We start from the raw sequence: 57,671 nt of genomic DNA on the forward strand, positions 1-57,671 counted from the left end.
GGTTGAACAGTACCGTAAAGCGCTGGAGAGAAGCTTGGTGGAAATCCCTGCAGGAAAGCTGGAAAAAGGGGAAGAACCGGTTCTGTCGGCAGAACGGGAGCTGGAAGAGGAGACAGGTTATGAATGCGAAAAAATGGAGCACATCATATCCTTCTATACTTCACCAGGTTTCGCCGATGAATTGGTCCACCTGTATGTGGCCCACAATTTGAAAAAGAAAGAAAATGCGGCCCCACTGGATGAAGATGAATTTGTCGAGATGATTGAACTCACGTTGGAGGAAGCTCAAACTTATATGGATGAAGGGAAAATCCAGGATGCGAAAACGGCATATGCCGTGCAGTATCTGCTGTTGAAAAAGGCGATGACTTCATAAATGAAGGAGTTTTACGCTGACCTGCATATCCATATAGGCAGAACGAGAAGCGGAAGGGCCGTGAAAATAACAGGTGCTAAGTCGTTAACCTTCAGCAAGGTGCTGCAAGTGGCAAGTGAAAGGAAGGGCCTTGATCTAATCGGGATAATCGATTGCCATTCTCCTGAAATTATCGAAGAGATCGAAGCGGGGATTCTGGATGGCGAAATCACGGAAAAGATGGAAGGTGGACTTCAATACAGGAATACAACCATCATTCCAGGCTCGGAGATTGAAATTTATGACCAGAATTGTAATGGACCAATCCATGTCCTCGCCTATTTTCCCACTTTACAAGCGATGAAGGAATTCTCATCATGGATGAGCGGACATGTTAAAAATATAACCTTGAGCTCCCAAAGGATTTATTGTGATGGAAGAACGCTGCAAAAGATGGTGAAGTCACTGGGCGGCCTGTTTATCCCGGCACATGTTTTCACCCCATTTAAAAGCTTGTATGGAAAAGGGGTGCGGTCCAGTCTGACAGAAGTATTCGATCCGAAGCTGATTGATGCCATCGAACTTGGCTTAAGTTCAGATACAGAAATGGTAAAGGATATCGAGGAGTTGGACTCCTATGTATTCGTGACAAATTCCGATGCTCATTCGCTTGGGAAAATCGCTCGTGAATATCAAAAAGTCCTGCTTGAAGAACCAAGTTTCAATGAGCTGGCAAAAGCCCTTAAAGAAAAAGGGGATCGTAAGGTGACCGTCAATTATGGATTGAACCCCTTATTGGGAAAATATCATCAAACCGTATGTTCAGGGTGTTTACACCAGGTGTTGAGGGATAGTGAACAATGTCCTGAGTGTGGTAATATCTCCATTATAAAAGGAGTATCGTCCAGGATCAAAGAACTCTCCATTTCCAAAATCAACGGAAGGTATGGAAGGGAAAGGCCACCATATATCCATCAAGTACCACTCGATTTCATCCCAGGACTTGGACCTAAATCGATGGAAAAACTGCTGGTGGCATTTGGAACAGAGATGAATATCCTTCATGAAGTTACGCTTGAACAGCTCATGGAAATCGTGCCTGAAAAATTGGCCCGCTACATCGATTCTGCCAGAAAAGGGACACTTTCTTTTGAGGTGGGGGGCGGAGGCAAATACGGAAAAGTCAAAAAGGAAAGCTAACCTGAATAAAAGTCCTGACAGATGATTGTTAACTGTCAGGACTTTTTTTAGTTTGTAGTTTTTGCATAAATGGAGGTGTCCCGCAATTCCTTGCCATCAGCACTTAGACAGTCATAATGCAAAGTTCCTTCAAGGATAAACCCTAGCTTCTCGGGAATCCGTTTGCTGGCAATATTCTTAGGGTCACAGCGGATTTCAACTCGCTTTGCCCCATAATGGTAGAAAGCGAATTTGGTTAACTTTTCGACCGCTTCCATTATGTACCCTTGTTTACTGTACCTCGTATCAATCCAATAGCCAATTTCGAATTTAGGGATATCCCAGTTAATCCGGTGCAGACCAGTGGAGCCGATGAATTGATCGTCTTCTTTCCTATAAATATGAAGTCTAATATCCTCTTTTAAAATAAAGTCCGCAAAGGACTTAAGAACGTTCTGTTCTGAAGTTTCCGGAGACGCATCTTGATGGGCAAATGGCAGCCACTGTTTCAATTCATGTTTAGAATGGACAATGGCCTCGTAAACGTCAAGGCCATCACCAGGCTGACATGGTCTTAAATATAATCGTGGGGTTTCAATTTTTTCGGGGAAATCCATTAATATAGCTTTCATATCCTACCTCCATATAATGATTTTGGAAAATTATAACACGAATTCAGGGTAAGGTGTTCTGTTGATGGGGAAAGTTTACTTAGCATAAATGAGAGAGTGAAAACATAGATTCTAGTAAGCGGAGTTGGGAGGATGAAAGATGAAAAAAAAATCTGTCGTACAAAATGCCGTAATGAAACATATTAACGAACATTCCTCATTATATGTCTTTATCACTGTGCTTTTTTTGATGGGTGTCATTTTTGGGGCAGTACTGGTGAATAGTTTGAGCTTTACCCAAAAGGAAGACTTGTTCTATTATTTATCGCAATTTTTCGGACAAGTATCCAAAGGTGAATTTGCATCTTCGCATGATATGTTCAGCCAAAGTATTATGCATAATATAAAATATATCGGCGTCATCTGGATTCTCGGAATATCGGTCATCGGTTTGCCTGTCATCTTGGTTTTGCTATTTATAAAAGGGATGGTTGTTGGATTCACAGTCGGCTTTTTAGTCAATCAAATGGGGTGGAGTGGGTTTTTATTATCGTTTGTCGCCATTCTGCCCCAAAATATATTCATAGTCCCTATATTCATCGTGATAACCGTCCTTGCCGTCTCACTATCAATGAAAATGATCAGCCGGATTTTCCTTAAGCAGGTTCGTGAGCCACTGAAGCCGATAATATCACGGTATATTTTCTCATTGATTTTGTCGGGGTTATTTTTGGTTACAGCTGCTGCATTTGAAGCGTACCTATCCCCTTCCTTAATGAAAAATGTCGTAAGTTTATTGGGTCATTGATCGAAATTTACGGTTCCCGCAAATTTTTTTATCATTAACAAGAAATCTATTTTGACAGTTTTCCCTCATTTGATATAATGGATAGGATAGCGGCGCGGGAGGGAATATTAGGTATGGAAATAGAAAACAGAATTGATAGGATAAAAAAGCAGTTGCACTCGTCCAGCTACAAATTAACGCCTCAGCGAGAAGCGACCGTCCGCGTTTTACTTGAGCATGAAGAGGATCATTTAAGCGCAGAAGACGTTTACCTCCTTGTCAAAGAAAAGTCGCCGGAAATTGGATTGGCAACAGTTTACCGTACGCTAGAGTTGCTGACTGAATTGAAGATAGTAGATAAAATTAACTTTGGAGACGGGGTTTCCCGTTATGATTTAAGACAAGAAGGAGCTGCGCATTTCCATCATCATCTTGTTTGTGTGGAATGTGGTGCGGTAGATGAGATCCAGGAAGACCTACTTGAAGACGTAGAAGACATTGTGGAACGCGACTGGAACTTCAAGATTAAAGACCATAGATTAACCTTTCATGGCATTTGTCATCGATGTCATGACAAAGAAGACAACAAAGGTGAATGAAGTTGGACCTTTTCCATTTAGTGGAGAAGGTTTTCTGCATTTTTAAAGGGCTAAAAACCTATTGCGAGGCATCAGGAAAATATCAGGATGAAGGAATGAATTTTCTCACGTAAGTGCAGTTTTTGCTTTCTCCTTACCTAAACACGTATAAAACTTGTCCTGTTGGGCATAGATTGATACAGAGGATCGAATGGGAGGGGAAAGATGATGAAAACATCATTATCGCTTATTTTGCATACGGCTAAAGTGATGGTTCTCTTTGTTAGCTTCACTGTTCTTTTTTATATAGGAATGGTATGGTTAAATCAGGAATATCAGAGTTATCATCGTTATGATGAACCCAAAGGTATGGCTGTAAAAGTATCGAAGGCTGTTGATACGGGTGATGATGCATGGCTTGAACGCTTAATGTTGTTTTATTTAAACGGGGAGTAATGAATATGGAGAATCAAATTAGGGATTTCATTCATTTTTTAACCATTGAAAAAGGACTGGCCAAGAATACGCTCGTCTCCTATGAGCGCGACTTAAAATCATATTGGGGCTATCTGAAAGATGTTGAAACCATTAACGACTGGAATGATTCACGGCGGGTGAACATCTTGCATTTTCTCGTGCATTTGAAGGATCAAGGGAAATCATCGAAGACGGTAGCACGTCATATTGCGTCCATCCGGTCTTTTCATCAATTTCTTCTAAGGGAAAAAGTAACCGATCAAGATCCGTCCATACATATAGAAACGCCAAAACCGGAACGAAGCCTTCCGAAAGTATTAAGCATGGAAGAGGTTGAAGCACTATTGGAAGCCCCGAAGATAATGGATGAATTCGGTTTACGAGACAAGGCGATGCTAGAACTGATGTATGCGACAGGTATGCGTGTCAGTGAGTTGATATCCATGGATGTGAGTGATGTTCATGCATCGATGGGTTTTGTCCGTTGTGTAGGGAAAGGAAATAAAGAGAGGATCATTCCGATTGGACAAACGGCATTGGGTGCCATTGAACATTATATGGAAAGTTCCCGAGGGAGATTGTCCAGCCCAAAGCACAGGACAGATTCACTTTTTTTGAATCATCATGGCAATAGGCTGACAAGGCAGGGGTTTTGGAAGATTCTAAAAAAACTTGTGAAATCGGCACAAATAGAAAAAGAAATTACACCACATACACTGAGACATTCTTTCGCGACTCATCTATTGATGAATGGGGCTGATTTACGTGCCGTCCAAGAAATGCTTGGTCATGCGGATATTTCGACAACGCAAATTTATACACATATTACGAACGTACGGATCAAGGATGTATATTCAAAATTCCATCCGCGAGCATAATAGAATAGCAGAATGATAGAAAGGTTGTGAATTTAACTGCGAGGCAGTTGAAGGGAGCAGCCTTTTTCCGATCTGTCTCGACACCCATAATGCTGCTGAGATTCTTGCGCACATCCAATGGAACTTTATTTCATTCGTGAAATATATTATTTGTCTCCATCTAGGTAATCGTTTACAATATAGAGAGGTCAGACTTCTGACGTTATCATCATTGCATTTATTTGAAGAGTAACTGTGCAGTATAAGGGTATTATAGAGAGTATAAAACTGATTACTATTTTAGGAGGAATGACTCATGAATGGAAATTCAGCATTTAAACGTATATTTGTAGTTGTTATGGATTCTGTTGGAATCGGCGAAGCACCTGATGCAGATTTATTCGGTGATAAAGGGGCGGATACACTTGGCCATATCGCAGAAAAAATGAATGGATTGAACATGCCGACTCTCGCAAAATTGGGTTTAGGCAATATACGTGAAATCAAAGGGATTGATAAAGCTCAGCATCCTCTCGCATACTATACGAAAATGAAAGAGGCATCTACAGGAAAAGATACGATGACTGGACATTGGGAAATCATGGGGTTGAATATATCCACTCCATTCCGTGTATTTCCAGATGGTTTTCCGGAATTGTTAGTCAATGAACTCGAGGCGAAAATGGGACGGGGAATTATTGGGAACGTCCCGGCAAGCGGTACGGAAATCATGGAAAGACTTGGCGAGGAACATATGAAAACGGGTGCGTTGATCGTATATACATCAGCTGATTCAGTTTTACAGATTGCTGCACATGAAGATATCGTTCCGATAGACGAATTATACAGGATTTGTGAAATTGCACGTGAGGTGACAATGGCTGATGAGTTCAAGGTTGGGCGCGTGATTGCCAGACCTTTCACAGGTGAACCAGGCAGCTTCAAAAGAACCACTAACCGTCATGATTATGCATTGAAGCCTTTTAACCGGACAGTAATGGACGAATTGAAGGATTCTGGATATGATGTGCTCGCAATCGGGAAAATCTCGGATATCTTTGATGGGGAAGGCGTCACAGAATCATTAAGGACCGTATCCAATATGGATGGAATGGATAAATTAATCCAAACGATAGAACAGGACTTCAAAGGGCTAAGTTTCCTTAACCTGGTCGACTTCGATGCTTTATACGGTCACAGGCGCGATCCAGAGGGATACGGAAAGGCATTGGAAGAATTCGATGCTCGGATGCCGGAAGTCCTAGATAAACTGAAAGAGGATGATTTATTGATCATCACTGCCGACCATGGGAATGATCCGGTACATGAAGGAACCGATCACACACGTGAATATGTGCCATTATTAGTCTACTCCAAACGATTTACAGAAGGTGCGGAGCTCCCGGTAAGAGATACATTTGCTGATATCGGGGCGACGGTCGCTGCTAATTTTGATGTGAAAATGCCTGCCTTCGGGAAAAATATATTGGGCGATCTAAATAAAGGGGAGATTAAATAGATGTTTAATAAAATAGAGACAGCTGCGTCATTCATAAAAAATAAGATTGAAGGCTCCCCGGAGATAGGACTGATTCTTGGTTCTGGACTTGGAGTATTGGCAGATGAAATTGAAAATCCCATAACGATTCCTTACCATGAAATTCCGGAATTTCCGGTATCGACTGTTGAAGGACATGCTGGACAGCTTGTGATTGGTCATTTAAGTGGTAAAAAGGTAGTGGCCATGCAAGGGCGTTTCCACTTTTATGAAGGGTACTCCATGGAGAAAGTCACATTTCCAGTACGTGTAATGAAACTTCTTGGTGTTGAGCAGCTAATTGTAACGAATGCTGCCGGAAGCGTTAATGAAAGCTATGAACCAGGTGACTTGATGCTCATTACGGATCATATTAATTTAATGGGGGCAAACCCATTGATTGGTCCTAATGAGGAGCGTTTCGGCCCTAGATTCCCTGATATGTCAGAAGCTTATAATAAAGACCTTCGGACTCAAGCTAAACAAATAGCATCTTCACTAGGCCTGGATATTAAAGAAGGTGTCTATATCGGAAATACAGGACCGACCTATGAGACACCGGCAGAAGTGAAAATGGCAAGGATCCTTGGCGGGGATGCTGTTGGGATGTCGACAGTTCCGGAAGTTATCGTAGCAAGGCATAGCGGTATGAAGGTGCTTGGAATATCATGCCTTACCAATATGGCTGCAGGCATTCTGGATCAGCCTTTGTCGCATGAAGAGGTAATTGAAACGACGGAAAAAGTGAAAAGCAGTTTTCTGGAATTTGTTAAGCAAATCGTTAAAGACATATAAAACGATCCAAAAAAATACAAGTACACCTGAGAGAAGCGGTGTCTTTAAAAAAGTGGGGATTCCAATATGAGAATGGTAGATTTAATTGAGAAAAAGCGTGATGGAAAGGCTCTTTCTACAGAAGAAATACAGTTCATTATCAAAGGGTTTACCGATGGATCGATTCCCGATTACCAAATGAGTGCCTGGTCAATGGCTGTTTATTTCAAAGGGATGAATGAGCAGGAACGTGCTGATTTAACCATGGCAATGGTCGAGTCGGGCGATCAAATTGATTTATCGATGATTGAAGGAATTAAGGTCGATAAACATTCAACAGGCGGTGTTGGTGACACCACAACACTAGTGCTTGGACCATTGGTTGCTGCTGTAGGTGTCCCAGTTGCAAAGATGTCAGGACGCGGGCTCGGCCATACAGGCGGTACGATCGATAAATTGGAGTCTGTAAAAGGTTTCCATGTCGAAATAGAAAATGACGAGTTCATTAGACTTGTCAATAAAAATAAAATAGCTGTCATTGGGCAAAGTGGTAACCTGACTCCAGCGGACAAAAAGTTATATGCATTGCGCGATGTTACGGCTACGGTTAATAGTATCGGTTTGATTGCCGGCTCGATCATGAGTAAGAAAATCGCTGCAGGTGCTGATGCTATTGTACTTGATGTTAAAACGGGAGCAGGCGCTTTCATGAAAACTCTCGAAGATTCCGAAGAGTTAGCGCATGCGATGGTAAGCATTGGGAACAATGTGGGGCGAAACACGATGGCTGTCATTTCCGATATGAGCCAACCTCTGGGTTACGCAATCGGAAATGCATTAGAAGTGAAGGAAGCCATAGATACGCTTAAAGGGGAAGGACCGGAAGATTTAACGGAACTTTCTTTAACACTGGGAAGCCATATGGTGTACCTTGCCAAAAAGGCAAGCTCGCTGGAAGAAGCAAGAACCTTGCTTGAAAATGCGATCAAAGATGGTTCTGCACTTAACTCATTCAAAGTCTTCCTAGAAGCGCAGGGAGGCGATGGTTCGGTTGTGGATCAGCCGGAAAAACTTCCGCAGGCTGCTCATGTTTTCGAGCTAGAAGCGAAAGAGGATGGATATGTATCGGAAATCATCGCAGATGAAGTAGGAACGGCAGCTATGCTTTTAGGCGCCGGGCGGGCGACAAAAGAATCAGAGATTGATTTGGCAGTCGGACTGGTACTCCGTAAAAAAATCGGGGAATCCGTGGCAAAAGGTGAATCCCTTGTGACGATTTACAGCAATTTTGAAGATGTTTCAAAGGTGAAGGAAAAATTGTATGAAAGCATTGCGATTTCTAAAGAGAAAGTGGAAAAACCTACTTTGATCTATAAAGAGATCATGGAATAACAAAAAAAAGGCCGCGGTTTTGAGCGGCCTTTTTACGTCTGTCCCATTGAATGTTTAAAAGAGGATGCCCATGCGCATCCTCTTTTATTTTTTGTTAATATGTTACTCAATATCCATTATATGTTCAAAATTCATCTTTATTTGTATAAAAATGGGTTTGATGGAAAAAATAAATCATATAAAGATTGGAGGGTATGGAGATGAAGCGGATTCTTTCTCTATTTTTAACCGTATTAGTAGCAATGGGTTTTAGCATCCCGCATACAGAGGCAGCTGAAGAAAAGGGAGTCGACCTGGCGGCCAATGCTAAATCAGCCATTTTGATTGAACGGGATACAGGCAATGTACTCTATGATAAAAATGCAGATGCTCGCCTTTCACCGGCAAGCATGACGAAAATCATGACGATGCTGCTGATCATGGAAGCGATAGATAAAGGCGAACTCAGCATGAAGGAGAAAATCAGGACTAGTGAGTATGCAGCATCGATGGGCGGTTCCCAGATCTTCCTCGAGCCAGGTGAAGAAATGACCACAGAACAAATGCTTAAGGGCATCTCGATTGGTTCGGCGAATGATGCATCGGTAGCGATGGCTGAACGTCTTGCTGGATCGGAAGAAGAGTTCGTTAGGAAAATGAACAAAAAGGCGAAAGACCTCGGGTTAAAAAATACGAAGTTCCAAAACGCAACAGGCCTTCCTGTTAAAGATCATTACAGTTCGGCCCATGATATGTCGATCATGGCGAAGGAATTATTGAAATACGATACGATAACAAGGTTCACGGGAACATATGAAGATTACCTCCGTGAAAATACCGAAAAGAAGTTCTGGCTTGTTAATACGAACAGATTGGTGAAATTTTACCCTGGAGTGGATGGACTGAAGACAGGATTCACTAATGAAGCGAAGTATTGTCTGACAGCCACAGCAAAAAAAGGGAATATGCGTGTCATTGCCGTCGTTTTCGGGGCCGTTTCTCCAAAGGAACGAAACGCTCAGGTCACCAAGATGTTGGATTATGCATTTTCACAATACATCACATATCCGATTTATAAACGCGGCGAGGTGTTAGGTGAAGCAAAGATAAGTAAAGGCAGCAAGAAATCCGTGATGGGAGTGACAAGTGAACCCATTTCAGTTTTGACAACCAAGAACGGGACGGCAAAGGACTTTACAAAAAAAATCACTCTTGATAAAGATTTGGATGCCCCCATTAAAAAAGGCGATCAAATTGGTACACTTGAATTGAAGAAAAACGGTAAGGTGTATGTCGAATCTCCAATTGTCGCGAAAGAAACCGTTGAAAATGCCAGCTGGTGGCAATTGTATAAACGGGCTTTCGGCATGTTTACCCAAGCGAAATAGAATAAATTGTCGCAATGCCTGTTAATCGTACTAATTTAGGCGAATCTCCACTAGTTTTGCCAGTAAGAAGGAATCTGCAGGTGAAAAAGAGAATTTGACTCTTTATAAGACAGTGAAGGAGGCTGTATATAATGAGTCTTACGATTAATATGGAGGCGAAAAATCGTGTATTGTGCATTCGTCTCAAAGGTGATTTAGATCATCATACAGCAGAAAAATTGAAAAACCAGGCAGAGGCAGCCATTCAAAAGCATAATATCAAGCATATTATCCTCAACATGGAAGAATTGCATTTTATGGACAGTTCAGGGCTTGGAGTTATTTTAGGACGCTATAAGCAGGTAAACAAAAAGCAAGGTGAAATGGTGGTTTGTGCAATTTCTCCAGCGGTAAAGCGGTTATTTGAGATGTCAGGGTTGTTTAAAATTGTTAAAATGGAACTATCCGAAAAAAACGCTTTGCAAAGACTGGGGGTTGCCTAAGATGAAAAATAAAATGGAAACGAAATTTTCTGCACTAAGCCAAAATGAATCTTTTGCAAGGGTAACTGTTGCGGCTTTCATTGCCCAATTGGACCCGACGATGGATGAATTGACTGAGATCAAGACTGTCGTGTCAGAAGCCGTTACGAATTCGATTATCCATGGGTATGAGAGCGACCCTGAAGGTTGGGTCTACATTTCAGTGGTCATCGAAGGTGATACTGTGGAATTGACCATCCGGGATGAAGGACTGGGCATTGAGGACGTCGAGGAGGCTAAACAGCCGTTATTTACGACTAAACCCGAACTTGAACGTTCCGGTATGGGATTCACCATCATGGAAAACTTCATGGATGAAATCCATATAATTTCCCATAAGGGCGAAGGCACGATCATTCGATTAAAAAAGCACTTAACTACAAGCAGAGCTTTGTGCAATTAAGGGAGACTTGCATATGGATGTGGAGGTTAAAAACCAGAAGAGCAAGAAAGGCCAGCCCCATTTAAAAGATGAGGAATTGCGGAGTTTAATCCAACGCAGCCAGAGCGGTGACCAGGATGCAAGGAACCTGATTGTCAATAGCAATCTTAGGCTTGTATGGTCAGTCGTGCAAAGATTCCTCAATCGAGGTTACGAACCGGACGACCTTTATCAAATTGGCTGTATTGGTCTGTTGAAGTCCGTGGATAAATTTGACTTATCGTTTGAAGTGAAATTCTCAACGTATGCTGTGCCAATGATCATTGGTGAAATCCAACGTTTTATCCGTGATGATGGAACGGTTAAAGTAAGCCGGTCTTTAAAGGAAATGGCGAATAAAATTCGCAGGGCCAAAGAGGAACTTTCAAAGACGTATGGCCGTGTCCCGACTGTCAACGAATTGGCGGAACACCTTGAGCTATCGCCAGAAGAAATTATCATGGCTCAAGAAGCCAGCAGGAGCCCTTCATCCATCCATGAAACGGTTTACGAAAATGATGGAGATCCGATTACCCTTCTTGACCAGATTGCCGACCATAACGAAACATCTTGGTTTGATCAAATCGCTTTGAAAGAAGCCATACATGAATTGAATGAACGTGAAAGGCTGATTGTTTTCCTGAGGTATTATAAGGATCAGACGCAATCGGAAGTAGCGGCAAGGCTTGGTATTTCCCAAGTTCAGGTGTCAAGGCTGGAAAAGAAAATTCTTCAGCAAATGAAAAACCACATGAATCAGTGATTCATGTGGTTTTTCATTTGGCTGGAGATAAATCTTTATTTAAGGAAAAAGTAAAGGTAATTCCCTCAGGATATCTTGGTGGGATGAAAATTTTTGAAAATATGAGTGGGGGTCAAATTTTTTAGTTGAATTTAAAATTAAAAACGAATAATATAGTAAAGGTCGCGTTTTTCATTCGTTTTTCAATTGTTTTAAACGAAAAATTAATCAGGAAAAGCGTCGATGCAGTACAATTTTAGGACACCTTGTCTTTGCGTGCAAACGGTTGTCGGTGTTTCCTTTAGATCTGGAGGTCTAAAATATGTTTATGGAAAAGTTTTTTTCCTTGAAAGAAAATGGGACGGATGTCCGTACAGAAGTCATGGCGGGTATTACGACATTTTTAACAATGGTTTATATCCTTATTGTGAATCCGGCTTTATTGTCTTCTATCGGAATTCCATTTGAACAAGTTTTCATGGCAACGGTCATATCAGCGGTAATTGGGACCCTTATCATGGGGCTGGTAGCAAAATACCCGATTGCGATAGCACCAGGGATGGGTTTGAATGCTTATTTTGCCAGCGTTGTGGGGGCACAGGGCCTCTCATATCAGACTGTATTCGGTACGGTTTTCATTGCTGGTTTGCTATTTCTATTAATTAGCGTGACGAGCTTGCGTAAAATGATAATTGATGCGATCCCTAACTCATTAAAATATGGCATAACATCCGGAATCGGTTTATTCATTGCATTTATCGGATTGAAAAACGCTGGAATCGTGGTGTCTAATGAATCAACGATGGTGACGCTAGGCGATTTGCATCAGCCAGGAACCGTTTTAGCGTTAGCGGGCTTATTCATTACCTTGATTTTTATGGCCCGTAATATAAAAGGGGCAATTTTTATTGGTATGATCATCACGGCAGTCATTGGCTACTTTATCGGTTTGCTCAACTTTGATGGAGTCGTATCTGTACCTCCAACACCGGTATTTTTCGATATCGATATTGCCGGGGTCTTCACGCATTCTTTATATTCAATCGTTTTCGCCTTTTTACTTGTGACGATCTTTGATACGACAGGTACCTTGATTGGTGTCACGGAACAGGCAGGACTAACGAAGGATGGGAAAATCCCACGTGCCAAGAAAGCATTTTTAGGTGATGCGATTGCGACGATAGTCGGCTCGATGTTTGGAACAAGTCCCTCAACGGCATACGTTGAATCGAGTACTGGAGTCGCCGCAGGCGGACGTACCGGGTTAACTGCTACTGTTGTGGCGATCCTGTTCGCTGTATCGATTTTCTTTTCTCCATTAATATCGGCCATTTCTTCAGTTCAAGCAATTACAGCCCCCGTTTTGATCATCGTAGGATGTTTCATGATGGAAGGCTTGGCTAAAGTCAATTGGAAAATTTTCGATGAAGCATTTCCGGCATTTGCGATCATTTTAACGATGCCGCTTACTTCAAGCATATCTACAGGGATTGCAATCGGGTTCATTACTTATCCCCTAATGAAGGTATTCAGTGGAAAAGGAAAATCGGTACATCCGCTCATTTATATTTTTGGATTGATATTTTTGGTTCAGCTGATTTTCTTCCCCACTCATTAATCTATGAATGTAAATCAAAAAGACATGCTGTCATTACAGCGTGTCTTTTTTGTTTTCAATTAGTAATATTTGGACATGGTTCACTTCCTGCATTTTCAAACTGTTTCCAATCCATACTACTAGCATAAGGAAATAAAAGGTCGGGATGTGATGATAGTGGCAGTTGTATATATCAGGATGAGAAACCGTGTACAAGTAAAGGGAAATCAAACGGTGAGGATAAAAGATATTGCAAGGATAATCGGACCTGAAGAAGTGATTCGAAAAATTGAAGAAATCATATTATTAACGGTCAAGAAGGAAGATAGAAATATTATTGTCATTGATTTGGCTCAAGTTATCATGGCCATTCGTAAGGTGGATACGACCATTGAGGTGGAGACGTTCGGACCCTCCCAAACGATCATCGAAATCATCCTCTCGAAAAAGAAAATGTCGGTTTTGACTTTCGCCTTAGTCTGGTTCTTGTTGTTTGTCGGCGGCGGGATGACCATCATGAACTTCCATGTGGATGTCAGCATGGGGGAAGTGCATCAAAAAATCTTTACTTTAATAACGGGAAAAGTGGAAGAAAAGCCGTTATTGATCCAAATCCCATATAGCTTCGGACTTGGCATGGGCATGATTTTATTTTTTAATCACTTTTTTAAAAAACGCTTCAATGAGGAACCTAGTCCGCTCGAGGTTGAAATGTTCAACTATCAGCAGGATTTGGACCGTTATGTAATCATGAATGAAAATAAGGAGAACGTGCGCCATCTTGATGACAGGTAAAGTTATCTTCGGAATCTTTGTTGGTTTAGCCGGAGGTTTTGCAACAGGTGCCGGTTTTGTAGCGTTTTTAACTGTACTTGGGGTGATACCGAGGCTGACTCAGCTGACAAAAACAATGAAAATGATACATTACTACGAAGGAGCTATCATTGCCGGGGTTGTCGCAGGAACTTGGCTAGGGTTACAGGGTACGGAATTTTCCCTCCCACAATTTTTATTGATTCCGATTGGCCTGGCTGACGGGATCTTTAATGGGATGCTTGCTGCTGCCTTAACTGAAGTCCTGAATGTATTTCCGGTTCTGTCCAAGCGAATCGGCATTCAAGAGAAAATCATTTATCTGTTAATGGCACTCGTATTGGGGAAAATAGCCGGATCATTATTCCAATGGATTTATTTTGTCGATTTATAAGTTTATGAGGTAACTATTCCTGATGATGAAAGGTAGGCCCAAGATGGTGACCAAACGAAAAGTGATATTGATTACGGATGGAGATGAGTATGCAAAACGGGCTGTTGAGCTTGTAGCCAAGGAAATTGGGGGAAGATGTATCTCCATGTCCCAGGGTAATCCATCACGATATACGGGCTTGGAGCTAGTTGAATTAATAAAAAAGGCGAAGTATGATCCTGTATTGGTCATGTTTGATGATAGCGGTTTTATCGGTGAAGGATCCGGCGAACAGGCAATGAAGGTAGTTGCCGGTCACCCTGATATTAATGTCCTTGGAGTGATAGCGGTCGCTTCAAAGACTAGAAGGGAAGAATGGACCAAGGTGGATATCTGTATTGACCGGGATGGTAATTTGACACCGAACGGGGTTGATAAATACGGCGCCGAGGAATTTGAACTGGGCAAGATTACAGGAGATACGGTGTATTGCATCGATCAATTGCATGTTCCCATAGTAGTGGGGATAGGGGATATCGGAAAAATGTCCCATCAGGACGATTTTAAAAGAGGAGCACCGATAACGAAGCTAGCGGTGGAAATCATATTGGAAAGGAGTGGTCATGATGACTTCAGAAAAACCTGAAAACATGAAACCGATTCCGGATAGGGTAGCGGAAGTTGACGCGTACATGAAAGAGAAAGTAGGTCTGGGCGTCAGCTTCGACTTAGGGGTAAGAAGGATAAAGGTCCTTAGAAAAGATGTGCATCTTTACTATATAAACGGGCTGACGGATACAGAGTTCATCATGGAAATCCTCGAATCTCTTATTCATAACAAAAATGCTGAAATCTTGACTACTAAAGTTTTTGATGCAGTCAAAGGCTTGCTCGTACACCAATCCGTTGAGGAAATAAAGACGATGGATGAACTTGTTGATCAGGTATTATCCGGTTTAATAGTCATTGTTGTTGATGGTAAACCAATAGGATTGGTTGTGGATGTCAGGAGTTATCCCGGGAGACAGCCAGTAGAACCCGATACGGAAAAAGTCGTCCGTGGATCAAGGGATGGTTTTGTCGAGAATATCATCGTTAACACTGCGATAACCAGACGGAGAATACGGGATGAAAGATTACGTTTCGAAATGTTGCATGTAGGGGAACGATCGAAAACGGATATTTCCATCGGCTACATTAAAGATATTGCCGATCCTGATTTAATAGAAATCATTCGTAAGGAATTGAATAACATTGAGGTTGATGGCATAACGATGGCTGATAAGACGATCGAAGAGTTCATCGTCAAGCAAAGATATAACCCATATCCGCTTGTCAGGTACACGGAACGGGCTGATGTAGCGGCAACACATCTACTTGAGGGGCATGTCCTTATTTATGTGGATACTTCACCGAGCGTCATCATTACCCCGTCCACTCTTTTCCATCACATGCAACACGCTGAAGAGTATCGGCAGGCGCCATCAGTTGGAACCTTGGTGCGCTGGGTACGTTTTTTCGGGATTTTCGTTTCGTTATACTTGCTGCCTATTTGGTTATTGTTTACTTTAGAGCCTTCTCTTTTACCGGATAAGTTGGAATTTATCGGGCCGAATGAAAAAACGCATATACCAATTGTGATCCAAATCTTCATTTCCGATATAGGAATAGAATTTTTAAGGATGGCAGCCGTACATACCCCATCCCCGCTTTCTACGGCAATGGGCTTGGTTGCGGCCGTTTTGATTGGACAGATAGCGATAGATGTCGGACTATTTGTTCCTGAAGTGGTTCTCTACGCTTCCGTAGCGACAATTGGTACTTTTGTCACTCCAAGTTTAGAATTAGGGGTTGCGAATAAAATTTCCCGTTTAATACTGATAGTGTTGGTCGCTTTCTTTAAAGTGCCTGGCTTGATCATTGGCATCACACTCTACATTATTATGCTTACTAGTATAAAAACGTTAAATACACCTTATTTATGGCCGCTTATCCCATTTCAGCCGAAGGGTTTGTCACATATACTATTAAGAAGACCTTATCCAGGAACTGCTGAGCGTCCGAGTATTGTGCATCCCCAGGATAAATATAGGCAGCCGAGAAAATCTAAAGGTTGATGTTGTCGAAAAGTTATGGTAATTTAATTTTATTCGGATAAAGCGGTAAAGTTAAGGCTTCACAAAGAGATAGAGCGTTTATGCCTCTTTGAAGTTAAACCAATCTGTCTTTCCCTTCGAACTATTAAGCAGTCATAGAGAACAATATTAAATGGGATAATCGATACGGATGAGGCTTGTTCATATAGAGGACCCTACTCACTTACAGCAGGGTTTCTTTATTTGAGGCTGCCTCATTTCTTATTAATCTTTAGATCTAAGTAAGGAAGGTGAGGCTATCATGCATTTGTACGGAACCGGTGGTGTCAATGAACGTGGACATCTGGAGATCGGAGGAGTGGACACGATCGAACTGATCGAACAATTTGGTACACCATTATATGTTTATGATGTAAAGCTAATTCGTGAACGGGCAAGAGGGTTCAAGAAAACTTTTGAGGAATTGGGGATTTCTGCTCAAGTTGCTTACGCAAGTAAGGCCTTTTCTTCGATTGCCATGATCCAGTTGGCCGATCAAGAAGGACTTTCTCTCGATGTTGTCTCAGCGGGGGAATTGTATACGGCAATTAAGGCAAATTTCCCAACTGAACGGATTCACTTCCATGGAAACAACAAAAGTGAAGAAGAGCTACATATGGCTTTGGATTATGACATTGGCTGTATAGTAGTCGATAATTTTTCAGAGTTGACACTGTTGGAAGAAATTTGTACAAACCGTGAACAAAAAATGAAAATCCTTCTTCGTGTAACACCAGGTATCGAAGCCCATACGCATGATTACATCTTGACAGGGCAAGAAGATTCGAAATTTGGTTTTGATCTTATTAACGGGCAGGCGGAAGGCGCCCTTCGACAAGCACTACGAAGTGAATTTCTGGAAGTTCTGGGACTACACTGCCATATCGGTTCCCAGATTTTTCAAACGACCGGTTTCCTTCTTGCAGCCCAAAAAATTATCGGCAAGCTGAATGACTGGCATGGCTCGATAGGGTTTCAACCAAAGGTATTGAATCTCGGAGGGGGATTCGGAATTCGGTATACACAAGAGGACGACCCGCTACCGGCATCTCAATATGTAGAAGAAATCGTTACGGAAGTGCAGAACCTGATTGCCGATTCTGATTTAATGATGCCTGAAATCTGGATCGAACCTGGCCGTTCATTAGTCGGAGACGCCGGTGTGACCTTGTACAAGGTCGGTTCTGAAAAGGAAGTGCCTAATGTCCGTAAATATATTGCCGTTGATGGGGGCATGAGTGATAATATACGTCCTGCTCTTTATGAAGCGAAATATGATGCCATTCTTGCAAACCGGCCACTTGATCCTGTAGAAGAGACGGTGTCCATTGCTGGGAAATGCTGCGAAAGCGGTGATATGTTAATTTGGGACTTACCATTGCCAAAAGCCGGACGGGGTGATGTCTTGGCAGTCTTTTGTACAGGGGCATATGGATATTCCATGTCGAATAATTACAATCGGATTCCGAGACCGGCTGTCGTCTTTGCCGAAAATGGAGAAGCCCGATTGGTCATCAAACGCGAAACGTATGAAGATCTTATCCATTTGGATTTGGCCCTACATGAAGCAGCGGTCGTCAATAAAAAATGAAAAAAGGATGGCATTGGCCATCCTTTTTTCATTTGAATCAGCTGAAAAATGATTTGATTGCGTCTATTAAACTACTGAATACTTCTTTCAATTTATCCAAGAATGATTGACCCTCTTCGGACTCAAGAAAATTGGATAGCTTATCTTTAGCTGCAGTAAGCTGATCCCCGACAGCGTTCCAATCGATATTCAATTCTTTTAACTTATTGAATAAATCAATTAGACTTTGAACTTGATCATCATTTAAGGCGATTCCAAGTTCTTTTGCTGAAGACTCGACAACCTCGCGGACCTCTTCAGTATTGGCTGGTGGATTTTCAGCCATTTCCTCTTTTATTTTCGTTACTAGTGCAGAGGCTTCCTCTGTACCGATTTCGTCACCCAATTTAGCTGTTTTCACCATTTCTTCATTCGCTGCCTGTTTGACATCTTCCGGAATCTTCTTGTCGGAAGAGATCTCATAGGCTTTAATGACCCCTGTCAAAGCTGCTGTACCGGAAACGGGTATAGGTGCAGTGACATAAACGGTAGCATCTTTTACTCCAGCAGTTGCCAGTGCATTGATATACATTTCATCTGAGACCCAGTTAATGTTTTTCGATTCCAATTTAAGGCCAGTACCTTTTTCCTCCAAAGTAATCGCAGAGGATGAAATCGCTTTTGTACCGATCAGCCGGCTAGCGATATAGTCTCCTAAGTATTCATGTTCCTCCGCATTTTTAACCGTCAGTACCTCAACATCATTAGGGGCTTTCATTTCTGACAAAATCATATTTTTTTGTTCATTTGTCAAATTTTCACCAAGTGTGACGATCATTTCACCAACAGCTGCATCTGCAAAAGCTTTATATGGCAATAATAGACATAATAAAATGGTTACAATGACCCATTTATTCATTTTTTTCATGATAATCCTCCTTAACTTTTCCTGCTGAATTGGAATCTTTCAATAAAAGGGCAGCGCTTTAAAAAAAGATTCATAGTATTTGACGAAACAAAGGATAAAAAAGATACATATATTCCGAAAAATATTTGTATAGCCAAAGATAGCCAAGGTTCTTTCAACGGAGAAAAAGTGATTGCTTCCTTGTATTTTATACCTAAGACCACTCTATGAACCTAAGATTACTTTACCAATGTAGTAAAATCGAAGCAAGATTGCAAGGATATTTGTCAGATTGTGTTAAGTTATAGTAAAATGAATTCGTTATTTAAATATTTGGACCATTCATAAAGGGAGTATGGGATGAGAAAAAGTAATAAAACTCTTTTACTTATGATGCTTATTATCGCTTTGATGTGGGGAATCGTATATTGGCTGTTTATCGCTTAGCACATAGCACATCGATAAATCAAGTGCTGAAAGTGATGTTGAAACGAACGAAGTTTTTATGTATGATGGAAATGTTATATGTGAGGTTTATTATTCAAAGCGAATTATTTGAAACAGGTAGATAATAAAAACGTTATTTAGTAACGAGGGATATTATGTTGATTAAGTATAAGAAAAGTTATGAGAAGTTTGCCATGGGATTATTATCTTTCATGCCAAATGAAAAAGAGATAAAAACGCTTCGGAATACGATGAAGAATTATGAAACGGATGAAAATCTACAGCTGTTCTTATGGAAAGATGAAGAGATTACGGGCTTGATCGGAATAGAAGTCTCTCCAAACCACATTGAGATACAACATATATCTGTAAATCCATCCTTTCGGAAACAAGGTATCGGTAAAACGATGGTCAGGGCCATCAAGGAGCAATATCCTGACAAAGAATTAAAAGCAAATGAGTTTACGGAAAGCTTTCTTGACAGGTGTGAAGAAGTCTGAATATGAAAGTTGAATGGAGGACCACCTTTAAGGGCGGTCCTCCATTCTTGTTTTTCGAAGGGATAGCTGACGATCCCTTTCAGAAATGACATCTGAACGGTCGCGCATTAGATGCTTATCAACTATTGATGAATTAGCCATGTTGCTACCTGCGCCCCATATGTACCCTTCGTGCAAACACATGGATTGGCATTGCTCGATCAACCCTTGATCCGCTATCGGAAGATTAATGCTTTCATATGGCTTTTGGGATAACATTCGTTCATGTGTGTCCTCGAGCATTTTGAACAGTTCTTCTGGATCGAGCCCCAACTTCAGGAGCTCGGCCTTTTTAGTGTGGAGATTTGCCAGGGCTTTAGCCAGGGTCCTTGCAGCCCCTTTTTTGTTTCCCCTGCGATCATGGTACAGGGCAACCGCAATTTGTATGAGCCCGACCCAATGCGAGTCACGCTCTTTTGGAGCGGTTTCCTTCCAATATTCTTCAAGAATTTCATGACATTCGAAGTAATCCCTTGTCCCATGGAAATGGACAAGGAAAGAAAGGTAGTCTTCCGCGTAATTCAATAGGAGCACCCCTTTTGTTTGATGGAATCTCTAATGTAAGGAAAAAAGCCATTTCCATAGCTTAACACCCGCCATGTATGCTCTCTAAGTTTAGCATAGAATTTTTTCTTGGAAAATAAAGAAAGCCGATTGCAAGGCAATCAGCTTGATTCATCAGTCTTCCATTAACACCAAGAAGCACCGACAATAACTAATAAAATGAACAATACTACGATAAACGCGAATCCGCCGCCGTGTCCAAAACCACCTGCACCCATAATGAGTACCTCCTTTGTTCTGCTATTCTTACATTTCTAGGTTATGTTGGATTTTAGAATGTGATTGGGCACCGACCCATTTGTCGCAAATCCCTTTTAAGAACTTTTCTAAGGTCCGTAAATTATTATTATTGGATAAAGGGCGGCAATCCACTATACTTGATTAGTGAAAGAAATAGGCCTATTATCGGCCAATTAGATTTAAATGGGGTAATTTAATGGGTTATAATATAAAAATTGACGCTTTCGAAGGTCCGATGGATTTACTCCTGCATTTGATTAATCGCCTGGAAATAGACATCTACGATATTCCGATGGCTGATATTACAGATCAATACCTAGGGTACATCCATACGATGCAGCACCTGGAATTGGATGTGGCCAGCGAATATCTGGTGATGGCTGCAACACTGCTTGCCATCAAGAGTAAAATGTTGCTGCCAAAACATGAAGATGAACAATTGGTTGATGAAGATGGGGAAATATTTGAAGAAGATCCACGGGATGAGCTTGTGGAGAAACTATTAGAATATAAAAAGTATAAGTATGCAGCTGAAGAATTTAAAGGGATGGAAGAAGAACGCAGCTTGATGTTCACTAAACCCCCAAGTGATTTATCTGTATATGTTAAAGAAGCGGAAAGTGATAAACAAGAGTTGAATATAAGTCTATACGATATGTTGGGAGCTCTGCAAAAACTGCTGCGAAGGCAAAAAATACAAAAGCCGCTTTACACGAAAGTAACGAAACAAGAGATTTCGATAGAAAAACGAATGGATGAAATCATGATTGAGTTACAATCAATTAAAGGGAAGAAAAGTTTCTTTGAACTGTTTTCGCTTCCGGTTAAAGAGCATATCGTCGTCACTTTCATGGCGGTGCTGGAACTTATGAAACTAAATGAAATCATTGTTGAACAGGAAGATAATTTTTCGGAAATCATGATTGCTGCTAAGGAAGGTGTAGAGCCAGTTGGAAGTTATTAATTGGAAAGGGATTCTTGAGGCATTATTGTTTGCTGCTGGAGATGAAGGACTCTCCGTCAAACAAATTGCCTCTGTCCTTGAAATTACGGAATATCAAGCAACGGACATCGTTGAAAGTTTAAAGGAAGAATATTTATCGGATGTACGCGGGATTCAGGTGATTGAAATAGCGGGTGTTTATCAAATGACGACAAAGAAAGAACACTCGGATTACTTGAAAAGACTAGTGGAAACATCAAACACTCAAGGTTTGTCCCAGGCCGCTTTGGAAACACTCGCAATCATTGCCTATAAGCAGCCGATTACCAGAGCTGAAATTGATGAAATTCGCGGTGTCAAAACGGACCGCCCCATCCATACACTTGTCACTAAAGTCTTAATAAAAGAGGTCGGACGTGCTGAAGGGTCCGGCCGGGCTTATTTATATGGGACAACAAAAGAGTTTTTGGATTACTTCGGCCTGAATTCCATTGATGAATTACCGCCGCTCGCCGATAATTCGGATGATAGCTTTGAAAATGGTGAAGCCGATCTGTTTTTTGAAAAATTTCAGCAAACAATCGAATAACATTTTTCTTTAAATTGTGATAATATAGAAAAAAATGAATGCGGGGGGATTGCGGGTGCGAATTGTAGCATGCAATGGATTTGGGCTTGAAAAAGAAAAGCCAAATTCGCCGGAGGAATTTTTTAACCGATCCGTTATTGAATACATAAAGGATGGAGAAGAAAAGACGCTGAATGTACTGTATCTTCGTTATTTTGATGAGATGGTCACTCGTTGGACTCCTTATCCCGCCAATCCGCTATTCAAAAGTTCTAAGAGAGATATTTATATGGCTGATATCATTGCAATGGTCTGTCTGCTCAAAGACCCGAGCCTGGTTAACCGAAAACGTGTATATATAAATGCAGAAAAAGAGCTAGCTGGTTATTTTGAAAATATAGATTTTGAAAAATTGGAGAAAGTGTTTATATCTATTGACCAAGCTAAACCATATGATATAGAGTCACATGTTGACTATTATATTCAATCTTAATCATTTTGAGGAGGGTTCACGGTTGGGGAATACATTGGTTAAATCTCAGCTTGAGGATGTAAAAGGCTTTTTGGAAACGACAGTGGCTCAGCTAGAGGAATTTATAAATGAGACGACCTATACTAAGCTGCAAGAGGAAAAAAGCGGGGATGAAACTTATTATAAAGGGATCCTTTCTAGTTTAAGAAGAATGCTTGTAAGTTGTGAAGAGGGCTTGGAGGCTTGCCAAATCGTTCTGAAAAATGATGTTTTCAATAAAGCTGCAGCTGAAAAGACGCTTTATAGGGTTTATCATCAATGTATCGAAGAATACTTTTCCCCAAAATCGGATCGGTGGTTTGAGGACAGCAGATCTGCCTATACAGGAAAAAACTCGATTAAATTTCACCAAAGTGTGCCAGACAGCATAATAACCATTCTGAAGGCCGTGGAAAGTGGATTCCAGACCATGCGTGAAGAATTGGAGTTTTATGAAACGGATTACCGGACGAAAATGTTACAGTCAAGATAAAGGAAACAGCCAGGCTTAATAGGCCTAGCTGTTTTTTTATTTATAAATGGAATCTCCGCTTAATCGAAACATAGAATACTTTGATGATTATGTGCATGAAGGTTAAGAGGAGGTTGAAAGATGTCTGATGTTAGAGATTATGCTAAAGAGGTAAGTGATTGGGTTGATGGAGTCATGGAATATCTTGAGAAGATCGATATCACCGATTCGTCAGTGTTATCAAATATTGAACGGCTTTCCCAATTGACAAAAGATATGGATGAGGAAGAAATGGATTATGAGGATATGGTCCTGATTGAAGAAGAGATGGCTCAGGTCTATGAAGAAATTGAAGAACTCGCTAGAGAATTCAATATACAGGATAGGCAATCAGTCCCAATTGGGAAGCATACACTTCCGCCGTTACCTTATGCCTATGATGCGTTGGAACCGACGATTTCAAGGGAAATCATGCATCTGCACCATGATAAGCATCATCAAGCATATGTCGATGGGCTGAATAAAGCGGAATTGATGATGAAAAATGCGAGGGAAACGAAAGATTTCTCCTTGTTGAAACATTGGGAAAAGGAAGCAGCCTTTCATGGGTCAGGCCATTATCTCCATACGCTTTTTTGGGAAGTGATGATTCCAGGAGGAGGCGGACAGCCAAAGGGAGATTTACTTAAACAGATTGAAAAGGATTTTGGAAGCTTTGCAGCTTTTAAAAGTCATTTTAGTGAAGCGGCCAAACAGGTAGAAGGTGTTGGCTGGGCGATATTAGTCTGGGCTCCACGTGCGTGGCGGCTAGAAATACTTCAATCGGAATTGCATATGGTTTTGACCCAGTGGGATACGATTCCAATCCTTGTTCTTGATGTATGGGAACATGCTTATTACCTACAATATAAAAATAATCGGGCAGCCTATGTGGACAAATGGTGGGACGTTGTAAACTGGCCGCAAACGGCCGTAAGGTTCACCGAAGCGAAGAAGCTGATTTGGAAAAAACAATAACTGATAAAATATGGGAATATTTAGGATAACCAATTTGAAGATACGAGCCGTGACGGTTCGTATTTTTTTGCTGAAATCCTGTATTAAGAATTTTTTAGGGAAAATATGTCAATGATATAAAAGAATCACCTACCCATTTATTTGCAAACGACTATTGATTCTCATTTGGATATTCTTATTTGATTGAAAAGGGGATGGTATCATCTTTCGAAATAATGAGCATGCGTCTTATTTTAAACCTTGAAATAACATCGGAAATGTGTTAAATATGCTATTTTGAAGTACTATGGGTTTTTAAAAATATTTAATTTATATCAATATAAAAACTGTGACTAATTTGTGAACTTAAAAATTATTAAGGTATATTTATTGACTAGTTTCTATTTAATAATTATTATAAACAGGAGCATATAAAAAAAATAGCTAATTGGAGGAATTTATTATGTCATTGATCAATAAACAAGTAGAAGATTTTAAAGTACAAGCTTACCATGCAGGAGAATTCAAAGAAGTTACACTTGAAGATGTTAAAGGAAAATGGGCAGTATTCTTTTTCTACCCAGCTGACTTCTCATTCGTATGTCCAACTGAATTAGCTGATCTTCAAGATAACTACGAAACATTCAAGGAAATTGGTTGTGAAGTTTACTCAGTATCAACAGATACTCATTTCAGCCACAAAGGATGGGCTGATGCTACTGATACAATCGGTAAAATTCAATATCCGATGTTAGCTGACCCAGCAAACGTTTTATCCCGTCAATTCGGTGTATTGATTGAAGAAGATGGATTGGCTCTACGTGGAACTTTCATTGTAAATCCAGAAGGACAAATTAAAGCATACGAAATTAATGACTTAGGGATTGGCCGTAATGCAGAAGAACTAGTAAGAAAAGTTCAAGCTGCACAATTCGTAGCAGAACACGGAGATAAAGTTTGCCCTGCAAAATGGACTCCAGGTGAAGCTACTCTTGAACCAAGCCTGGACCTTGTAGGTAAACTTTAATTTTTAATGGGATGATCCCTTTCTTCAGTTAAAGGGTACATCCAGCAATTGATTACGATTACTGGGACAATTCGTCCGACAAGATTTAATGACAAAAGGCACTTACCTAAAATAAGTGCCTTTTGTTTTTCAAAATAATCAGTTTAGCAGACATTATCATTCAGCAAGGAGAACAAAAATGAAAAAAATATATGATTTATTAATTATTGGCGGTGGTCCTGCAGGCCTCTCAGCAGGCGTTTATGCAGGAAGAGCTAAATTAAAGACAATTATTCTTGAAAAAGGAACTGGCGGCGGACAAGCTGCAACTACATCGGAAATAGCCAATTATCCTGGTATCCGCCATATATCGGGCCCAAGGTTAGTTGAAGAAATGAAGCTGCAAAATGAAGATTTTGGGGTTGAGTTTGCCAAAGCTGATGTAACGGGCGTGGATTTCTCCGGTGAAGTAAAAGTGGTTAAAACCCTTGGGGGGGACTACCATTCCCGCGCGGTCATCATTGCAACAGGTGCTTCTCCAAGAACACTAGGATTTCCAGGTGAAGAGGAATTTACTGGTCGCGGTGTAGCTTATTGTTCAACATGTGATGGCGAATTCTTTGAAGGGTTGGAAGTTTTCGTTATCGGGGCAGGATATGCAGCCGCAGAAGAAGCTATATTCCTGACCCGCTTTGCTACAAAAGTTACAATCATCGCCCGTGAATCAAGCTTCTCGTGTGCCCCGTCCATTGTTGATAAGGTAATGGCAAATGATAAGATTGAAGTGAAATTCAATACGGAGATCCTTGGGGTATATGGAGATGGGATGATTCAAAGTGCCCGATTCATCAATAACGCGACTAAAGAAGAATTTGAATATAAGGCGAAGGAAGAAGACAGTACATTTGGAGTATTCGTTTTCATAGGTTATGAGCCGAAAACAGAGATTTTCAATGGCCATATCGAAATGGATCATGCGGGTTACATTCTCACCGATGATGATATGAAGACTAATGTGAATGGTGTATATGCGGCAGGCGACCTAAGGCCAAAATCCTTGCGCCAGATTATCACAGCTGTATCTGACGGTGCGATTGCAGCAACGGATGCCGGTAAATATATTGCAGAAGAAAAAGATCGCTTAGGCATTAAAGATGAACCTGAAGTTGAAAAACCGGCCAAAAAAGAACAGGCCGCTGTCCCAGCAGGAAAGAGCGCTTTATTAAGTGATGCGTTACGTGGCCAATTAAAGGGCATCTTCGGCAAGATGGAGAGTGACGTAACATTGGTGTCCATCGTCGATGAAAGTTTGCCGAAATCAGTCGAATTGCGAGACTTCTTGTTGGATGTTGCTGAATTGGGAGACAAGCTTCATCTTGAGTTATACAACAAGGGGGAAAATAAGGAAATCGAAGAAAAAATCAATGCAGATAAGTTCCCTGTCGTTTCCCTCTTAAATTCGAATGGTGAATACAGTGGCGTCAAATACCACGGTGTACCTGGCGGCCATGAGTTGAATTCCTTCATTTTGGCTATCTATAACCTAGCTGGACCTGGTCAAGCATTGGATTCAGTCGTATTGAATTCAATTAAGGGAATCAGTAAAAAAGCGAACATTAAGGTTATGGTTTCATTGGCATGTCACTACTGTCCAGACGTTGTAGTTGGCGCACAGCGCATTGCGATTGAAAACCCTAACGTTGAAGCTGAAATGGTCGATATAAGCAATTTCCAGGAAATTAAGAAGAAATATAAAGTCATGAGCGTGCCGGCCATGATCATCAATGATGAAGAAGTGGTATTCGGCGCTAAGAAAATTGATGAAATCGCAGCGTTATTAGTATGATAGAACACTAAATCGATAGGGGAATGTCCTCCTATCGATTTTTTTATGGGAAATGACCCTTGAAAATCGGTAGATATCATGGCGGTTTACATTCTTTTATTCATAACCCTTGTCCTTTTGCATAAACTTGTACAAAAACAAGTAAAGAGACGAGGGGGCACTCATGCGTTTTCCATATAAAGGGTTATCGAGTTTGTGTATCGTCATTCTCCTGTTGTCTTTTATGGCACCTGTACAAAACGTCAATGCAAATGTAGCTGTAAGTGCCCATAGCGCGATTTTAATGGATGAGGATAGCGGAAGGGTCATTTATGAAGTGAATGCTCATGAAAAGAATCGCATAGCAAGCATTACGAAAATAATGACGGCTATCTTAGCTATTGAATCGGGACAAATGGATGAAACAGTTAAGGTAAGCAGCAATGCCTTCGGGACGGAGGGATCTTCCCTTTATTTAAAAGTGGGAGAAAAGATTAAGCTCGAAGATTTGGTTTATGGCTTGATGCTTCGCTCAGGTAATGATGCAGCAGTCGCAATCAGTGAAAAGGTTGGTGGAAGCCTGGATGGATTCGTCTGGATGATGAATCAAAAGGCAGAAGAAATCGGGATGAAAAATACACATTTTTCAAATCCACATGGTCTGGATAATACGAAAAACCATTATTCAACTGCATATGATATGGCCATACTTACTCGTTATGCCATGCAAAATGAAACGTATGTAAAGATTGCCGGCACTAAGGAGCACAGGGCGCCTAATTCTACAGAACAATGGGATTATGTATGGAAGAACAAAAATCGCCTGCTTACACAATTATATGAGTATTGCACAGGCGGGAAAACAGGGTATACCAAACTAGCAAAACGTACCTTGGTGACGACGGCAACAAAAAAGGAGCATGACCTGATTGCTGTGACATTGAATGGTCCCGATGATTGGAATGATCATATTCAAATGTACGAATCCGCTTTTAAGGATTATAAGCCTACAGAAATTTTACCCGAAGGCATGGTAGAAAATTTGCAAAATAAAATGTATAAAGGGCATGTTTACATTAAAAATGATTTCTCGTACCCACTGACAAAAGAAGAGAGAAAATTGGTCAATGTGAAAATGAAATTATTGAAGCCACAGAAGGCTTGGAAAGATAAAAGGAAAATCCCGGAAGTGGTCGGCAGAGCATCCATCTATCTCGATGGAAAGAAAATAGGAACGCGTTCGATTTTTTATGGGGAATCGAAAGAAAGCTTCAAACAACAATCATTCCAATCTTCATGGGCTGAGGTATTTGAAGCGGTATTGGGAATCGAACGAAATGGTTAATTACATTTGGGTTGGGATGTTTGTGATCGGTATTGTATTCGGCATGATTAATGGGACGATGGATCAGGTCAATGAAGCTCTTTTTGTCAGCGCAAAGGAAGCGGTCACCCTTTGTCTGGGACTGATGAGCATTCTTGTTTTTTGGCTAGGTTTGATGAAAATAGCGGAGGAATCGGGACTGCTTGATAAACTATCCAGCTTGTTCAGGCCATTCATGAGATGGCTGTTCCCTGAAGTGCCGCCTAATCATCCGGCTATGGGGTATATACTTTCGAATATGATGGCAAACACATTCGGTTTGGGGAATGCAGCTACACCTCTTGGCATTAAAGCGATGGAGCAGCTAAAGAAACTGAATGGAGGAAAAGCAACGGTCAGCCGCTCGATGGTCACTTTTTTAGCGATCAATACCTCAAGCGTAACGTTGATTCCAACGACTGTCATTGCGATTCGCATGAATTATGATGCCCAATCCCCTACGGACATCGTTTTTCCAACCATAATAGCTACGGCCATTTCTGCCGTTGGAGGAATCGCGATAGATCGATATTTTTATTACAGGAGAAAGAGAAGCGGGAGGGAATAGGATGTTGCACTGGATGACCACCATTTCAATTTGGATGATACCGATTTTGATCCTCAGTATATTACTGTACGGCACATTGAAAAGAGTCCCCACCTATGAGATGTTCGTCGAGGGGGGGAAAGAAGGGATCAACATGTCCTTTTCCCTCATCCCTTTCCTGGTAGGCATGCTTGTGGCGATTTCAGTATTTAGGGCATCAGGGGCCTTGGAATTCATTGTACAATCACTAAACCCATTGCTTTCCCTTCTTCATTTTCCGTCTGAGGTTTTACCCCTTGCGATTATTCGGCCAATATCCGGAACAGCCGCATTAGGAATGACCAGCGACCTGATATCGGTTTATGGACCGGATTCTTTTGTCGGGCGCTTGGCTGCCACGATTCAGGGAAGTACAGACACCACCTTCTATGTATTGACGGTTTATTTTGGAGCCGTCGGAATCAAAAAAATGGGTGATGCCCTTAAGGTTGGTCTTTTGGCAGACTTGATTGGAATCATAGCCGCCGTTATCGTCGTCACATTAGTATTCGGAATGAATTAAAGGTAAGGAAATGGGCGATTCCATTTCTTTTTTTTTGCCTTTTTTCTTAAACGATCGGTTATGGATAGCTATCAATTTTTATAGGGTTCGAACATTCATCTTAAAGAAACATTTTTTTGTATGGAAAAATAAGCTATGTTACACTCATTATGGAAACCAACCCATTTAACCGCCACATTATTGATAAATTATAAAAGAAAAGCTCTTAATCGCGAAAAACCTTTTGTTTTTGCCTCTCCATATGTAATAATTGTATGATTGTGTATGTATCGACAATAACAAACGAATGATTATATTATGGGGTGAAGATAGATGGAACGATTACAAAAGGTGATAGCACATGCTGGACTGGCTTCCCGCCGTAAAGCAGAAGAGTTGATTTTAGAAGGTAAGGTAAAAGTGAACGGCAAAGTAGTGAAGGAATTAGGTGTGAAGGTGGGTCCTAATGATAAGGTTCAGGTTAATGAAGTCCCGCTTGAAAAAGAAGCTCCTGTTTATTTCCTATTCTATAAACCGCGCGGTGTCATTTCGGCAGTTTCTGATGATAAGAATAGAAAAGTCGTAACGGACTATTTCCCTTACATCAATGAACGGATTTATCCAGTTGGCCGCTTGGATTACGATACTTCGGGTTTGTTGATTTTAACCAATGACGGAGAATTTGCAAACACGTTAATGCATCCTAAGCATGAAGTGGATAAAGTGTATGTGGCAAAAGTGAAAGGGATGCCTTTGCGTGAAAGCTTGAAAAAGTTGGATAAAGGTATCAAATTGGAGGATGGCAAGACTGCCCCAGCCAAGACTAGGGTATTGTCCACCGACAAAAAAAAGGAAACGGCCATAGTTGAAATCACAATACATGAAGGCCGGAACAGGCAAGTCCGCCGGATGTTTGAAGCAATCGGCCATCCCGTCATAAAATTGAAGAGGGAACAATATGGTTTCTTGACATTGGACGGTTTAACAGCAGGAGATTCCCGTGAGCTGACTCCACATGAAGTTAAATTAATGCGGACTTTAGCAACGACCGAACCAAAACAGCGGAGAATGTAAGAAAGAATTTTTCCTGTATTAATAGGTTGAAACCACTACCCCATTTTTCCCCTGGAGGATTGGGTGGTGGAAAACAACCTGTAAATACCTTTCCTTCAATCGGGAAAAGATGTCACAAAACCTTCAGAAATGTAAATAAAATGGACATGGTGTTAAATGGTATAATGGTATGGTTAAATTTAGTGTGGCCTTAGGAGGATCTCTATGGATAAAAAGAAGCGACGCTTAATTATCAGGACCATCATTCTCCTGCTTTTAGGTGCAGCTTTAGTGTTTGCCCTTTATACGAACTTCACTAAAGATAAGAATGAAAGTCTGAGTAAAGGATCCGATGCACCCAATTTCGTTTTGACTGATGTGGAAGGCAAAGAACATAAACTTTCCGATTACAAGGGAAAAGGCGTCTTCCTGAACTTTTGGGGTACATATTGTAAGCCGTGTGAATATGAAATGCCTTATATGGAAAATCAATATAAGAAATTTAAAGACCAGGGCGTTGAGATATTAGCGGTTAATGTCGGGGAATCTGACTATGCTGTCAATAATTTCATCACAAAGCATGATCTTACCTTTCCTGTCATGATCGATAAAGGTAGGGAAGTGGAAAATGCCTATCGCGTGGATATTTTGCCAGTCACCTTTTTGGTTGATAAAGAGGGGAAAGTGATAGATATCATCACCGGAGCTTTGACAGAAGAGAGCATCCAAAAGCATATGGAGAGAATTAAACCATAATATTGGGGAGTTTTTGACATGAAAGAAGTAAAATGCGATTGTGGTCATGTAAATCCATTTGGCACAAAGATTTGTGGGAAATGCGGGATGGTGCTTGGTAACGAAAAAGAAAACAAGCTAATTGATATGCGATATGAAGGAAGTGCAAGGCGTTCACAAACATATAAAAAAACGGTCATCGATAAAATATGGAACTTCTTTTCTTCCGTAAAGGTAGGGGTGACGCTCATTGTCATTGCCTTGGTCGCTTCAGCTATCGGGACGATTTTACCTCAGGAAATGTATATCCCTTCAACGGCGACGCCTGCAGAGCATTATGAACTGGAGTACGGCTGGTTCGGAAAGGTGTATTATGAACTCGGGTTTCATAATTTGTACAGTTCATGGTGGTATTTGATTATCATAGGCATGCTCGGCATATCACTATTGATTGCCAGTATCGATCGGTTCTTTCCCTTATATCGATCGTTAAAAAAACAAGGGGTCACACGTCATGACGGTTTCATGAAACGTCAGAGGATTTTTGGAGTGACAAAGCTTGAAGATCAAGATATAAACCTTGAAGAAGTAAAGAATAGGCTAAAAAGGCAGCGTTATCATATACGAGAGGAAAACGGTCATATACTTGCCGAAAAGGGTCGTTTTTCACGTTGGGGACCTTATGTAAATCATATTGGACTTATCATTTTCTTAATTGGAGCATTATTGCGTTCTGTCCCTGGGATGTATATTGACAAAGTACTTTGGCTGCGTGAAGGCGAAAGAAAAGAAATCCCGGGTACAAATGGTGAATACTACCTCCAGAATAATGAATTTACCTTAGAGGTATATGACAAAGAAAATGAAGAAGATGAACAATACAGTGCTGCAATAGATAAAACCGGTACGATAGCTAAAACCTATCAATCCGATGTAACGCTCTATGAGCGCAAGGGAGAAACCATACCAGGGGAGAAAGTGGACCTTGATAAGCTTAAAGATTATAAAATCAAAGTCAATGAACCTCTGAAACATGATCATTATGCCCTCTACCAAGTAGACTATAAACTGGATGAGCTCAGTACGATGTCTTTTAATTTGATAAATAAAGAAACCGAAGAGAAATATGGCAGCTTAAAGGTTGATTTGAATAATCCTCAAAAGAAATACGAGTTGGATGAAGGTTATTCTGTTGATTTGATCAGTTACTTCCCTGATTTCGAGTTCGATGAAAAAGGTGAACCTAGAACGATATCGAAGATTCCGAATAATCCAGCATTTATCTTTAAAATGCATACTCCGGATAAGCCAGAGGGTGAAGTCAGTTTCGTAGCGATTAAAGAGACTGTGGAGCCTTTAGGGGAAAATACATATAAAATGGCCTTTAATGGTGTGGAAACCCAAGATGTCACGGCTTTGACCGTTAGGAAGGATTTAACGCTTTGGATCCTATTCTCTGGTGGAATCATTTTCATGATAGGTGTTGTCCAAGGCTCATATTGGAATCACCGGCGTATATGGATTAAGAGGAAAGATGATGAGATATTAATGGCCGGCCATACAAACAAAAACTGGCACGGCATTAAAAGAGATATAGGACAAGCGATAGAATCAACATCTCTTTGCGAACCAACGGATCAACTTGAGGAGGAGAAATCTTCTAATAAGGGGGAAGTTTTAAATGGCTGAATTAAGCAGTAACTTTTTATATGCAGCTTTCTTATCATATCTGATCGCTACCTTTTTATTTGGGGGATCGATAAAGGATAAACGTGGAGCGGAGGAAAAGAAACAAAACAAATGGGCTAAACTTGGCATTTTCATCACCATTCTCGGTTTCGCTGCGCAAATTGGGTATTTCATCACTAGATGGATTGCTGCTGGCCATGCCCCGGTAAGTAATCTGTTCGAATTTACGACCTTTTTCGGAATGATGCTGGTCGGTGCTTTCATACTAATTTATTTCCTTTATAAAACACCTGCACTTGGGTTATTCGCTTTACCGATTGCGTTATTGATAATTGCATATGCAAGTATGTTCCCTACAGAAATTTCGCCGCTCATTCCCGCTTTGCAGAGCGATTGGCTTCATATTCATGTAACGACCGCAGCGGCAGGACAGTCGATCCTTGCGATAAGTTTCGTTGCAGCGATCATTTATTTAATCAAATTCGTCGATCAGTCACAAGCAAGCAAAAGAACGTTTTGGCTTGAAGTCATCATGTTCACATTAGTCAGTACCATCGGTTTCGTCATCATCACTTCTACTTTTGCCGCCATGGATTATAAGGCGAATTTTGATTGGGTCGATAAAAAAGGTGTGCCAGCTAAGCAAGAATTTAACCTTCCTGCACTTGTAGGTCCCCATGAAGGGGAACTAACCGAGACGGATCGGTTTGAACCACTGGTGAACATGCCTGCCCTGATCAATGCCAAGAAACTGAATACAGTCATTTGGTCAATCGGTATGGGACTCGTCCTGTATGGTCTAATAAGATTGATTGCCCGTAAAAGAGTGGCAGCATTGATTAAGCCGATCGTTAAAAATGTGAATTTGAATTTATTGGACGAGATTAGTTATCGTTCAGTCCTTATCGGTTTTCCGATCTTTACACTCGGTGCCCTCATTTTTGCAATGATCTGGGCTCAAGTGGCCTGGACACGATTCTGGGGCTGGGATCCGAAAGAAGTCTGGGCTCTGATTACTTGGTTGTTTTATGCGGCCTTTTTACATCTGCGCATGTCAAAGGGGTGGCAAGGGGAAAAATCAGCATGGCTTGCCGTCATCGGTTTTGCCATAATGATATTTAACTTGATATTTGTTAATCTTGTTATTGCTGGTTTGCATTCATATGCTTGATTCTGTATTGTAATAATTAGATGAAGGGGGTCTTTTGATAGAAACGTCGAGGGTTGGATTATCGATTTTTCTAGAGAATGATCCCTTTTTCCATCCTCACTTTATATATGATATTTCAGTGAAATACCCACTATGAATTCACAGAGGAAACGGTTGAGGTCTTTTTTTGTGACAATATGGTGAAAGCTCCATAAAAGCCATGCGAAATTGGCTCATTATCGTACTTTGGGAGGAAAAATTATTAGTCAGGGAAGTTTTCATTTTGTAGAATAAATGATAGGAGGCTGATTACATAATGTATAATGCTATTAAAATTCTCGTGGTGGATGATGAGGAAAGAATCCGCCGGCTGTTAAAGATGTATTTGGAAAGAGAAGATTATATAATTGATGAAGCTGAAAATGGAGATGCGGCTTTAACAAAAGCCCTTGAAAATGATTATGATTTAATTTTATTGGATATTATGATGCCTGGTAAAGATGGAATCGAAGTTTGCCGTGAATTAAGGGAGAAGAAAACGACACCTATTATCATGCTGACTGCTAAAGGGGAAGAAGTGAACCGCGTTCAAGGGTTCGAAGTGGGGACCGATGATTATATCGTAAAGCCGTTCAGTCCCCGTGAAGTCGTGTTAAGGGTTAAAGCTTTATTGCGCCGCTCCTCAAGCACGGGTTACATGCAGACTGAAACGACGGCAAAAGATGTGATCGTCTTCTCGCATCTAACCATTGATAATGATGCCCACCGTGTACTTGCTGATAACAAAGAGGTTTCATTAACACCAAAAGAATATGAATTATTATATTTCTTAGCTAAATCCCCAGATAAAGTTTTCGATCGGGAGCAATTGTTAAAAGAAGTGTGGCATTATGAATTCTTTGGAGATCTTCGAACTGTTGACACGCATGTGAAACGCTTACGTGAAAAATTAAACCGCATATCCGAAAACGCAGCCAAGATGATTGTCACTGTTTGGGGTGTAGGTTACAAGTTCGAAGTCGTTAATGACTGATGCTATGGGGCAGTGTCGTAGGGAAGCTATGGGCAACGATCCTATTGCTCGTGTCATTCGTATTAATCGTTTTAACCGTTCTGCTGGTCGAATTCTTTGAGAATTTCCAAATTGAAAATATTGAAAATGATTTAACCAAAACGGCCGAACAAATCATTAAGGTAACAAATGACCATCAGGGATCTAACAATGAGGTTTTACAAATAGCTTCGGAATTAATAGGAAACGAAACGAAAATGATCATTCTAAACGATGACAAAATGATTTTCTCATCCATTGGAGGAGATAAGGAGTTTGAAATCACGCCGGAATCCATTAAGAATGATCCTGAATTGCTCAAGGTTTTTACCGAAAGAAAGACTGTAAAAAAGGAAATGGCGCTATCCGATGATCCGGGTAACGAGGAATTATCCGCAATCGTTGTTGGGATTCCACTTGAATTGAATGGGGAACAGGATGAAGTTTTCCTATTTCAATCATTGGAGTCCATGGAAGAAACCACAAAATCAACTACACAGTTCATTTTATTGGCAGCGGGCATCGCCATTATTTTGACAACGATTTTTGCTTTCTTTTTATCTACAAGAATCAATGCCCCATTGGTGAAGATGAGGGAAGCCGCACTGGCGATTGCCCGTGGGAAATTTGATACAAAGGTTCCAATCTTGACTCAAGATGAGATCGGTGAGTTGGCCATTGCGTTTAATCAGATGAGGAAACAGCTGAAATTCAATATGAATGCACTCAGTCAGGAAAAGGAACATCTCTCAAGCATTCTTAGCAGTATGGCTGATGGGGTCATTACCTTCAATAAAGATGGCACAATCCTTGAAACGAATCCGCCAGCGGAAAGGTTTCTCCAATCCTGGTACTTTGAAAAAGGCAATAACCGGGAAGATAACGTGAATGTCCCCTTGGTTTTGATGAATCTTTTTGATGAATCAGAGTCCTTCGATAAGGAGCAAGTCGGGGAAATTACCTTGCAGGGCCGAGATTGGGGATTCATTGTCAGCCCGCTATATACAAATGCCGACAATATTCGGGGAGCGGTGGCCATCATACGGGATATGAGTGATGAAAGACGTATGGACAAACTTCGGACGGATTTCATAGCCAATGTCTCCCATGAGTTAAGAACGCCCATTTCAATGCTTCAAGGATATAGTGAAGCGATCGTTGATGATATTGCGGGCAGTGAAGAGGAAAAGGTGGAGATGGCCCGCATCATCTATGATGAGTCTTTGAGAATGGGACGTTTAGTCAATGATCTGCTCGATCTGGCTAAATTGGAATCGGGAAAAATGAACCTTAGCTTTGAACATGTACCAATTTCACCTTATTTAAAGAGGATTACAAGTAAGTTTTCCGGGCTAGCCAAAGAAAAAGGGATTACAATATCAGCTAGTCTTCAAGACAATGAAATTGAATGGCATTTTGATCCTGACCGTATTGAACAGGTTTTGACTAATTTAATTGATAATGCCATTCGTCATACTCCTCCAGGCGGTAACATTGATGTCATTCAGAGGACAAGTGATCGAAGAGGTCTGATCATTGATGTGAGGGACTCTGGATCTGGTATTCCCGAAGAAGATTTACCTTTTGTATTCGAGAGGTTTTATAAAGCGGATAAGGCAAGGACCCGCGGCCGATCAGGTACCGGATTGGGTTTGGCCATCGTAAAAAATATAATCAATGCCCATGATGGCTACATTTCGGTAAACAGTCTACCTAATAAAGGGACAACGTTCAGTTTTATCCTGCCTCGAATTATGGAAAATGCCGATTGAATGACGGACAGCTTTCCAAAAAAATCTTGTTTCATAGGGAACTGTGAAGACAAAGGCAATTGGATTCATTTCCAACTTGTCTTTGTTTTTTTTAGGGAACAAGATAAGAAGTTCCGGACATGTGGAAATTGAAGGAATTTTATATTAAGATTAAAGCTGAAGTATGTAACTTTTATTGAGGAATGACGACTATATTTATGAACGGATGTGGGGAAATGATGGATTCCGTTTTCCACGATCTATATGAAAAATATCATCAGGAAGTTTATCAATTCATTTTTTATATGACTAAAAATCGAGAAACGGCAGAGGACCTTGTTCAGGAGGTCTATATCCGGGTTATGAAGGCTTATGAACGCTTCGAAGGAAAAAGCAGTGAAAAAACGTGGATTTATTCGATTGCCAGAAATGTGACGATTGATTATTTTCGGAAACAAAAAGGGTGGAAAGACAAAATCTTTCTTAACTTTGATTGGGATAGGCAATTGATTAAAGATACTCAGCCCATTCCGGAAGAAGTGGCCATCATGAACGATGATATCCAAGATATTTATCAATGCTTAAACAGGTGTACCGTCGATCAAAGATCCGTCATCATTTTAAGGTACATACAGGGCATGTCCATTACGGAAACTGCAGAAATATTAAATTGGAGTGAAAGTAAGGTAAAAACGACCCAGCACCGTGCTTTAAAGGCTATCAAAAAATTGATGGAAGATTTATCAAGTAAGGAGGGCCACCGCATTGAGAAAATCCCGTTGGAAAGAAAACGAAATTGAAGACATGCTACGCGGGCTTCCGAAATTAAAAGATGACCGAACCAAGGCAGAGGTGTATGCGAGAATACATGATTATAAAAGAAAGAAGCACTGGATACCTCTAATTGCGAGTGTGGCCTCCTTATTCTTAATGGCGGTTTTGGCGTCATCGTTAATTATTGGAAACAAGGGAACTACAAGGGAAGAGGACAGCGGCGGTAATGGGAAATTATCCATATCCGAAAATAAGGAAATGGCAGATCAGGAACGGCAAAATGGAAATATCAAAGAAAATACCTCAGAAGATAAACAGGGTAATCAAGAGTTTTTGAGTAAGCAAGCGGAGATTGAATCTAAAGACGAGGTTTCAGAAATAGAACCTCTAACAGGGGAAAAGGAAAAAACTTTTGCACATGCGATTTATCAAGACGACCTTAAAAATGCATCGATCATTACCATGGGCGTACCTGATGATCAAATGAATTTCATCGTTCCCATATCAATTAAACTCAAACATTATGACAAAGCGGATACACTGAATCGGTTAACGAATCAAATGTCCAATATCGATGAAGAGCAATATGGGCTATCTGACTATTTTCCGCTTGATATAAAGATTAGCCAAGGAAACGATATGACCACTGCTCATATTGAGTTTCGAGAAAACAGCCGATTATTGAAAGAGGATACTCTTTTCCTCCATTCGATGGAAGAAACGCTTTCCTATAATGATATAGAGAAGATGACTTTTTCTACAGGTGGTAAGCAAGGGGCAATGTTTGCCAATAAGGGATTTTTAAAGGAGGCGGATATACCTCATCAAAAAAAACGCACATACCTACTTTACCAAAGAGATGGGTCCTCTCCAAGGTTCCTAGTTCCAAGCAATATGAATTATCGGGACATTGAAGAGGCACTTCAAGCTGGAAAAGGGGAGCCGGACATGGAGGGGATTTCACCTGCAATTCCGGATGACCTTAAATGGGAAAGTATACGTTCAAAAGGAGATCTTGTGTCCATTCAATTATCAGATCAAGCAGCTATTGAAAATAGTGAGGAATCCCTTCAAGCTTTAGAAGCCATACTCTTCATTGCTAAGGATTTTGGTTTTGAAAAAGTGAAGTTTGAAAATGCACCAATTGAAGAGGTCGGCCAGTTGAATTTAACTGAAGACATATGGGTGCCTAAAGCACCGAACCTAGTGAATTGATGCAGGGGCCGGGCTAATTGATGGAGGATTGCTCTATACATTAAAAAAAAGTGCCCGCGCTGACGGGCACTTTTTTCTTCTTATAATGAAATACGGGCCATGAATGTAATTTCTTCTGTTTCCATTAAAAATTGTTTCATGTTGTCTGCCAATGGTTCATCAAAGCTTAAAACCATGATTGCTTCCCCACCAGCTTCTTTTCGGCCTACCTGCATGGTGGCGATATTCACTCCGTGATCACCAAGAACCTTACCTACGTTACCGATTACACCAGGTTTATCGGTATGCTGGATATAAAGTAAATTCGATTCCGGATGAAAGTCGATTTTGAAACCATTCAAGCTTATAATTCGAGAACCGTAATTTTCGATATAAGTTCCACTTATTGTTAATTCGCGGTTGTCACCTTTAATTTTAAGGCTGATCAAGTTAGAGTATCCTAAAGAGTCCGTAGAGATTTTTTCACCAACTGTGATGCCACGCTCTTTTGCGACCAGCAAGGCATTCACCTCATTGACTGATGCATCAACTCTTGATTTGAAGAAACCTGAGATTAGACTTTTTGTCAGAATCGCTGTATCGAAGTCCAATGATTCTCCTGCATACGTAACGGAGATTTCCTGAATCCCTTCATTCATGCACTGAGAAGCAATGGATCCCATTTGCTGAACAAGTTGATAGAATGGCTGTACCTTTTCAAACACTTCTTTAGAAATCGCTGGAAGGTTGATTGAACTGGAAACTGGATTTCCTTCGAAATAGGTCAAAACTTCTTGGGCAACCTGTACGGCTACATTTAATTGGGCCTCTTTCGTAGATGCACCTAGATGAGGTGTAGCAATGACGCTATCCAGTTCAAGCAGTTTATGGCCAAGTGGAGGTTCTTCAACGAAAACATCCAGCGCCGCCCCTGCAACATGTCCTTCAACTATCATTTCATATAAATCATCTTCGTCTAGAATTCCACCACGGGCGCAGTTCAGTACATAAACTCCTTTTTTACAGGTAAGCAGTTTTTCTTTATTGATTAAACCTCTAGTTTCATTCGTTAGTGGAGTATGTACAGTAATGATGTCTGCTTTAGGAAGCAATTCATTTAACGGTAAGGACGTTACGGCCATTTTCTTTGCACGATCAGCAGTCAGGAACGGATCATAGACAATCACATCCATCCCAAACACTTTAGCACGTTTGGCAATTTCCCCTCCGATACGTCCAAATCCAACTATACCTAATACTTTGCCGCGAAGTTCAGTTCCAGTATATGAAGAACGTTTCCATTCCCCATTCTTCAGTGAAGCATAGGCTTGCGGAATATGGCGCATTAAGGAAGCCATCATGGCAAATGTATGTTCTGCAGTTGAAATGGTATTGCCGTCAGGAGCATTAACCACGACAATCCCGCGTTTTGTCGCAGCGGGAATGTCTATGTTATCGACGCCGACACCCGCGCGTGCTATAATTTTCAACTGCGGCATACGGTTCATTAAATCTTCCGTAACCTTCGTTGCACTTCTTACAAGTATTGCATCAATCTGATCAAGTTCGTTTTCCGCTTCCTCTACTGTCTTCTGAATAAGGTGAATATTGGAAGCCTCTGATAGCGGTCCGAGTCCTTCTGGTTTGATGGCATCTGCTACTAAAATCCGATACACGTCTAAACACCTTCCTAGGGAAAAGAATTATCTTAAATTTCAGTTAATTTTACAATTTAAATGCCAATTGTGTCAATTTGGCTTCACTGATTGTAAGCGCTTAAAACTATAATTACATTTGGATCGTATGTTTAATGCCGCACTATTAATGGCTTCAACATCGATTGCCTTAAAAGAAAAAATATTTTCATTATTATAAATTTTGTGTATCCGATTTTTCTTTTAAGTGATCAATATTCATCCTAAATGTATCAACTGAGAAAAAATGCTATCACAAAAAAGGAATTTCGGATATAATGGGAAAGATAAAACAAAATTTTATAGGTCTATCTTCGGGGCGGGGTGAAATTCCCCACCGGCGGTGATGAAGGAAATTCTCTTCTAAGCCCGCGAGCCTTATGGGGCAGGATTTGGTGTGATTCCAAAGCCGACAGTATAGTCTGGATGGGAGAAGATGGAGGTTCCTGAGTGCGTTTCAACAGATATTTGCTGAACGTTTGTTTGATGTAACCTTTAATTTATCCCTTTAATTCTATTGGAATTAAAGGTTTTTTATTGAGCATCAACATGATTAAGGAACCCTAACCTCTTTTTCAGGTAGATCGGAAAAGAAGGAGAGAGAACTATGAAAAAGAACAAAGTGAAAAAAATGGTCACACTGGCCATGATGGGAAGCATTTCTTATTTATTGATGCTTTTAAATTTTCCGTTTCCAGGATTCCCGCCTTTTCTCAATGTTGATTTTAGCGACATACCAGCACTGATGGCGGCATTGATTTTCGGTCCGATGGCCGGGATTCTAGTTGAATTCCTTAAAAACTTATTGGATTTTGTCATGACAGGGACCTTGACTGTTGTACCAGTGGGACATATCGCTAACTTTATTGCGGGAATACTGTTCGTCTTGCCGACTTATTATGTATTTAATAAAATCAATTCAAAAAAAGGGATGACGTTCGCTTTACTTGCGGGTACAGTTTCCATGGCGGTATTTATGAGCGTTTTAAACTATTTTGTCTTTTTACCGGCTTATACCTTCTTTATGGGAGCGGATGCAATGTCGGCACCCGAGTCGAGAAAGTTCGTCACGACGGCAATCTTGCCTTTCAACGTGATTAAAGGCGTGCTCATCACATCTGTATTCATGTTATTGTTCATTAAATTACAGACATGGATCAATAAGCAAACATTATATAAAAATGCTTAATGGCATTGACGATAGAAACATAAAAAAACAACCGGATATCCTTATCCGGTTGTTTTTTTATGTCTTTGGCATGGGAATATGTGAAGCGACATTGGCCAAAAGAAAAAGCCATTCTCGATTGAAAATGGCTTTTACGTTTATTCGAATTTTAGTGCATCCCCGTCAAATGCCTCGTCAGCAACTTTAATAGAATCCGTTGGACATCCTTCAAATGCATCCATCATATCATCTATAAGTACATCTGGAATTTCAACGATTCCCTCATTATCGTCAAGGGTAACAAATGCAATCCCTTCGTCATCATAATCATATATATCTGGTGCTGCTGCTCCACAAGCACCACAAGCGATGCATGTTTCTTTATCCACAATAGTAAATTTAGCCATGAATATAACCCCTCCTAAGTTGATTAACAACTGATAATCTTTTTATTTCAGATTATTATCTCTTTCTTATTGTAAGACCGAATGCCAAACTTTTCAATAGAAATTGTATTGATAATAACTATCATGTAGTAGAATGTCAACGAAAAACATCGTAATAATTAACTTGGGTCTTACCATGGTTCGTCATTTAGTCACATAATTTTCCTTGTATTCATCAATAATAACGGTGATTTTTGCAGATATTTGTTACAATGGGTTTATTGGTTAAATGAAACAAGGATGTGAGTCCCATGAATAATTATCTACAGGCAATCATTCTATATGCGATAAAAAAATTTCAAGGCGAACGTTCCATTTATGCTATATACCATATGCTACAGGGAAAGAAGTCGTCACAAACAATCCAGGATGCCCATTTATTCGGGTTAACGAATATATTTGGGACAATACCTCGATTTACCCGTCAGCAATTAAATCAAAACATTGAACAGTTCCTTAAACATGACTACATTAATTTAACGGATAAATCAGATGCATATGAAATTAGTCTGCAAGGAGAGGGAATTTTAGTCGATTACTTTAAAAATAATCCTTTTCCGACGTATATAAATGGTTGGAAGTATCACAATATCACCCCTGTTTTCTGGGGAAGGTTAAACTTACTCATTCAAACCATATCCCATATTGTCCACAATGAAAGACGTTTTTATCCGATACAACGAAATCCGAAAATCCAATATTTCGTAAAGGAATTCTTACATGCCAATCGTCAGGACCGAGTGTTGATTGCCCAACATCTATATGAAGAACTGATTTCCCTTTTAGAAAGTCAAAGTGATTTGAAACGAGACATTTTCATTTTGAAATTAACTGGGGTAAACAGGATTGGGCTTACGTTTGAACAGATTGCCAAAAGTAAAGATGTAGAAGAACAATATGTACGCTTTACATTTCTTGACTCGTTGCATCAAATGCTTTCAGAAATGGAAACGGGAACGGAATACCCCCTTTTGTCCTCGTTAACCAATGATTGGCAAAGGAGTGAGAATCCTCATTTGACACAATCTTCACAGACTACTTTACGATACATACAGGACGGGAAAAACCTGGGGGAAATAGCTGAAATCCGCCGATTGAAAGTCAACACCATTGAAGATCACCTTGTTGAAATTGTCCTATCGGATAAAGGTTTCCCCATATCCGATTATGTGTCTATCGAGGATGAGAGAGAAATTGCTGCAGCTATTAAGGAACTTGGTACGAAAAAGCTTAAAGCAATCAAGAATATGGTCGATAATAAACAGATAAGCTTTTTCCAAATACGGCTTGTACTTGCGAAATTAGGTGATGGATGATGAATATAGAACGAGTCCTCAAAGAAAAATTCGGATTTGATGAATTCCGTCCAGGACAAAAAGAAGTGGTTGAATCATTGATGTCCGGCCGTCATACTTTAGCGATGCTGCCAACCGGATCCGGTAAATCATTATGTTACCAGTTGCCGGCCTATCTTTTGCATAAGACTGTCCTAATTGTCTCCCCATTATTATCATTAATGCAGGATCAGGCAGATCAGCTGAAGATGAGTGGCGAAAAAAGGGTTTTGACCCTCAATTCTTTTTTGAATTTAAATCAAAAAAGGAAAGCTTTCGACCGGTTACATAGTTATCGTTTTATCTTTTTATCTCCTGAAATGCTGAGCCTGGAGACTGTGATAAAATCCTTGAAATCCATAGAAATAGGTCTATTCGTCATCGATGAAGCACACTGCATCTCACAATGGGGATATGATTTCCGACCGGATTATTTGAATTTAGGAGAAGTGAGGCGTGAATTGAACAATCCATTGACTCTTGCCCTGACAGCAACTGCAACCACTGAAGTCCGAAGGGATATCATTGGTAAACTCAACATTGGACAAGCCAAGGAAACCGTCTCATCTGTTGACCGCGATAATATTGCAATGATTGTCGAGCGCAAGTTCAGCTACGAAGAGAAACTATCCCGTGTACTGGAGCTTGTCAGGAAATTTACAGGTAGCGGAATTATTTATTTTTCCTCTAAAAAAGTGGCGGAATCGGTCACTGGGTTTTTACAGGAAAACGGGATAGGGAGCGTCAATTATTATCACGGTGGCATGGAACAGGAACAAAGGATGCTCATTCAGCAGCAATTCATTTCCGGTCAGTTGAAAATTATATGTGCAACGAGTGCTTTTGGCATGGGTGTAAATAAATCCGATGTCAGGTATGTTATCCATTTTCATATGCCATCCACGATGGAAGCTTATCTTCAGGAGATAGGCAGGGCGGGACGAGATAGGAAGCAAAGTGTGGCTGTCTTATTATATAGTGACGGGGATGAAGGGCTTCCCCTGCATCTGATGGAGCAACAGTTGCCTACGGATATGCAAATCGATGGTGTTTGTTCTTTCCTTAATGCTTCACAAAAGATTCCGGCGAATTTGACCCTATCAGAAAAAGAACAGCTGTCCCAATCCTTTTCGTTGAACGAAATCCAGCTTCGTTTTTTTACCCAGTTCATTACAGGAAATAAAGATCCTTTATATCAAGTGGCAGAGATGAAAGAGTATTGTCAAAAGAGGAAATCCGGGAATCAAGAAAAGCTTCATAAATTCCTTATTTGGATGCAAGCACAGGAATGTCGCCGTTCAGGAATATTGGACTATTTTGAAGAAAAGCAGCGGGAAGTGAACCCCATCTGCTGTGATATCTGTGGTATGGATGCCGAGAAAATGGCTGATGTATGGCCGGAAGTCAAGGTGGATCCGGTTAATTCCTATTCAACGTGGAAAAAGGAATTGGCTTTTATCTTATTAAAGAAGGAAAATGGGAATGAAAAATAAGCAAGCTGAAATAATTAAACAACTAACAGATAAACAGTTGCTAAATAATTTGTTTCTTACACAAATTATTCTCTTAACGTTATCCATTTTTTTAGGTATTATTTTATTTAAAGACCGTTCTGCTTTTTTCGACTTATTTATCTTTGATGACCTGAACATTTTGCTGATTGGAATTCCCGCTGGAGTAATTGTCGTGTTATTTGACATTTTCTTTATGAAAGTGACACCATCTTCCTATCAGGATGATGGTGGTGTTAACGAACGCATTTTCAGTAATTTGTCATACCCGATGATTTTTGTCGTTGCTTTAGTGGTAGCGATAAGTGAAGAGTTATTATTTCGTGGAGTGTTGCAAACACATTTTGGTTTGCTTCTTACGAGCCTCATTTTTGCAGCTGTTCATTATCGATACCTTTTTAATTGGTTTTTGTTTTTAAATGTTTTGGTTTTGAGCTTCTTTATCGGTTTTCTCTTTGAAATGACCAATAATATCCTGGTGACGATTACGGCACACTTTTTGATTGACTTTATCCTGGGTATTTTAATCAGGAGCAAAAAGCAAAGAGGGTTGAGCAAGAAAGGGGGTGACTTTAATGAGTCGAGTGCAGAAGAGTGAAAAGGAAAACGATCAGGCTGGTGAACTTCGTTCGCGAATTGAACGTCAGAAGGCTAAGTCATCATTGCCCAAGCGCAGCAAAGTTCACCAGAATAAAAAGAAAAAAAGTAAAGTGAAGATTAAGTTTCCAATGATACAATTATTAGCATTGTTTTTTATTTTGCTTCCAATTGGATTTTACAGCCTTTATACATATTTACAGGAAAAACCTTTCCCTGTACATGATCCAAAAAGTGACCCAGTCGTCTTTGAAGAAAATAAGGAAGATAAAGAAGCGATTCCTACTACAGCAACGGCAGAGGATTTAAAGGAAAAGAAAGAAAAAGAAGTTGCTGAGGCTAAAGCAGAGGAAGACGAAAAGAGAAAAGCCGAAGAAAAAGCTAAAGCACAGCAAGAAGCCGAAGAAAAAGCTAAAGCACAGCAAGAGGCCGAAGAAAAAGCCAAAGCACAGCAAGAGGCCGAAGAAAAAGCCAAAGCACAGCAAGAAGCTGAAGAAAAAGCCAAAGCACAGCAAATAGCTGACGAAAAAGCAAAGGCTGAAGCGGCAGAAAAGAAAAGGGAAGCCGAAAGAGTTCAAGCGGCGAAATCGGATAAAGAGGAATACAAGGTTGTCTTACATACTGTTCAAGGTGAGGAAACATTATTCCGAATTTCCATGAATTACTACAAATCACAGGAAGGCATTGCTCTGATCAGGGAGTGGAATGGTCTGAATGGCAATGAAATTTCCAGGGGTCAGGTTTTGAAAATTCCGATCAAGAAATAATGATCGCACCTTTAGAAAACATCAAGTTTAAATCCTTCTATTTCAAAACAAAAAAGACTTTAGGCAAAAGGAGTTCTACCTTAATGTTAAAACAAAGTTGATTGGAACGGAAGGTACGAGACTCCTGCGGGGAAAGCGCGTCCAAGGGAGACCCCGCAGGCGCAATGGCGCCGAGGAGGCTCCCGGACCGCCCGCGGAAAGCGAGTGCCTGAAGTGGAAATCAACATTTAAATTTTAAAAACCTAAAAAAACTGGAGACAAACTCAATTATTATCGAGTTTGTCTCCAGTCTGACCCTGTCTTTATAGGCAGGGTATTTTTAATATTGTTCAACTTGGTTCAGTATGAAGCCAAACATGACAGGTACTTTATCATTTTTTCCACTACTCTTTCATATCATGATTTGAAAGAGTAGAGGAGGAAATGCGATGGAATCTACAATCATTTTATTGGATGAAAAAACGGATCAAGCAACTAAACAGATGCTGCAGAATGTCGTGGATCGAAAAAAAAAGTTCGAGGCTCTTAAAAGGAAACACCTTCAAAGCTTATGGGCAACCATGATTGTTGCTGCCCTTTTTTTGGTTTATCTTTATTTATATATCGTTGTACCTTATTCCTTTTTCAGTATGTTTAGTGTTTTCGTCGATCATTTTAGCCATTTCCTTTTTTTGGCGGCAGCCATAGGGCTATATGGATATATGATATTAATTAAAAAAAAGCTCGATAAAGCAGAAAAGGAGTTTCAGTTGCTTCGCTGTGAAATTATTAATAAAAGTAAGCAGTTATGGGAAAAAGAGGAAGAATGGAAAAGTCGCCATAAGGTTTTTGAAATGATGAAGAAGAATTATGATATTAACTTATATCATGAAAATAAGTGAATGATCGCGTTAAATCAAATTTAATTGCGAGTAATATGGTTTTATGGTTATATGAAGGTAACTCTTGGGATTAGGATGGAAAGAAGGTTTACGAAAGATGTTATTGGTATCTGGATTATTTTTAGTCATCATTCTGCTGGTATTTGCCACGATTATTTACATGTGGCGTATGGCCAAGCAAGATAGGTTGATTTTTCAAGACTTATTTTTCAATGACTTTCCTGAAGGGTTTGACGATGTTCGGATTTTTTTCATATCAGATCTTCATCGACGGATCATATCGGATAGATTAATTGAGGGAGCACGTGACAAGGCTGATCTGGTGATAATCGGCGGGGACATAAGGGAAAACGGGGTTCCCTTGGAACGTGTGGAAAAAAATATATTAAAATTAAAAGAACTTGGCCCCCTTTATTTTGTTTGGGGAAATAATGATTATGAAGGGGATTTCCATGAGCTTGATGCAACCCTTTTGAAACATGGAGTGAAAATCCTTGATAATACTGCTGTTTCTTTTGAGTCTCAAAATGGCAGCAAAATCGCTCTTCTGGGCATTGATGATATAACGGAAGAACGAGATAGGCTCGATCTTGCGTTGTTGGATTGCGGGAATGAAGATTTTCGGATTTTGGTGAGTCATAACCCATTGGTTAAGAAACAATTGACCCCGGAACACCATATAAGTCTCGTCCTGTCAGGTCACACCCATGGAGGGCAGATTCGCATATTCGGATTCGGTCCCTATCAGATCGGCAGCATAAAAAAAGAGGGGGACTGTTTGTATATGACGAGTAATGGCTATGGGACAAGTACAGTGCCTTTAAGGCTTGAAGCAAAGCCGGAAACGCACTTATTCACCCTGAAAAGGGGGGCATGCACTAAAATAGGCGAAGCGGTGGAGCAGACCTATTAAGCTGCTTTTAATCGAGCCTATCGAGATTTTACAGACTTAAAAAAATCCACTATAATTTCAACAATTGAACGTACAGTTATTGGAGGCCTTGTAAAACCATGCAAGAAGGTAAATATAATATAAAGGCAGTTTCAAAACTGCTAGACATTCAGCCAGGAACCCTAAGGGCGTGGGAAAGGCGCTATAAATTTATCGAACCTGTCAGGAATGAATCAGGGCACCGGCTGTATACAGAAAAACATCTGCAAATCCTTAAATGGCTCATCAATAAAACAGAGCAAGGTTTTACGATAAGCCAAGCCGTTTCGCTACTTGAAAGTACAGGCTATCTGGCGACTGGAGTTCCTGAAAAGAACCGTAAGGATGAACAAACGACTAAGTTATCGGATGAATTAATTGAAGCTCTATTAAATTTCAATGAAAATAAAGCCCATATGCTGATAAGCCAAGCATTCAGTATGTATACAATCGAACATACCATAGTTGATCTACTCGGTTCAATATTGGTTCAGATAGGGGATAAGTGGGAAAGGGGGGAAATTACTTCCGCTCATGAACACTTTGCGTCGAACATCTTAAAATCCAGGATCAGCTCAGTCATGCATACGATTCCGACTAACGGTTTTCTTCCGAAAGCCCTTACCGTTTGTGCCCCTGGTGAAAAACATGAATTCGGACTGTTGGTCTTTACCATTTTTTTAAAGCGGAAAGGATATGAAACCATTTATTTGGGAGAATCCATCGCCGATAAGGATCTTTTTACCGTTTTAAACATCATAAGACCCTCTTACTTATTCATGTCATGTTCACTAAAAGAGAATCTCGATGGAACATTTAGGCTGGTTGAGGAGTTAATGAAGGATTTCCCGGATTTGAAGGTGGGTCTTGGAGGTGCGGCGCTGAGCCTTATATCCGAAGAGAACCGTACTGCCTTCAGCGGAGTTTTGATGGGGGACACGCAATCGAAATGGGAAGAATGGCTGAAAGGTTAGCGATCGGCTTTGGAGAAATAATGGATATGCACCCTGCGACCAAGGCTTCATATGATGTATGAAGATGGTAACCAGGGGGCATTTTTTTATGAAGCTGGAGCGATTAACTAATAATAAAATCAAGATTTTTTTGACCCTTGATGATTTGATTGATAGAGGTATTTCAAAAGAAGATATTTTAGGGAATTCCTTAAAGGTCCACAAGTTATTCCAGGATATGGTTGAAGAAGCGTGCGAAGAACTCAGCTTTAAAATGAGTGGTTCCGTTGCAATCGAAATTTTTTCCCTGCCTGCACAGGGATTGATAATCATCGTAACAAAGGACGAAGAGGAACTATTGACAGACGAAGAGGAATTCTTGGATTTGCAGGTGAAAATTGATGACTTCCCCCATATTCTGTATGTTTTCAATGACTTTGAAGATATCGTCCAATTATCTCATCGATTGTCTTTACAAGGTTTGCTTAAAAGTACTCTTTATCATTATGAGGGAAGATACTATTTACTTATCGAAAATGTTAAAGACACGACCTATGACACGGTCATCTCTTTAGCGGCTGAGTATGGCCATGCATCAACATTGACACTTTGCCGCATCAATGAATATGGAACATGCATAATCCAGAATGAAGCGATACATGTTTTGATCACACACTTCAGTTAGCTGCAATACGAATGAGACAAGGCAACCACATAATGGAAAAACAATGCGGTTTGCCTTATCTGTCTCACCTTTTTGGCCGGAGAAGGTGTACGGTAAAATAGTAAGAAAACAGTTGATATGATAACGTTTTCATTTTTAGAATATTTCCAACTTTTAAATTCCCTTTTTTACTCTTGCATAAATATATCGAAGGTGTATACTAGCACATGAAGAGGACTATTTGTACATTATAATATTATATATGGATGAGATTTTCTAGGAGGTACTTTTAATGGAATCGGCAAAAGGCAATAGCCATGTAAATGAAGAAGAAAAACACGACGTACTGAGGTCTACCCAAACTGTAATACATAAAGCTTTGGATAAGCTGGGTTACCCGGAAGAAGTTTATGAGCTTTTGAAGGAACCATTGCGTTTATTAACGGTGAAGATGCCAATCCGCATGGATGATGGGACGGTTAAAATTTTCACGGGTTACCGTGCACAGCATAATGATGCTGTTGGGCCTACAAAAGGTGGTATCCGTTTTCACCCTAATGTAACGGAACGTGAAGTGAAAGCATTATCCATTTGGATGAGTTTAAAATGCGGCATCGTTGATTTACCATATGGCGGGGGTAAAGGCGGTATCGTTTGTGATCCTCGTAATATGTCCTTCCGTGAGTTGGAAAGGCTAAGCCGGGGCTATGTTCGCGCAATTAGCCAAATCGTGGGGCCGACTAAAGATATCCCGGCACCTGATGTATTTACAAATTCTCAGATCATGGCTTGGATGATGGATGAATACAGCCGTATGGATGAATTCAACTCACCAGGATTCATTACGGGTAAACCGCTTGTACTTGGTGGTTCTCATGGCCGTGAATCGGCAACTGCCAAGGGTGTAACGATTTGTATCAATGAAGCTGCCAAGAAACGCGGCATTGATATTAAAGGGGCACGGGTCGTCATTCAAGGTTTTGGTAACGCAGGTAGTTTCTTAGCTAAATTCATGCATGACGCAGGTGCTAAAGTTATTGGTATTTCAGATGCCTATGGTGCTCTACATGATCCTGAAGGACTGGATATCGATTATCTTCTCGATAGGAGAGATAGTTTCGGAACCGTAACGAAATTGTTTAAAAGCACAATTTCAAATAAAGAATTGCTTGAATTGGATTGTGATATTTTAGTTCCGGCTGCAATTGAAAACCAGATCACTGAAGAAAATGCTGCTGATATTAAAGCATCGATTGTTGTCGAGGCAGCAAACGGACCTACAACAATTGAAGCGACACAAATCCTAACGGATCGTGGAATCCTTCTTGTTCCAGATGTCCTCGCTTCTGCTGGTGGAGTAACGGTTTCTTACTTCGAGTGGGTACAAAATAATCAAGGATATTATTGGTCTGAAGAAGAAGTGGACGAAAAGCTGGAAAAAATCCTTGTGAAATCTTTTAATAATATTTATGAACTTGCACAATCCAGACGTGTTGATATGCGACTTGCGGCTTATATGATTGGCGTAAGAAAAATGGCTGAAGCTTCACGCTTCCGTGGTTGGATCTAAAAGATTCAAATTCATGTATTGATTATAGTGAAAATCATGTTCATTGCTTTATCATTGAAATGATTTGTAAAAACTCCTATCATGTATTGATAGGAGTTTTTATTTTTAGACGAACGAATTACATAGTGCATGGAAAGGCAGTGGAGTATAGATGAATGTTGAAGAAGTCATTATCATAGGTGGGGGCCCTTGTGGATTGGCAGCTGCGATCGCTCTTAAAGAAGTGGGAATTCAGTCCCTGATCATTGAAAAAGGTAATGTGGTGGATTCCATTTACCGTTATCCAACACACCAAACATTTTTCAGTTCAAGCGAAAAACTGGAGATTGGTGATACCGCATTTATTATCGAAAATCGTAAACCGGTCCGTAATCAAGCGCTAGCCTATTATAGGGAAGTAGTCAAAAGGAAAGAATTGCGAATCAATAAATTCGAAAAAGTGGAAAAGGTGGAAAAACGTGAAGATGGGAAGTTTTTAGTCAAGACATCAAAAGGTGACTATACAGCTCTACATGTGATCGTATCGACCGGATACTATGATCATCCAAACTATATGTGCATTCCGGGCGAACAGCTTCCTAAAGTGTTTCATTACTTCAAGGAGGGCCACCCCTACTTTAATTGTGATGTTGCCGTCATCGGTGGTAAAAACTCAAGTGTGGATGCGGCTCTGGAATTGGTCAAATCCGGCGCAAGGGTTACAGTCCTTTATAGAGGATCGGAGTACTCTTCAAGTATCAAACCATGGATTCTCCCGGAATTTGAATCATTAGTCCGCAATGGAACGATTACGATGGAGTTTAATGCGAATTTGGACAAGATAACTGAAGATAGTGTCATATATCATGTAGGTGAAGAGGAAAAAGTTATTAAAAATGATTTTGTGTTTGCCATGACTGGTTACCATCCTGACCATTCCTTTTTGGCTTCAATGGGCATAAATATTGATAAGGAAACTGGAAGGCCTTCATATAACGAGGAAACGATGGAGACGAATGTTAAAGGTCTTTATATTGCAGGGGTTCTGGCAGCCGGAAATAATGCGAATGAAATCTTTATCGAAAATGGCAGGTTCCATGGTGGTTTGATTGCCTATCATTTGGCTGTTAAAGAAAAGTGAATTTAATGAAATGGAGCTGGGACAGTATGGAAAGAATATCATTAATTACCACAGGTGGGACTATCGCCAGTAAAGAAACCGCGAATGGTATGTTGGCCTCTGGTGCATTGACTGGCCATGAGTTGGCATCACTTTGCGACTTGCCAAATGATATCGAGGTTAAAGTGGTTGATCTTTTTCAGATTTCAAGCATGTCCATGTCCTTTGAGAAAATGCAACAGCTTAAATTGGCCATTCATAAGGAATTTGAGGACCCGGAAGTTACGGGAATTGTCGTGACCCACGGTACGGATACACTGGAGGAAACGGCTTATTTCCTTGATGTCACGAATAAGGATCCACGTCCAATCGTATTAACCGGATCCCAACGGTCACCTCAAGAGGTAGGAACCGATGTATATTCCAATCTAAGGAATTCGATATTATGCGCTGCAAGTGATCTAATTAGGGATGTTGGCGTAGTTGTCGTTTTTAATGAGCGGATCTATTCAGCAAAGTATGTTAAAAAAGTGCATGCTTCCAATTTGCAGGGATTCGAATCTTTTGGTTATGGATATTTGGGGATAATTGATAATGATGTCGTCAGCATCTATCAAAAACCTTTACATAGGGAATGTTATGATATTCGGAATCGCATCCCAAGAGTGGATATCATCAAGTGCCACACAGGCGCTGATGGCCTCTTTATTGATGCTGCGGTTGCCAACGGTGCGAAAGGCATCGTGCTCGAAGGTGTAGGAAGGGGACAGGTTACTCCACAAATGGTGACTTCCATACAAAATGCAATCGATAATGGCGTAACGATCATCATGGCTACTAGTGCAGAAGAAGGAAAAGTTTACCCAGCTTATGATTATGAAGGCAGCGCATTTGATTTAAAACAACGTGGCGTGATATTAGGTGCTGATTATGACTGCAAGAAGGCTAGAATTAAGTTAGCTGTCGTGCTGGCAAGCGAAAACTCTATAGATGAAACTTTCTTTAAGTACTGACGGATTAAATAATTGTTGGAAGACTTGATTCTTGGATTCAGTTTTTCTTCATTCCATGGTACGATTAAGGAAAAGAAGAGGAAAAGAGGGTCAGCTAATGCTGGTCATGTTGTCAGCGGCCATTGCGCCAGGATTGGCGCTACTGAGCTATTTCTATTTGAAAGATCAATATGAAACCGAACCGATATCGGTTGTGGTCAAAACATTCTTATTCGGTGTCTTTCTTGTTTTGCCGATAATGTTCATACAGTATGTGCTCGAAACGGAACATATCTTGAATACCGATTTAGCTAATGCTTTTTTATGGGCTGCACTACTTGAAGAATTTTTCAAGTGGTTCATACTCATTTATGTTATTTATCAGCATGTGGCTTTCGATGAGCCATATGATGGGATTGTTTACGGAGCTGCAGTCTCCCTTGGATTCGCTACGATGGAAAATATTCTGTACCTGCTAGCCAACGGGGTTGAACATGCATTTCTAAGAGCCGTTCTCCCTGTATCCAGTCACGCTTTGTTCGGTGTGATCATGGGGTATTATTTGGGCAAGGCGAAATTTTCAGCTTCGAATAATAAGTTCTTTCTATTATTGGCATTGATCATACCAATTTCGTTACATGGGGTTTATGACTATATTTTGGTTTCTCAAAAATTTTGGGTGTACTTCATTATGCCATTTATGATTTACCTATGGTGGTTAGGCATGAAAAAAGTAAAAAAAGCACGATTGTTGTCTGACTTTCATGCCGAAAAACTTTCCCAAGACCATTTCCTTAGCAAATGACGAATACTACCAAAACGGAGTGCTGGCATATTTTGCCCGCTCCGTTTTTTTTATGGGTTGGAATAAAAAAGACAGTTAAGAAGAAAATAGAATTACATTAATTCAAGAAAAAGAGGAGTGTTTTTGATGAAAGGAATTTCGTCAAAATGGAAATGGCTGTTGCTGTTTTCGTGTATTACTATTTGTTTCGGAATTTACCCGGAAGCAAGAACAAATGCCTTTTCGAGCCAAGTCATTCAAAAAGGTGCGGTTGGCGATGATGTAATTGAACTGCAGGCACGCTTACAAAACATCGGATACTATAATGGAAAGATTGATGGAGCCTATGGATGGGGCACTTATTGGGCACTTCGAAACTTTCAACAAGATTTCGGGCTTCCAATCGATGGCTTTGCAGGGACTTCAACAAAACAGAAGTTGGCGAATGCATCTAATTTCAATAAGAAATTTGTTCACGAACAGATCAATAAAGGGAACGAGTTCACCTATTATGGGGGTGTACCCATTGAAAACCAGGTGAAAGTGAAAGGGAATGGATCCAAGTCTGGTGGAGGCACACCTGGAAAAGCCCCTTCCAAAACAGCGACATCAGCCAATCTTCCAGGAGGATATTCTCAAAACGATATTCAGCTGATGGCCAATGCCGTTTATGGGGAGGCGCGAGGGGAGCCGTATACAGGTCAGGTTGCCGTTGCGGCTGTAATACTGAATAGGGTGGAAAGTGCAGCTTTTCCGAATACCATTTCGGGCGTGATTTTTGAACCTGGAGCCTTTACGGCTGTTGCGGATGGACAGATTTGGCTGACACCAAACGAAAGGGCAAAGGAAGCCGTGGTGGATGCCATCAATGGTTGGGATCCAACCGGTAATGCAGAATATTATTTTAATCCCGATACGGCAACAAGCAAATGGATCTGGTCAAGAGAACAAATTAAAAGAATCGGAAAACATATCTTTTGTAAGTAAAGAGGTGAAGGAAAATGATCAGGAATATAGTGATTGCCCTGCTTGTTGTAGTTGTTGCAGGAACTGCATTCTGGGGCTATCAAGAACATAAGGAAAAAAATGCTGTACTAATCAACGCGGAAAATACGTATCAGCGAGCCTTTCATGATTTAAGCTATCAAGTAGATTTATTGCACGATAAGGTCGGCAGTACTTTGGCTATGAATTCACGTTATTCATTAAGTCCAGCATTAACAGATGTTTGGCGTATCACTTCAGAAGCCCAAAGTGATGTCGGGCAGTTGCCATTGACCTTGCTTCCTTTTAATAAGACAGAAGAATTTTTATCGAAAATTGCGGACTTCAGTTATAAAACGGCTGTACGTGACCTTGAAAAAGAACCATTGAATGATCAGGAATATTCGACTTTACAATCCTTGTACACACAGGCAGGGGACATCCAGGACGAGTTAAGAAAAGTGCAGTATCTAGTCCTTAAAAACAATTTAAGATGGATGGATGTCCAAATGGCACTTGCATCAGGAAAAGAAAATTCGGATAACACGATCATCGACGGATTAAAAACGGTAGAGAAAAAAGTATCTGGGTATGGGGAAACGAATGAGATGAATCCGACTTTTACTTCTGCACAACAGAGGGATGAAAACTTCAAAAATTTGCAAGGTGAAACCATTTCAAAAGAAGAAGCAATTGAGATAGCAAAAAGCTATGCCCATTCAAAAAGCAGAAATTTGAAGGTGAATGTTGAAGAAAATGGCAAAGGTTCCGATTATGGATTTTACAGTGTGAGCATCCTTGATAAAGAATCCGATATCGAAATGAATATGGATTTGACAAAAAAAGGCGGTTACCCTATTTGGTATATCAATAATAGGGATGTGAACAAAACAACCATTGATTTGAATCAAGCCTATACAAAAGCCGAAGAATTTTTAAAGGAACATGATTTTAGTTCACTTGAATTATTTGAAAGTGCTCAGTACGATAATATCGCATTACTGAATTTCGTGACATCTGAAAATGGAGTCAAGATTTATCCTGATTCAGTCAAGGTTAAAATTGCATTGGATGACGGATCCGTTATAGGGTTTTCAGCCGACGAGTATTTAAAATCACATAAAACCAGGGAAATAGGGAATCCGAAAATATCCGAGAAAGAAGCTAAGGACAAAATCAACGCGAATGTGAAAATAATGGATGAAGGAAAGGCGTTAATCACCAATGATATTGGTGAAGAAGTTCTTTGTTATGAATTCCTTGGTACGATTAAAGATGATACGTACCGCATTTTCATTAATGCAGACACCGGTCAAGAAGAAAAGGTGGAAAAATTAAAGAATTCCGAACCGGTATATGAAAATTTAATTTAAACTGCTAAGAAGATTCATACACAGTGGGGAAATGTGCCTAGCACTTTCCCTTTTTTATTTCATGACATAATAACTTAAATGATTTATGGATTATATGGGAAGATTCATCGGTAATATTGTGAATTTCCTTCATACAAGGACGTGGACCTCGATGTTTAAAATTGGTGATATTTTAATGCTCGAACAGAAATACTCTTCCCAGAAAGAAAAGTTCAAAAGTATGGTTGTCGATGCGGGACCGGGTTGTGTCTATACGGATTTTCCCATCAATTTAGAGACAGGAAAAATTGCATTCCTGATGGATGGGGCACAGTTGAACGTCACATTTTCCAATGAGACTTATTTTTGAAAAGCAGATGGACTTAAAGAAAAAAGGCTTGTATGTATGACATGATTGAATGAAAAACAGTGATTCCATCCATACTGCTAATATAAACAGTATGGAAGGTGCGGATTATGAAAACATTTGAAAGACTATTAATTAAAGTGATCATCATCCAATTGGTCTGCTTATTTTTTTTCCAGTTCCTTTTGAGCAGGGAGGATCAAATTTTTGATTTGACCAAGCTCTCGAGATACGAAGGTGTCACTAGCAATAATTATACGAAAATCATTGAAACTTTCAATGGGACCTCAAAGTGAAAGCGGTGATCCGCTTTTTTTGTATGAAGATTTTTCGATAAAGGATAATTTTGATGGCTGTATAAAACGAAAGTTGAACAAAGGTGATTTTAAACGAACACATCCCTTTTATTAATGATTTTCCTGCTAGTTGTGATAAAATGAAAGGGTACTAAATAATCAGCATGATTGTATGATTCTTGGGAGGATTTATGGAAAAAAAATTATCAGTTGCAATCGATGGACCAGCTGCTGCTGGGAAAAGCACGGTTGCTAAAATTGTTGCAGAAAAGTTCAATTACATATATGTGGATACAGGTGCTATGTACAGGGCCCTTACCTATAAGGCC

General features: G+C 40.3%; 62 protein-coding genes and 1 riboswitch (2 of these 63 cut by a window edge). Of the genes, 56 read left to right on the plus strand and 6 right to left on the minus strand.

Features of this window, described 5'->3' with window-relative positions:
* Both QUF94_RS10270 and QUF94_RS10275 read left to right on the plus strand, forming a co-directional pair.
* Positions 1–376, plus strand: the 3' portion of a protein-coding gene (locus tag QUF94_RS10270) for an NUDIX hydrolase (RefSeq protein ID WP_289315763.1). Its footprint begins 176 nt before the window's first position; only the last 376 of its 552 coding nucleotides appear in the window; the start codon falls outside the window, past its left edge; the stop codon is at positions 374–376.
* Entirely contained in the window at positions 377–1,555 is a 1,179-nt protein-coding gene (locus QUF94_RS10275; RefSeq protein WP_289315764.1) for an endonuclease Q family protein, read from the plus strand. It begins immediately after the preceding gene.
* Positions 1,556–1,602: 47 nt separating this feature from the next.
* Here QUF94_RS10275 and QUF94_RS10280 read toward each other — a convergent pair whose 3' ends face one another.
* Positions 1,603–2,166 (minus strand): GNAT family N-acetyltransferase, encoded by a 564-nt coding sequence (locus QUF94_RS10280; RefSeq protein ID WP_289315765.1) that lies wholly within the window; start codon positions 2,164–2,166, stop codon positions 1,603–1,605.
* A 139-nt stretch (positions 2,167–2,305) separates the two neighbouring features.
* On the opposite strand from QUF94_RS10280, the gene spoIIM reads away from it, so the two are divergent.
* The 17 genes from spoIIM to lysA all read left to right on the plus strand — a co-directional run bounded on the left by spoIIM (position 2,306) and on the right by lysA (position 18,107).
* Positions 2,306–2,953, plus strand: coding sequence for a stage II sporulation protein M (gene spoIIM / locus QUF94_RS10285; RefSeq protein WP_289315766.1), 648 nt, complete (start codon positions 2,306–2,308; stop codon positions 2,951–2,953).
* A gap of 119 nt (positions 2,954–3,072) precedes the next feature.
* Positions 3,073–3,531: a ferric iron uptake transcriptional regulator gene (gene fur / locus QUF94_RS10290; RefSeq protein WP_289318338.1), complete on the plus strand. Its 459-nt coding sequence runs from the start codon at positions 3,073–3,075 to the stop codon at positions 3,529–3,531.
* A gap of 207 nt (positions 3,532–3,738) precedes the next feature.
* Positions 3,739–3,966, plus strand: coding sequence for a YqzK family protein (locus QUF94_RS10295; RefSeq protein WP_095389711.1), 228 nt, complete (start codon positions 3,739–3,741; stop codon positions 3,964–3,966).
* Positions 3,967–3,971: 5 nt separating this feature from the next.
* Positions 3,972–4,865 (plus strand): site-specific tyrosine recombinase XerD, encoded by an 894-nt coding sequence (gene xerD / locus QUF94_RS10300; protein ID WP_289315767.1) that lies wholly within the window; start codon positions 3,972–3,974, stop codon positions 4,863–4,865.
* A 295-nt stretch (positions 4,866–5,160) separates the two neighbouring features.
* Positions 5,161–6,363: a phosphopentomutase gene (gene deoB, locus QUF94_RS10305; protein WP_289315768.1), complete on the plus strand. Its 1,203-nt coding sequence runs from the start codon at positions 5,161–5,163 to the stop codon at positions 6,361–6,363.
* Complete coding sequence (locus QUF94_RS10310) at positions 6,364–7,176, plus strand: purine-nucleoside phosphorylase (protein ID WP_289315769.1); 813 nt, start codon at positions 6,364–6,366, stop codon at positions 7,174–7,176.
* Between the two features lie 66 nt (positions 7,177–7,242).
* Positions 7,243–8,547 carry a pyrimidine-nucleoside phosphorylase gene (locus QUF94_RS10315; RefSeq protein WP_289315770.1) on the plus strand — a complete coding sequence of 435 codons (1,305 nt, stop codon included), beginning with the start codon at positions 7,243–7,245 and terminating at the stop codon, positions 8,545–8,547.
* 200 nt (positions 8,548–8,747) lie between these two features.
* Positions 8,748–9,914, plus strand: coding sequence for a D-alanyl-D-alanine carboxypeptidase family protein (locus QUF94_RS10320; RefSeq protein ID WP_289315771.1), 1,167 nt, complete (start codon positions 8,748–8,750; stop codon positions 9,912–9,914).
* Positions 9,915–10,045: 131 nt separating this feature from the next.
* Positions 10,046–10,396, plus strand: a complete 351-nt coding sequence (gene spoIIAA, locus QUF94_RS10325; protein WP_061463936.1) for an anti-sigma F factor antagonist — start codon at positions 10,046–10,048, stop codon at positions 10,394–10,396.
* Between the two features lies 1 nt (position 10,397).
* A complete protein-coding gene (gene spoIIAB / locus QUF94_RS10330) occupies positions 10,398–10,838 on the plus strand; it encodes an anti-sigma F factor (RefSeq protein ID WP_289315772.1) in 441 nt (146 codons plus the stop codon).
* A gap of 13 nt (positions 10,839–10,851) precedes the next feature.
* A complete protein-coding gene (gene sigF / locus QUF94_RS10335; protein ID WP_289315773.1) occupies positions 10,852–11,619 on the plus strand; it encodes an RNA polymerase sporulation sigma factor SigF in 768 nt (255 codons plus the stop codon).
* A gap of 307 nt (positions 11,620–11,926) precedes the next feature.
* Entirely contained in the window at positions 11,927–13,216 is a 1,290-nt protein-coding gene (locus QUF94_RS10340; protein WP_289318339.1) for an NCS2 family permease, read from the plus strand.
* Between the two features lie 150 nt (positions 13,217–13,366).
* Positions 13,367–13,990, plus strand: coding sequence for a stage V sporulation protein AA (locus QUF94_RS10345; RefSeq protein ID WP_353957662.1), 624 nt, complete (start codon positions 13,367–13,369; stop codon positions 13,988–13,990).
* A complete protein-coding gene (locus tag QUF94_RS10350; protein WP_289318341.1) occupies positions 13,980–14,402 on the plus strand; it encodes a stage V sporulation protein AB in 423 nt (140 codons plus the stop codon). The genes QUF94_RS10345 and QUF94_RS10350 overlap by 11 nt, the downstream gene beginning before the upstream one ends.
* A 43-nt stretch (positions 14,403–14,445) precedes the next feature.
* On the plus strand, positions 14,446–15,027 hold the full coding sequence (gene spoVAEA / locus QUF94_RS10355; RefSeq protein ID WP_289315774.1) for a stage V sporulation protein SpoVABEA: 582 nt from the start codon (positions 14,446–14,448) through the stop codon (positions 15,025–15,027).
* On the plus strand, positions 15,005–16,498 hold the full coding sequence (locus QUF94_RS10360; RefSeq protein ID WP_483313648.1) for a spore germination protein: 1,494 nt from the start codon (positions 15,005–15,007) through the stop codon (positions 16,496–16,498). Before spoVAEA ends, QUF94_RS10360 begins: the two co-directional genes overlap by 23 nt.
* Positions 16,499–16,778: 280 nt before the next feature.
* Entirely contained in the window at positions 16,779–18,107 is a 1,329-nt protein-coding gene (lysA, locus tag QUF94_RS10365) for a diaminopimelate decarboxylase (protein ID WP_289315776.1), read from the plus strand.
* Positions 18,108–18,144: 37 nt separating this feature from the next.
* Here lysA and QUF94_RS10370 read toward each other — a convergent pair whose 3' ends face one another.
* The gene (locus tag QUF94_RS10370; protein ID WP_483313683.1) at positions 18,145–19,005 is read right to left on the minus strand and encodes a DUF1002 domain-containing protein; all 861 of its coding nucleotides are present in this window, start codon (positions 19,003–19,005) and stop codon (positions 18,145–18,147) included.
* Between the two features lie 590 nt (positions 19,006–19,595).
* On the opposite strand from QUF94_RS10370, the gene QUF94_RS10375 reads away from it, so the two are divergent.
* On the plus strand, positions 19,596–19,940 hold the full coding sequence (locus tag QUF94_RS10375; RefSeq protein WP_289315778.1) for a GNAT family N-acetyltransferase: 345 nt from the start codon (positions 19,596–19,598) through the stop codon (positions 19,938–19,940).
* Between the two features lie 27 nt (positions 19,941–19,967).
* On the opposite strand, the gene QUF94_RS10380 is transcribed toward QUF94_RS10375, so the two are convergent.
* Both QUF94_RS10380 and QUF94_RS10385 read right to left on the minus strand, forming a co-directional pair.
* A complete protein-coding gene (locus tag QUF94_RS10380) occupies positions 19,968–20,504 on the minus strand; it encodes a DUF309 domain-containing protein (RefSeq protein ID WP_289315779.1) in 537 nt (178 codons plus the stop codon).
* 164 nt (positions 20,505–20,668) lie between these two features.
* Positions 20,669–20,761 carry a YjcZ family sporulation protein gene (locus QUF94_RS10385; protein WP_081108854.1) on the minus strand — a complete coding sequence of 31 codons (93 nt, stop codon included), beginning with the start codon at positions 20,759–20,761 and terminating at the stop codon, positions 20,669–20,671.
* A 218-nt stretch (positions 20,762–20,979) separates the two neighbouring features.
* On the opposite strand from QUF94_RS10385, the gene QUF94_RS10390 reads away from it, so the two are divergent.
* The 18 genes from QUF94_RS10390 (at position 20,980) to QUF94_RS10475 (ending at position 38,973) form a co-directional block, all read left to right on the plus strand.
* On the plus strand, positions 20,980–21,747 hold the full coding sequence (locus QUF94_RS10390; protein WP_289315780.1) for a segregation/condensation protein A: 768 nt from the start codon (positions 20,980–20,982) through the stop codon (positions 21,745–21,747).
* Positions 21,734–22,315 (plus strand): SMC-Scp complex subunit ScpB, encoded by a 582-nt coding sequence (gene scpB, locus QUF94_RS10395; RefSeq protein ID WP_289315781.1) that lies wholly within the window; start codon positions 21,734–21,736, stop codon positions 22,313–22,315. Before QUF94_RS10390 ends, scpB begins: the two co-directional genes overlap by 14 nt.
* Positions 22,316–22,370: 55 nt before the next feature.
* Positions 22,371–22,787, plus strand: a complete 417-nt coding sequence (locus QUF94_RS10400; RefSeq protein WP_289315782.1) for a hypothetical protein — start codon at positions 22,371–22,373, stop codon at positions 22,785–22,787.
* A gap of 22 nt (positions 22,788–22,809) precedes the next feature.
* A complete protein-coding gene (locus QUF94_RS10405) occupies positions 22,810–23,298 on the plus strand; it encodes a YpuI family protein (RefSeq protein ID WP_289315783.1) in 489 nt (162 codons plus the stop codon).
* Positions 23,299–23,418: 120 nt separating this feature from the next.
* Positions 23,419–24,294, plus strand: a complete 876-nt coding sequence (locus QUF94_RS10410) for a superoxide dismutase (protein ID WP_289315784.1) — start codon at positions 23,419–23,421, stop codon at positions 24,292–24,294.
* 442 nt (positions 24,295–24,736) lie between these two features.
* Positions 24,737–25,300, plus strand: a complete 564-nt coding sequence (ahpC, locus tag QUF94_RS10415) for an alkyl hydroperoxide reductase subunit C (RefSeq protein ID WP_063233159.1) — start codon at positions 24,737–24,739, stop codon at positions 25,298–25,300.
* 178 nt (positions 25,301–25,478) lie between these two features.
* Positions 25,479–27,125 (plus strand): FAD-dependent oxidoreductase, encoded by a 1,647-nt coding sequence (locus QUF94_RS10420; protein WP_289315785.1) that lies wholly within the window; start codon positions 25,479–25,481, stop codon positions 27,123–27,125.
* A gap of 163 nt (positions 27,126–27,288) precedes the next feature.
* Positions 27,289–28,449 carry a D-alanyl-D-alanine carboxypeptidase family protein gene (locus QUF94_RS10425; protein ID WP_289315786.1) on the plus strand — a complete coding sequence of 387 codons (1,161 nt, stop codon included), beginning with the start codon at positions 27,289–27,291 and terminating at the stop codon, positions 28,447–28,449.
* A complete protein-coding gene (locus QUF94_RS10430) occupies positions 28,442–29,035 on the plus strand; it encodes a nucleoside recognition domain-containing protein (RefSeq protein ID WP_289315787.1) in 594 nt (197 codons plus the stop codon). Before QUF94_RS10425 ends, QUF94_RS10430 begins: the two co-directional genes overlap by 8 nt.
* 1 nt (position 29,036) lies before the next feature.
* Positions 29,037–29,576 carry a spore maturation protein gene (locus QUF94_RS10435; RefSeq protein WP_289315788.1) on the plus strand — a complete coding sequence of 180 codons (540 nt, stop codon included), beginning with the start codon at positions 29,037–29,039 and terminating at the stop codon, positions 29,574–29,576.
* Positions 29,577–29,888: 312 nt separating this feature from the next.
* Positions 29,889–30,629 (plus strand): 23S rRNA pseudouridine(2605) synthase RluB, encoded by a 741-nt coding sequence (gene rluB / locus QUF94_RS10440; protein ID WP_289315789.1) that lies wholly within the window; start codon positions 29,889–29,891, stop codon positions 30,627–30,629.
* A gap of 204 nt (positions 30,630–30,833) precedes the next feature.
* Positions 30,834–31,364: a thiol-disulfide oxidoreductase ResA gene (gene resA / locus QUF94_RS10445; RefSeq protein ID WP_289315790.1), complete on the plus strand. Its 531-nt coding sequence runs from the start codon at positions 30,834–30,836 to the stop codon at positions 31,362–31,364.
* Positions 31,365–31,382: 18 nt separating this feature from the next.
* Positions 31,383–33,032: a cytochrome c biogenesis protein ResB gene (resB, locus tag QUF94_RS10450; protein ID WP_289315791.1), complete on the plus strand. Its 1,650-nt coding sequence runs from the start codon at positions 31,383–31,385 to the stop codon at positions 33,030–33,032.
* Complete coding sequence (ccsB, locus tag QUF94_RS10455; RefSeq protein WP_289315792.1) at positions 33,025–34,203, plus strand: c-type cytochrome biogenesis protein CcsB; 1,179 nt, start codon at positions 33,025–33,027, stop codon at positions 34,201–34,203. The genes resB and ccsB overlap by 8 nt, the downstream gene beginning before the upstream one ends.
* 295 nt (positions 34,204–34,498) lie before the next feature.
* Positions 34,499–35,215 (plus strand): response regulator transcription factor, encoded by a 717-nt coding sequence (locus tag QUF94_RS10460; RefSeq protein ID WP_289315793.1) that lies wholly within the window; start codon positions 34,499–34,501, stop codon positions 35,213–35,215.
* On the plus strand, positions 35,212–37,005 hold the full coding sequence (locus QUF94_RS10465) for an ATP-binding protein (protein WP_289318342.1): 1,794 nt from the start codon (positions 35,212–35,214) through the stop codon (positions 37,003–37,005). The genes QUF94_RS10460 and QUF94_RS10465 overlap by 4 nt, the downstream gene beginning before the upstream one ends.
* A gap of 218 nt (positions 37,006–37,223) precedes the next feature.
* On the plus strand, positions 37,224–37,784 hold the full coding sequence (gene sigX / locus QUF94_RS10470; protein ID WP_289318343.1) for an RNA polymerase sigma factor SigX: 561 nt from the start codon (positions 37,224–37,226) through the stop codon (positions 37,782–37,784).
* Complete coding sequence (locus QUF94_RS10475; RefSeq protein WP_289315794.1) at positions 37,750–38,973, plus strand: hypothetical protein; 1,224 nt, start codon at positions 37,750–37,752, stop codon at positions 38,971–38,973. The genes sigX and QUF94_RS10475 overlap by 35 nt, the downstream gene beginning before the upstream one ends.
* 80 nt (positions 38,974–39,053) lie before the next feature.
* Here QUF94_RS10475 and serA read toward each other — a convergent pair whose 3' ends face one another.
* Positions 39,054–40,628 carry a phosphoglycerate dehydrogenase gene (serA, locus tag QUF94_RS10480; protein WP_289315795.1) on the minus strand — a complete coding sequence of 525 codons (1,575 nt, stop codon included), beginning with the start codon at positions 40,626–40,628 and terminating at the stop codon, positions 39,054–39,056.
* 324 nt (positions 40,629–40,952) lie between these two features.
* A riboswitch (FMN riboswitch) is annotated at positions 40,953–41,088 on the plus strand.
* Positions 41,089–41,253: 165 nt separating this feature from the next.
* On the opposite strand from serA, the gene QUF94_RS10485 reads away from it, so the two are divergent.
* Positions 41,254–41,835 (plus strand): ECF transporter S component, encoded by a 582-nt coding sequence (locus QUF94_RS10485; RefSeq protein ID WP_289315796.1) that lies wholly within the window; start codon positions 41,254–41,256, stop codon positions 41,833–41,835.
* A gap of 137 nt (positions 41,836–41,972) precedes the next feature.
* Here QUF94_RS10485 and QUF94_RS10490 read toward each other — a convergent pair whose 3' ends face one another.
* Entirely contained in the window at positions 41,973–42,221 is a 249-nt protein-coding gene (locus QUF94_RS10490; protein WP_034308087.1) for a ferredoxin, read from the minus strand.
* Between the two features lie 290 nt (positions 42,222–42,511).
* Here QUF94_RS10490 and QUF94_RS10495 point away from each other — a divergent pair, with 290 nt between their 5' ends.
* The 17 genes from QUF94_RS10495 to cmk form a co-directional block, all read left to right on the plus strand.
* Positions 42,512–43,576 carry a YpbB family protein gene (locus QUF94_RS10495; RefSeq protein ID WP_289315797.1) on the plus strand — a complete coding sequence of 355 codons (1,065 nt, stop codon included), beginning with the start codon at positions 42,512–42,514 and terminating at the stop codon, positions 43,574–43,576.
* Positions 43,576–45,087: a RecQ family ATP-dependent DNA helicase gene (locus QUF94_RS10500; protein WP_289315798.1), complete on the plus strand. Its 1,512-nt coding sequence runs from the start codon at positions 43,576–43,578 to the stop codon at positions 45,085–45,087. The genes QUF94_RS10495 and QUF94_RS10500 overlap by 1 nt, the downstream gene beginning before the upstream one ends.
* On the plus strand, positions 45,077–45,703 hold the full coding sequence (locus QUF94_RS10505; RefSeq protein WP_289315799.1) for a CPBP family intramembrane glutamic endopeptidase: 627 nt from the start codon (positions 45,077–45,079) through the stop codon (positions 45,701–45,703). The genes QUF94_RS10500 and QUF94_RS10505 overlap by 11 nt, the downstream gene beginning before the upstream one ends.
* Positions 45,681–46,469, plus strand: a complete 789-nt coding sequence (locus QUF94_RS10510; RefSeq protein ID WP_289315800.1) for a LysM peptidoglycan-binding domain-containing protein — start codon at positions 45,681–45,683, stop codon at positions 46,467–46,469. The genes QUF94_RS10505 and QUF94_RS10510 overlap by 23 nt, the downstream gene beginning before the upstream one ends.
* A gap of 428 nt (positions 46,470–46,897) precedes the next feature.
* The gene (locus QUF94_RS10515) at positions 46,898–47,350 is read left to right on the plus strand and encodes a YpbF family protein (protein WP_289315801.1); all 453 of its coding nucleotides are present in this window, start codon (positions 46,898–46,900) and stop codon (positions 47,348–47,350) included.
* Between the two features lie 64 nt (positions 47,351–47,414).
* Positions 47,415–48,263, plus strand: a complete 849-nt coding sequence (locus QUF94_RS10520) for a metallophosphoesterase (RefSeq protein WP_353957747.1) — start codon at positions 47,415–47,417, stop codon at positions 48,261–48,263.
* Between the two features lie 98 nt (positions 48,264–48,361).
* Positions 48,362–49,255 (plus strand): MerR family transcriptional regulator, encoded by an 894-nt coding sequence (locus tag QUF94_RS10525; protein ID WP_289315802.1) that lies wholly within the window; start codon positions 48,362–48,364, stop codon positions 49,253–49,255.
* Positions 49,256–49,343: 88 nt separating this feature from the next.
* A complete protein-coding gene (locus tag QUF94_RS10530) occupies positions 49,344–49,919 on the plus strand; it encodes a genetic competence negative regulator (RefSeq protein WP_289315803.1) in 576 nt (191 codons plus the stop codon).
* A 271-nt stretch (positions 49,920–50,190) separates the two neighbouring features.
* Complete coding sequence (locus tag QUF94_RS10535; RefSeq protein ID WP_289315804.1) at positions 50,191–51,468, plus strand: Glu/Leu/Phe/Val family dehydrogenase; 1,278 nt, start codon at positions 50,191–50,193, stop codon at positions 51,466–51,468.
* 151 nt (positions 51,469–51,619) lie between these two features.
* Complete coding sequence (locus QUF94_RS10540; protein WP_289315805.1) at positions 51,620–52,588, plus strand: YpdA family putative bacillithiol disulfide reductase; 969 nt, start codon at positions 51,620–51,622, stop codon at positions 52,586–52,588.
* Positions 52,589–52,614: 26 nt separating this feature from the next.
* A complete protein-coding gene (locus QUF94_RS10545; protein ID WP_289315806.1) occupies positions 52,615–53,580 on the plus strand; it encodes an asparaginase in 966 nt (321 codons plus the stop codon).
* Between the two features lie 97 nt (positions 53,581–53,677).
* Positions 53,678–54,364 carry a glutamic-type intramembrane protease PrsW gene (gene prsW, locus QUF94_RS10550; RefSeq protein ID WP_289315807.1) on the plus strand — a complete coding sequence of 229 codons (687 nt, stop codon included), beginning with the start codon at positions 53,678–53,680 and terminating at the stop codon, positions 54,362–54,364.
* Between the two features lie 135 nt (positions 54,365–54,499).
* Complete coding sequence (gene sleB, locus QUF94_RS10555; RefSeq protein ID WP_421157106.1) at positions 54,500–55,330, plus strand: spore cortex-lytic enzyme; 831 nt, start codon at positions 54,500–54,502, stop codon at positions 55,328–55,330.
* A 14-nt stretch (positions 55,331–55,344) separates the two neighbouring features.
* On the plus strand, positions 55,345–56,700 hold the full coding sequence (ypeB, locus tag QUF94_RS10560; RefSeq protein ID WP_289315809.1) for a germination protein YpeB: 1,356 nt from the start codon (positions 55,345–55,347) through the stop codon (positions 56,698–56,700).
* Between the two features lie 151 nt (positions 56,701–56,851).
* On the plus strand, positions 56,852–57,049 hold the full coding sequence (locus tag QUF94_RS10565) for a flagellar brake domain-containing protein (protein ID WP_289315810.1): 198 nt from the start codon (positions 56,852–56,854) through the stop codon (positions 57,047–57,049).
* A 107-nt stretch (positions 57,050–57,156) separates the two neighbouring features.
* Positions 57,157–57,342: a YpfB family protein gene (locus QUF94_RS10570; protein ID WP_289315811.1), complete on the plus strand. Its 186-nt coding sequence runs from the start codon at positions 57,157–57,159 to the stop codon at positions 57,340–57,342.
* Positions 57,343–57,533: 191 nt separating this feature from the next.
* Positions 57,534–57,671, plus strand: partial view of a (d)CMP kinase gene (gene cmk / locus QUF94_RS10575; protein WP_289315812.1) — the beginning only. 537 nt of this gene lie beyond the right edge of the window; 138 of the gene's 675 nt are visible here — the first part of the coding sequence; the start codon lies at positions 57,534–57,536; its stop codon lies beyond the right edge, outside the window.

It is taken from the genome of Peribacillus sp. NJ4, from assembly GCF_030348345.1.
In the GTDB taxonomy this organism is placed as follows: Bacteria; Bacillota; Bacilli; order Bacillales; family DSM-1321; genus Peribacillus.

Excerpts from the sequence above, each read along its gene's own strand:
- ccsB (WP_289315792.1), top strand. The coding sequence starts at position 33,025 with ATGGCTGAATTAAGCAGTAACTTTTTATATGCAGCTTTCTTATCATAT.
- QUF94_RS10505 (WP_289315799.1), top strand. The coding sequence starts at position 45,077 with ATGAAAAATAAGCAAGCTGAAATAATTAAACAACTAACAGATAAACAG.
- xerD (WP_289315767.1), top strand. The coding sequence starts at position 3,972 with ATGGAGAATCAAATTAGGGATTTCATTCATTTTTTAACCATTGAAAAA.
- QUF94_RS10485 (WP_289315796.1), top strand. The coding sequence starts at position 41,254 with ATGAAAAAGAACAAAGTGAAAAAAATGGTCACACTGGCCATGATGGGA.
- QUF94_RS10490 (WP_034308087.1), bottom strand. The coding sequence starts at position 42,221 with ATGGCTAAATTTACTATTGTGGATAAAGAAACATGCATCGCTTGTGGT.
- QUF94_RS10435 (WP_289315788.1), top strand. The coding sequence starts at position 29,037 with ATGTTGCACTGGATGACCACCATTTCAATTTGGATGATACCGATTTTG.
- QUF94_RS10375 (WP_289315778.1), top strand. The coding sequence starts at position 19,596 with ATGTTGATTAAGTATAAGAAAAGTTATGAGAAGTTTGCCATGGGATTA.
- QUF94_RS10320 (WP_289315771.1), top strand. The coding sequence starts at position 8,748 with ATGAAGCGGATTCTTTCTCTATTTTTAACCGTATTAGTAGCAATGGGT.
- spoIIAB (WP_289315772.1), top strand. The coding sequence starts at position 10,398 with ATGAAAAATAAAATGGAAACGAAATTTTCTGCACTAAGCCAAAATGAA.
- QUF94_RS10315 (WP_289315770.1), top strand. The coding sequence starts at position 7,243 with ATGAGAATGGTAGATTTAATTGAGAAAAAGCGTGATGGAAAGGCTCTT.
- QUF94_RS10430 (WP_289315787.1), top strand. The coding sequence starts at position 28,442 with ATGGTTAATTACATTTGGGTTGGGATGTTTGTGATCGGTATTGTATTC.
- QUF94_RS10500 (WP_289315798.1), top strand. The coding sequence starts at position 43,576 with ATGAATATAGAACGAGTCCTCAAAGAAAAATTCGGATTTGATGAATTC.
- QUF94_RS10310 (WP_289315769.1), top strand. The coding sequence starts at position 6,364 with ATGTTTAATAAAATAGAGACAGCTGCGTCATTCATAAAAAATAAGATT.
- spoVAEA (WP_289315774.1), top strand. The coding sequence starts at position 14,446 with ATGGTGACCAAACGAAAAGTGATATTGATTACGGATGGAGATGAGTAT.
- resA (WP_289315790.1), top strand. The coding sequence starts at position 30,834 with ATGGATAAAAAGAAGCGACGCTTAATTATCAGGACCATCATTCTCCTG.
- ahpC (WP_063233159.1), top strand. The coding sequence starts at position 24,737 with ATGTCATTGATCAATAAACAAGTAGAAGATTTTAAAGTACAAGCTTAC.
- lysA (WP_289315776.1), top strand. The coding sequence starts at position 16,779 with ATGCATTTGTACGGAACCGGTGGTGTCAATGAACGTGGACATCTGGAG.
- QUF94_RS10340 (WP_289318339.1), top strand. The coding sequence starts at position 11,927 with ATGGAAAAGTTTTTTTCCTTGAAAGAAAATGGGACGGATGTCCGTACA.
- QUF94_RS10420 (WP_289315785.1), top strand. The coding sequence starts at position 25,479 with ATGAAAAAAATATATGATTTATTAATTATTGGCGGTGGTCCTGCAGGC.
- QUF94_RS10570 (WP_289315811.1), top strand. The coding sequence starts at position 57,157 with ATGAAAACATTTGAAAGACTATTAATTAAAGTGATCATCATCCAATTG.
- QUF94_RS10530 (WP_289315803.1), top strand. The coding sequence starts at position 49,344 with ATGAAGCTGGAGCGATTAACTAATAATAAAATCAAGATTTTTTTGACC.
- sigF (WP_289315773.1), top strand. The coding sequence starts at position 10,852 with ATGGATGTGGAGGTTAAAAACCAGAAGAGCAAGAAAGGCCAGCCCCAT.
- QUF94_RS10390 (WP_289315780.1), top strand. The coding sequence starts at position 20,980 with ATGGGTTATAATATAAAAATTGACGCTTTCGAAGGTCCGATGGATTTA.
- QUF94_RS10275 (WP_289315764.1), top strand. The coding sequence starts at position 377 with ATGAAGGAGTTTTACGCTGACCTGCATATCCATATAGGCAGAACGAGA.
- QUF94_RS10345 (WP_353957662.1), top strand. The coding sequence starts at position 13,367 with ATGATAGTGGCAGTTGTATATATCAGGATGAGAAACCGTGTACAAGTA.
- spoIIAA (WP_061463936.1), top strand. The coding sequence starts at position 10,046 with ATGAGTCTTACGATTAATATGGAGGCGAAAAATCGTGTATTGTGCATT.
- QUF94_RS10360 (WP_483313648.1), top strand. The coding sequence starts at position 15,005 with ATGATGACTTCAGAAAAACCTGAAAACATGAAACCGATTCCGGATAGG.
- ypeB (WP_289315809.1), top strand. The coding sequence starts at position 55,345 with ATGATCAGGAATATAGTGATTGCCCTGCTTGTTGTAGTTGTTGCAGGA.
- spoIIM (WP_289315766.1), top strand. The coding sequence starts at position 2,306 with ATGAAAAAAAAATCTGTCGTACAAAATGCCGTAATGAAACATATTAAC.
- sigX (WP_289318343.1), top strand. The coding sequence starts at position 37,224 with ATGGATTCCGTTTTCCACGATCTATATGAAAAATATCATCAGGAAGTT.
- prsW (WP_289315807.1), top strand. The coding sequence starts at position 53,678 with ATGCTGGTCATGTTGTCAGCGGCCATTGCGCCAGGATTGGCGCTACTG.
- deoB (WP_289315768.1), top strand. The coding sequence starts at position 5,161 with ATGAATGGAAATTCAGCATTTAAACGTATATTTGTAGTTGTTATGGAT.
- QUF94_RS10495 (WP_289315797.1), top strand. The coding sequence starts at position 42,512 with ATGAATAATTATCTACAGGCAATCATTCTATATGCGATAAAAAAATTT.
- QUF94_RS10410 (WP_289315784.1), top strand. The coding sequence starts at position 23,419 with ATGTCTGATGTTAGAGATTATGCTAAAGAGGTAAGTGATTGGGTTGAT.
- QUF94_RS10525 (WP_289315802.1), top strand. The coding sequence starts at position 48,362 with ATGCAAGAAGGTAAATATAATATAAAGGCAGTTTCAAAACTGCTAGAC.
- QUF94_RS10295 (WP_095389711.1), top strand. The coding sequence starts at position 3,739 with ATGAAAACATCATTATCGCTTATTTTGCATACGGCTAAAGTGATGGTT.
- QUF94_RS10280 (WP_289315765.1), bottom strand. The coding sequence starts at position 2,166 with ATGAAAGCTATATTAATGGATTTCCCCGAAAAAATTGAAACCCCACGA.
- QUF94_RS10460 (WP_289315793.1), top strand. The coding sequence starts at position 34,499 with ATGTATAATGCTATTAAAATTCTCGTGGTGGATGATGAGGAAAGAATC.
- QUF94_RS10350 (WP_289318341.1), top strand. The coding sequence starts at position 13,980 with ATGACAGGTAAAGTTATCTTCGGAATCTTTGTTGGTTTAGCCGGAGGT.
- QUF94_RS10565 (WP_289315810.1), top strand. The coding sequence starts at position 56,852 with ATGTTTAAAATTGGTGATATTTTAATGCTCGAACAGAAATACTCTTCC.
- QUF94_RS10510 (WP_289315800.1), top strand. The coding sequence starts at position 45,681 with ATGAGTCGAGTGCAGAAGAGTGAAAAGGAAAACGATCAGGCTGGTGAA.
- QUF94_RS10425 (WP_289315786.1), top strand. The coding sequence starts at position 27,289 with ATGCGTTTTCCATATAAAGGGTTATCGAGTTTGTGTATCGTCATTCTC.
- rluB (WP_289315789.1), top strand. The coding sequence starts at position 29,889 with ATGGAACGATTACAAAAGGTGATAGCACATGCTGGACTGGCTTCCCGC.
- resB (WP_289315791.1), top strand. The coding sequence starts at position 31,383 with ATGAAAGAAGTAAAATGCGATTGTGGTCATGTAAATCCATTTGGCACA.
- QUF94_RS10515 (WP_289315801.1), top strand. The coding sequence starts at position 46,898 with ATGGAATCTACAATCATTTTATTGGATGAAAAAACGGATCAAGCAACT.
- QUF94_RS10540 (WP_289315805.1), top strand. The coding sequence starts at position 51,620 with ATGAATGTTGAAGAAGTCATTATCATAGGTGGGGGCCCTTGTGGATTG.
- QUF94_RS10385 (WP_081108854.1), bottom strand. The coding sequence starts at position 20,761 with ATGGGTGCAGGTGGTTTTGGACACGGCGGCGGATTCGCGTTTATCGTA.
- QUF94_RS10545 (WP_289315806.1), top strand. The coding sequence starts at position 52,615 with ATGGAAAGAATATCATTAATTACCACAGGTGGGACTATCGCCAGTAAA.
- QUF94_RS10370 (WP_483313683.1), bottom strand. The coding sequence starts at position 19,005 with ATGAATAAATGGGTCATTGTAACCATTTTATTATGTCTATTATTGCCA.
- QUF94_RS10535 (WP_289315804.1), top strand. The coding sequence starts at position 50,191 with ATGGAATCGGCAAAAGGCAATAGCCATGTAAATGAAGAAGAAAAACAC.